Origin of the sequence: Rhodococcus sp. NPDC058639 (assembly GCF_042717545.1) — a bacterium.
Lineage (GTDB): Bacteria > Actinomycetota > Actinomycetes > Mycobacteriales > Mycobacteriaceae > Rhodococcus.
In genome coordinates this window covers 1-56,316 of sequence record NZ_JBHXRF010000005.1, presented here as the reverse complement: position 1 = coordinate 56,316, position 56,316 = coordinate 1, and the positions used below count along the sequence as shown (strand labels likewise).

Sequence of the window (56,316 nt, the reverse complement as noted above, 5' to 3'; positions counted from 1 at the left end):
TCCCGGCAAGCGCCACCGGCACACGGGGGCGATTCGACATCGTCGGAGCGGTGCTGCTGTCCGTCGCACTGACTGCGCTGCTCCTCGGAATCTCGAAGGGGCCCGCGTGGGGTTGGTCGAGCCCGCAGACCGTCGCCAGCCTCTTCGTTGCCGTCCTCGTCCTCGCCGTCTGGGTGCCGTACGAATTGCGGGTCCCCGCACCGATGGTCGACCTCCGCGTGTCGATGCGCAGGCCGGTGCTGCTTACCAACATCGCCGGGCTCTTCGTCGGGTTCGCCGCGTACGCGAACACCCTTTCGACCACCCAGCAATTGCAACTCCCCGAGATCACCGGCTTCGGGTTCGGGCTCAGTGCGGCAGTGGCCGGGTTGTGCATGGTGCCGGGAGGTATTGCCATGCTGCTCTTCTCGCCGTTGTCGGCACGAGTGGCCTCTCGGTTCGGCGGGCGTGCCACCCTCATCACCGCGACGCTCGTCATGACTGCGTCCTACGCGTTCCGCATCGCATTCGACGACACCGTCGTCCTCATCATCGTGGGTGCCGTCTTCGTCAGCATCGGCAACGCGATGGCTTACGCGACGATGCCCGCGTTGATCATGGCTGCCGTTCCGCTCACAGAGACGGCCGCCGCCAACGGGCTCAACAGTCTGCTCCGCACGATCGGAGCGTCGAGCATGAGCGCGGTCATCGCCGCGCTCCTGACCGGGTTGACGGTCGAACTGGGGGGACGTTCGTTCCCCGCGCACGGGGCCATCGTCGCGATGTTCGCGATCGCGGGCGCCGCCACGTTCTTGGCTACGCTGGCTGCCATGTTCCTTCCGAAACACCGACCCCGGCAGCCTTCCCCGGTGGGCTCGGCGACGACCGCGGTGACGAGCCCGGCCGGATCATGATGTCCACGCATGCCGGAGTTCCTCGGGTCGGGTGCCGACGTGGTTGAACCGAGCACCCGAGAGATCATCCTCGACACCGCCAGAACGTTGTTCGCCGAACGTGGTTTCAGCGGAACCACGATCAGAGATGTCGCCGAGGCTGCGGGTGTATCGCCCGCCCTCGTGATGAAACTGACCGGCAGCAAGGCCCAACTGTTCCAGGCCGCCGCGCCCGACGCGCCGGGTCTCGCCGAGGTCGAGCGCCCGGACGAGTCGATGGGTTGCCGGATGGTGCGTGCACTCGTCGAGCGGCGCGACATGGGAGATTACGAATTCTGGGCCATGGCACCATTTCTCGTCCAAGAGGCGCCCGACCCGGAGGTTGCCCGTCAAAAGATGGTGACGCGTGTCGTGCCGCGGATCGCGGCAACGATCGGTGAGCAGTCGGAGGGACTGGTGCGGTCGCGGATCATCGTGACGCTCCTGCTCGGACTCGCCGGTGGGCTGCGCACCTTCGAGGTGCTCACAGCGGATGACGTCGGGAACGAGGAACTCATCGAGACCTACGGCGGACTCATTCAGGAAGTCATAGATTCCGGCCGGTGAGGCACAGCCGTCAGGGTGCGCTGGGAGCCTGGGCGGCCTTGGCGCGGCCCGTGAGGTCCTCGAGCGTCAACCGGTGACGCGGTTCGTGCTCCGCGATCTTCGTTCGTGACACCTCGTGACGGGGTCCGACATGAAGAAGTTCTCCCGACGCCAGCGACTGCCAGCCCGGGTCTTCGTCCATCCGCTCCGTGGCCACCACAACGGCCGGCTGGGTGGACAGATCGCCCGAGCGGGCACGCACCGTTCCGGCGGCACTCGCGTGCTCGAGATGACGGCTTCCGCTCGGTCCACCGGACTGCCGCTGCAGGAACATGAGGTCGTGGGTGTCCGGGTAACGGAACGCCCACAATTCGTCGGCGGTCACGAGCACGAAGTTCAGCGACAGTATTCTCAGCCGGTCGGCGACCCACCCGACGGCCGCCGCGATTCCGGCACCGACATCACCGCCCTGTTCCTCGATGTGGCGGGTGATCAGCGCGAAGAATCGCTCCGAATCCGTATCGCCGTGCACGAGGTTCCGGTAGTCACCGAGTTCGGCTTCCAACAGCGGAAGATCTTCGATCACCCCGTTGTGGGCGAACAACCTGCCGTTCTGTTCGAACGGATGGGTGTTCGCGAGGACGGTGCCTCCCGTGGTCGCGTACCGGACGTGGGCGACGAAGGTCCGGGAGGTTCGCTCCTTGGCTTCGAGCGCGAACCGACGGTCCTCGTATGCCGCGATCGGTTGCTTCTCGAGCAGAGGGGTGCCGTCGGCGGTGAAGGTCCCCAAACCGGTTCCGTCGGGCATTCGCCGACTCTGCTCGGCGAGGCTGTCTTCGGCGTCGAGGAGCCAGAACGTGGCGTGCACTCGATGGGGGGCTGCGGACATCCCGAACAATCGGCACATCGCCGTCGTCCTCTCGCTCGAGGCCGGGTCATCACCAGTATGACCACGCCCGAGGGCGCTCCGCACCGATTCCACACCCGATACCGGGGTGTGCCCGTGACGGGCGATCCGCCCGAACCGTCCTCGCGCGGACGACGAGACTTCCCGATCGGGGCTACCGTGAGGAAAACGAAAGGGAGCAAATGCATATACGCGACAAGGTATTCGTCGTTACCGGCGGCGGCAACGGAATCGGGCGCGACGTCGTCCTCGAACTTCTCGTGCGCGGGGCGCGGGTCGCAGCCGTCGACCTTCGCAGTGAGGCGCTCGCCGGTACGCGGGCACTGGCGCCCGCCGCCGGCGACCGGTTGACAACCCACACGGTGGACGTGTCGGATCACAGCGCCGTCGAGGCGCTCGTCGGCGAGGTCGTCGCTGCTCACGGCCGGGTGGACGGCATCGCGAACGTCGCCGGAATCATCCAGCACTTCGTGCCCTTCGCTGAACTGTCGTACGACGAGATGGCGAAAGTGATGGACGTCAACTACTGGGGCGTCGTGCACATGTGCAAGGCGTTTCTTCCCGAGCTCACGAAGCGTCCGGAAGCCAGCCTGCTCAACGTCTCCAGCATGGGCGGACTGGCACCGGTGCCGGGGCAGTCGGTGTACGGCGCCAGCAAGGCCGCAGTGAAGCTTCTGACCGAAGGGCTGTATGCGGAACTTCGCACCACGAACGTCGCCGTGACGCTGGTCTTCCCCGGCGCGATCCGCACCGGCATCGCCGAGAATTCGGGGGCGTCCATTCCGGGCCGCGACACCGATGCGGGCGCTGCGAAGATCACCTCGTCCGCCGAGGCGGCGCTGCGCATCGCGAACGCGATCGAAAAGGGCACGTTCCGCATGTGTATAGGCAAGGACGCCACGATGATCGACCTGCTCTCGCGGATCATGCCGCGGCGCACGATCGAAATGGTGGCGAAGAAGATGGGGTCGCTCGTCGGGCACTGAGCCGACGGCGACCGTCGGGGCACTGAGCCGACGGCGACCGTCGGGGCACTGAGTCGACGGCGACCGCCGGGTCACCGAGCCTACGAGTTCTTCTCCTCGGAGTTCTCCGTCTCGGTGGCCGGGCCCGTAGGCGTAGCTCCACCTTCGGTGGTCCACTCGGTCGACTCGCCCTCGGTGGAGCGCGCGGGGTCGGACACTACGTCGGGCGCGGCTTTCTCGCTCCCGTGTTCGGTCGAAGTGGTTTCGGGATCCTTGTGGTCGGCCACTGACATGCTCCTCCGTTGCGACGTTCCGGTCGGGATACCCATATCGGTGGCGCTCAACCGCCGGTGTGGAAGACCGCCCGGCGGGGTACCGGAGACAACAGGCCGACGACCGAGGGAGGCAACCGTGTCCGACGAGGCCCAGAACCGGATGCAACACCCCGGAGAGCAACATCCGATTCCCCCGCTCGAACAGCAACCCGAGATCGCCTACCCCGGCGCGACCGACGAACTCGTCACCGCTCCGGACCACGGCGAAATGACGTATCGGGGCTCCGGAAAACTTCTCGACCGGCGTGCACTGATCACGGGCGGCGATTCGGGTATCGGCCGTGCCGTGGCGCTCGCCTTCGCGCGGGAAGGAGCGGACGTCGTCCTCTGCCATCTCCCGGAAGAGGACCAGGACGGCAGACGGACCGCCGAACTCGTCGAAGCAGCCGGCCGCCGCGCCGTACTCGTGCCCGGAGACATCCGGGAGGAAGAGTTCTGCCGACACCTCGTCGACACGACGGTCTCCGAGTTCGGTGGTATCGACATCCTGGTCAACAACGCCGCCTACCAGCACCTGGTACCCGGTGGGATCGCCGACGTGACCACGGACCAGTTCGATCGCGTCATGAAGACGAATCTCTATGCCCTGTTCTGGTTGTCGAAATTTGCGGTGGCCCGGATGGAACCGGGATCGACGATCGTCAGCACCACCTCGATCCAGGCGGTGAATCCCTCGCCGGGTCTGCTCGACTACGCCACCACGAAAGCCGGCATCGTCGACTTCACGAAAGGGCTCGCCGCGGATGTCGCGAGCAAGGGTATTCGTGTCAATGCTGTTGCACCCGGTCCCATCTGGACACCGTTGATTCCTGCGACCATGCCGAAGGACGCGTACGAGCAGTTCGGGAAGGATGTGCCCCTCGGCCGTCCCGGACAGCCGGCGGAACTTGCGCCCGCGTACGTGTTCCTCGCGTCGCAGGACTCGAGTTACATCACGGGCGAGACCATCGCGGTAACCGGCGGGGTGCCCTTCACCTGACGAGCAGGTACCCCGGGGTGCCGGGGTACCTGCTGTCTATCCCGTGATGCTCGGAGTGTCGGTCGATGTGGGCCGGGAATCGTCGGCGTGCATCTCGCCGACCTCGGACTTCAGGATCCGAAGTGATCTGCCCAGCCCTCGCGCAGCTTCGGGGAGCTTCTTCGATCCGAACAGAACGAGCAGGACCACCGCGACGACCGCCCAATGTGCCGGGCTCATCGCGCCCATCAGCCCGCCATCCCGTCCGTCGGGTACACCGCGTCGACCTCGACCTCGACGAGCCAGCCCGGAATGGGAAGGCTGCCGACCTCCAGCGCAAACCTGGTGGGCCGTGAGGCATTCCGTTCGAGCGGCGCGGCCGGTTCTGCGGATCCCAGCGGCACGAGTTCGGTGTCTCCGGTGTCGAGATTCGTATTCGCGAAGAACTGCCGGTAGGCGCGGTTCCAGCCGGCGTAGTCCGCTCTGTCTGTGCCGGGCGCGTTGTCGAGGAACACTCGCATGGTGGTGACATCGGCGAGGGTCAGACCCTGTGCCTCGAGGTTTGCGCGAATGTTCTTGAGGACGTTGATCCCTTGCGCTTCGGTCACGGTGACACCGTCGGGCAGCTCACCGTCGGTGAACTGTGAGTCGATGTACGACTCCGGGGTGCCCTGCGGTGCTGCCGTATTCGCCGCAGTCGGCCCCAGACCGCTGGATTTGTACACCCTCGCACCGGAACTGATCGTCACGCCCTGCGCGATCATCGGGTTCGTCTCGCCGGGTTCGAGAACCGCCTGCGCGACGGCAGTCGTCTCGCTGGGTGGCGCGCTGGGGTCGTCGTCGGACGAGCAGGAAGTCAGGATGGCGGCGGTGGTGGCCAGGCTCGCGGCCAACGCCGCGGCGCGGAGGGTGGTGCGCTTCATGAGTGCTCCTGGAGATCGGGGGTGGGTCAGGCTGCCGCGACGCGCTGGTGCAGCGCCGTGACGACATCGCGGGCAGAGGTGAAAGCGCCGTGCTGCCAGGCAATTGCGTTGGAGAGGTGGTCCCCGGCGAAGTAGATGCGGTCCACGGGGTCGAGCAACAGTTCGTACTCGGGGGTGGCGGCACCACCGTGCGAGTCGCCTGCCCCTTTCCAGCTCGCCCAGGCCCCTTCCGAGTACTTCATACGGCGCCAGCTGCCCGAGAATGACGAGGCGATGTCGCGGCCGTATTTCTCTCCGTGGATCGACATGCCCTCGGCCACGGCTTTGTCCAGACGCTGCTTGTGGGTGAGGGATTCGAAGGCGAGGTGCCGCCGTCCGCTGGTGTAGTACCCCACGACGACACCTCGGTCCGAGCCGTAGTGGTCGTACGGGAACATGATCTGGCTGATGTCCTTGTCGGTGCTCGAAGCGCCGCCGTAGATGCGGTCTTCCGTTTCCCACCAGCGACGGGTGTATTCGATGCCGAGCTTGCCGGCCGAGGCGGGAACGGCGGCGGACAGCGCTTTGAGCACGTCGGCGGGCAAGTTGTTGTCGAACCGGCCGACCAGATTCGGGGGAACGGTGCAGATGCAGTAGTCGGCGGTGATCGACTTCCGAGCGCCGTCCTGCGTATAGGTCACGGTGACGCCGTCGGGAACGTTCTTCATCGAGGTCACTTCGGCACCGAAGTGGATTCGGTCGGTGCCGATCTTGTCCCGCAAGGCGTAGTAGATCCGGTCCATGCCGCCGACGGGGGTCATCATCATCGTCGCCTGGTCGTAGCCGAATTCGAAGCTGAAGTTGCGGCCGAGGCCGGACCGGATGACGTCGCTCATCGGGAACGGTTCGGTCTCGGTGCCGAAGTTCAGGCCGGCGCCGGGTTCGCCCGAGTAACCGCGCCGGGTGGAGCCGAGGTAACGGCCGTCGCTGGACAGGTCACCGAAGTCGCTGAGGAACTCCGACAACGCCTCCTTGTCGTCGGGTGAGAGTACGTCGTCGAGCGCACCCCTCGACGCGGCCTTGTGGAGGAGTTCGGACATGTAGCCGTAGGTGTCCGCCTTCGCGGCGCGGTACTGGACCGACTGTCCCGAGATAGGGGTGTCGCTGCTGTAATTGACGAGCGTGTTCGCATTCTGATTGCCGAACGGCTGGACCTCGACGCCGAGTTCATGGCAGTAATCGAGGGTGATGTGGCTCTGCGGGATGCGGGTGGCCCCGAGGTTGTAGTAGTGGCCGTCGGCGAAGGTGCAGGTCTGGGTGTCTCCGCCGATCTCGGTTTCCGTGGTGCCGCCGCGCACCGAGTAGACGCGTCCGCCCGGCCGGGTGCGGGCCTCGAGAACGGTGACGTCGTAGCCGCCCTTACGGAGTTCGTATGCAGCGCACAAACCCGCGGGACCGCCGCCGAGCACGACAACCGACTGCTTTCCCGGTGCCTTGCCGATGAGGTCGCCCATCGCGGGGGGCTGGAACCTGTTCGGTGAGGTGGCTGCCGCGGGGGCGAGACCTATGGTCGACATCGCCCCGTAGGCGAGCCCGACTCCTCCGGTCATGCCGAGGCCCCGCATGAATGATCTTCTGGTGACGCTCACTTCATGGCTCCCATCGCGCTCACGACGTCTGCTCCAGGCCGCGGACGTCCTGTGCCCGCGCCGTCGTTCGGAGCAATCGTGGAGGCGGTGTGCTTCCCGCCGGATACGGCGAAGAAACGGTTCGGCAGCGGCGAATGAGAACGTCGCGAGCAGCCCCTCTCACTCGAAAGACCTCATACGACTTGCCGAAGAAATCGCGGGGTAACACGATGCGCGTACGGTCTGCGCGGCCGGGACGAGCACGCCGGCGGGGTAGGGAGGCATCATGACCGAAACGTCTGCGCTGGCCGATGCGATCGCACGGTCGTTCGCGCACCGGGAACCGGAACGGCCGGCAGTGTCGCCACTGCGAGCTTTGGGGCGCAGACAACTGTCGGGATGGGAGGTGCTCGCCCAATCGGTCGCGACGACCGCCCCTGCGGCATCGATGGTCCTGCTGCCCGCCGCGATGCTCACCCACCACGCGCTGACGTCCGGTCTGATCGCCGTGGTGGCTGCAACTGTGCTGGTCACTCTGATTGCCTGGTGCACAACGTTGTTCACCCGGCGCATGATTGCCTCGGGCGGGCTGTACGCGTTCGTCGCAAAAGGTCTCGGCCCACGCGCGGCTCTGACAACGGGCGTCGCGATGGCGGTGAAGTATCTCGGAAGTGGCGCGTTGACGCTGTACCACGGGGGCCACGCGGTAATCGCGATCGCCGCCCAGTGCGGCATCGGCATCCGGGGTCCGGCGACCGCGGTGGTGTATCTCCTGATCGCCGCGGCGATCCTCGCAGCATTACTGCGTGGTGTCCGGTTCGCGGCGCTGGCCATCCTTGTGATCGAATCCTGTTCCTTGATTTTCATCGTCGGCCTGATGGTGATGCCCGGTGCGGAACCCGCACCGGTACAGACCTTTCCCGGAACCGGGACCGGCCTTCTGCTTCCGGTAGTTCTGTCCGCGCTCTTCGCCCTCGCCGGATTCGAGAGCGCGACGTTCGTCGCGCCCGAGGCGCGCCGTCCGATGATCACCGTGACCCGCACCGTGATCGCCACACCGGCACTGTGTGGAGCGCTGTTCGTGTTCGCCGGTTGGGCCGCGTGGAGCGGCCACGCCGACACCCTCGTGGGGGCTTATCTGTACGGCACCTCGACCGGCGTCAGTCCAGTGGTGGTCGCGTTCCTGCACCTCGGGATGGCCTGCTCGTGGCTCGCGTCGGCGATGGCGTCCTCCAATGCCGCATCCAGGCTGCTGTATTCGATGGGAGTCGAAGGCGTTCTGCCGGATGCGCTGGGGGCTGTACACCGGAGACTCCGCACCCCCTGGGTTGCGCTCGTCTCCGCGGTGTCCTGTCTCGCGGTCGGTGCGACGGTCCTCGCGGCCCGCGGCGCGGTGCCCGGCTGGGCCGGTGTCACGCTGCGCGTTGTTCTTCTGGTCGCGTACGTCATGGTTGCGGTCGCGGCGGTGGTGTTCCTCGCTCGTATCCGGGAATCGACGCCGGCAATCTCCTGGACATGCCGCGTCGCTGCGACTCTCGGTGGGGTGGTCACCGGGTACATCGTGATCGGCCACGCGCTGGACGGACGGTTCGGCGCACTGGTGGCGTTGCTCGTCGTGCTCGCGGTTCCGGCCCTGTGGTACCGGCACCTGCGACGAACGCGACCGGCGAGCCTCGCCGACGTGGGCGTGTTCGACAGCCCCGAATCGAAGGATGTGCTTCCCGGGGCCGGCGCCTTCGCCGAGACCGGGCGCGGCCGTGTCGCCCTCGTCGGATCCGATCATCCGAACGCGGTACGGCGGTGAGCGTCCGGGGGGCCGGGCAGGGTGGGCACGAACCCCGGGCCGTTCAGCGTGCGCTCGCCCTCCTCGAAGCCGTTGCCACCCTCGGCGCCGGCGCATCGGCTCGTGACGTCGCGGCGTTGACAGCGATCCCGCCCGCGACTGCCTACCGTCTGCTCAATCTCCTCGTGGCAGACGGTTACCTTGTTCGGGTCGAAGACCTGTCGGGTTTCGCGCTCGGGCGGCGTACCCGCGAACTCGCTGCCGCCGCACCGGCACCCGCTGTGGACATCGATCCGGGTCCCGTCCTCGAGGAGTTGCGTGCACAGGTCCGGTACGGCATCTACCTGGTGTCCTACACGGGCGGTCGGGTCCGCCTCGTCGACCGCGACCCCGACCACGAACTGTCCGGCGAGTCGACCTGGACGACGTACCTGCACGCGTCGGCGATCGGTAAATTGCTCCTGGTTCAGCGGCCCGAACTGATCGGGCCCGGCCCGCTCCGCAGGATCACCGAATGCACCAAGACCGAACCCTCCGAACTGAGGGCGGAACTGGAACGGGTACGTGACGAGGATGCCGCGTGCGAGGTCGACGAGAGTCGCATCGGCCGGACAGCGCTCGCGGTCCCGGTGCGTACTCACGACCATCGGCTCACCGGAGCGCTGACCGCCATCGGGCGTACCGGAAGGCTCAGCGTGAACGATCCGGAGATCCGGGATCTCCTGCGCTCGTACGCCTCTGTCCTGCGCGGGTCGACCTCGGTCTCGTAACCGAGGTTCCCGTCCCGATCCGGCACACGAACTGTGCACGCGCACCGAGCGGAAACGCTTGTCAGGAAAACGGATTCACAGACCGAGCGGGCGGGGCGGGAAAGGGGCAATCGCCGCACACGCCTCCGTTGGCGGTGCGGTAGAACAGGCAGCAGCTGTGACGCTTTCCGGTCGCTCGATCGATGCTCCCGGTCAACCGGGGGTCGTCCAGAAGCGCGTCGAGGTGCGGCAGTGCCGCGTCGCCGATCATTCGTCCCGCACCGATCAGAGCCGACGCCGTGTTGCCCCAGAGCAGCCCGGGTGCCACCACATCGCGCCACGCCTCGATGAGCGGCTCGAGTTGCCGGTCGAGCACCTCGACGGCAACGGCGTCACCGAACCGCGGTTCGGCCACGTGTAACAGGACGGTGCCTCCGTCGGACCGCCACAGCAGTTGCTCCGGGTCGAGGCCGATACAACGCCCGGACAGCGTGACGGACCCGATCGCGATCGACCACACGCGTGCGGCGTAAGCGAAGAATATCGTCGAAGCGGCCACCCGCGTCTCGTCGGTACTCATCCGCTCGGCCGTAGCGGCCACGAGGTGGTCGCGGATCGTGCGCTCACGCAATGCGGTGGTGGGTTGCCATCGGCCGTCGGGCACCTCCCCGGTCCCGACCGCGAAGAAGGGACTCGATGCCGCGATCCGTTCGAGCACCTCGGTCGCGCCCGACGTCGCATTCTCCTGGGCCACGGCACTCCTGCTCTTGCTCGTCTACTCCATCCGCCCGGCTCCCTCACGCCGTCGTGCGACGTCGGCAACGTAGCACGGCGCGGGCACGCCGAACCGCCCGCTTCGGCAGGCCGACTATCGTGGGTCTCACGACAACCGATCGAAAGGACCGGCATGGGTGTGAGTTTGGCCAAGGGCGGAAATGTCTCGTTGTCGAAGGAGGCTCCGAACCTCACTGCGGTGACGGTCGGTCTCGGCTGGGATGTCCGGGCAACGACCGGCGCCGATTTCGACCTCGACGCCAGCGCTCTCGTCACGGGCGCGAACGGCAAGGTGCTCTCGGACCAACACTTCGTCTTCTACAACAACCTGCGTTCGCCCGATGGGTCGATCGAGCACACGGGCGACAACCTGACCGGTGAGGGAGAGGGTGACGACGAGTCGATCAACGTCGACCTCGTGGCAGTGCCCGCCGAGGTGCAGTCCGTCGTATTCCCGGTATCGATCCACGACGCCGACGCGCGCGGGCAGTCGTTCGGTCAGGTTCGCAATGCGTTCATCCGGGTGGTCGACCGCTCCAACGATCGTGAACTCGCGCGCTACGACCTGAGCGAGGATGCGTCGTCGGAGACCGCGATGGTCTTCGGCGAACTGTACCGGCGCGGCACCGAATGGAAGTTCCGCGCGATCGGCCAGGGCTACGCGTCCGGCCTCGCGGGAATCGCCCGCGACTACGGTGTCAACATCGGCTGATCCGCAGGCGCACGCCGCGGGTTCGTGACCGGGCCCGCGGCGCCGTCGTCCGATCTGCCGCGATCACCTCGTGCCGGCAGACTCCCGGTGCGACACTGGTGTGATGTGTAGATGGATGGCCTACTCCGGCGATCCGATTCTCGCCGAGGATTTGTTGTTCAGGCCGGAGCACTCGCTGATCGATCAGAGCCTGCACTCGCATCTCGGCGCGACCACCACCAACGGTGACGGTTTCGGGGTCGGTTGGTACGGCCTGGGCGAGCAGCCCGCGGTCTTCAAGGGCATCGATCCGGCGTGGAACGACGAGAATCTTCGTGAAGTCGCGTCGCAGGTGAGTACCCACCTGCTGTTCGCTCATATCCGGGCGTCGACCGGAAGCGCCGTCCAGCGGAGCAACAGCCACCCCTTCCGGCATGAGAACTGGCTGTGGATGCACAACGGATGCATCGAAGGATTCGAGCGGATGAAAAGAGATCTGGTCTTCGCCATCGAACCGGATCTCTACCCGTATATCGAAGGGTCCACCGACTCGGAAGTGCTCTTCTTTCTGGCGTTGACGTTCGGCCTCCGGGAGGACCCCCTCGGCGCGGTGGGGCGGGCGGTCGGGCTGGTCGAGCACCTCGCCCGGCAATACGGCATCGATGTTCCGGTGCAGATGAGTGCCGCCACCACGGACGGCGTCACGGTGTGGGCGTTCCGCTACTCGAGCGAAGGAAAAACGCGCTCGCTGTTCTATTCCACCGAGATCTCACGATTGCGTTCGCTGCACCCGGAGGTCGAGGCACTCCAGCGCTTCGGTATGACCGCCAGATTGGTTGTCTCCGAACCTATACGGGACTTGCCGGGTGCGTGGAACGAAATGCCCGAAGGTTCCGCGGCGATCGTCCGCGAAGGCCGCGACGACATCGTTCCTTTCGTTCCACTGGGTGCGGCGTAGACAGCGCAGGCGACATCGTGTCCGCGTCGGAATCCCGCGATACCGGTGTCGGAGGCGGCGCGTGACCGGCCGACTACCGGCCGGCGGCCGGTCCACCCGCAGGTTGTTGTGGTCGGCCGGTGTGCGGCCGTTGCTGACGGCCGTTGTGCTGCTGACCGTCTACTTCCTCGCACCGCTCGACGGTATCGGGGATCTGGGGGCGGTGTTCCTCCTGGTTGCGGGAGTTCTCGCGGTGGGTGCGGTGGCGGTCTGGCAGGTCAAGAAGGTACTGGCGTCGCACTACCCGGCGGTGCAGGCCGTCGAAGCGGCCGCTGCCACTGTTGCGTTGTACCTCGTCGGTTACGCCGCGTTCTACTACCTGCTGTCCGCTGCGAACGCGCAGGGATTCAGTGAGGTGCTCTCGCGGGTCGACGCACTCTATTTCTGTCTCACCGTGTTCGCCACGGTCGGATTCGGCGACATCGTGGCCACCACGGATTCGACGAGAGCGGTCGTGTCCCTCCAGATCGTCGTCAATCTGGTGTTCCTCGCCGTCGGGATCCGTGTGCTGACGGGCGTGGTGCAGTGGCGTCGGCAGCAGCGTCAGAACCTTCCCGGCGCTTCCCCGGGCGGGTAGGACCGTCACCCGAAAGGAACGGAATCGTGGCCGAACCCGACATTCCGACACACACCCAGGTGCCTCTCGACCCCCGAGCACGGAGAGCCAGGGGGAAGCACGCACGACGCTCGACGCCCCTCGGCTCGCTCGCCGAATGCGGCGCCGCTCCTGGCCGTTCTCCGATCGATCTGCTCTTGACACAAGCCGAGACCAGGGTGCCCCAGTTGGTCCCCATCCGGCACGGTCGCATGGCGTCGTCGCCGTTCGCGTTCTACCGCGGTGCCGCGCTCGTCATGGCGGACGATCTGTCACGGACCCCGTCGAGCGGACTGACCACCCAACTGTGCGGCGACGCGCACCTGTCCAATTTCGGCATCTTCGCTACGCCCGAAAGGAAATTGGCGTTCGACGTCAACGACTTCGACGAGACGTATCCCGGGCCGTTCGAATGGGATGTCAAACGACTCGCGGCCAGTCTGGCAATCGCAGCGAAGGACAACGAGTTCACCCGGAGGCAGCGGCGGCGCATCACCACTGCCTGCGCGTCCGAGTATCGGGAAACGATGCTCGATCAGGCCGAGCGAGGGAACCTCGCGGTCTGGTACTCCCGGATCCAGCCGACCACCGAACTGGTCGAACTCCGCGACGAACTCGATTCGTCGATGGCAAAGCGTGTTCGGAAGTTGCTCGAGAAGTCGGTACACAGCGACAGCGTGCAAGCGGCCGGAAAGCTGACCTCTGTCGTGGACGGCCGTCGCACGATCACCAGCCGGCCACCTCTGATCGTGCCGATCGAAGAAGTGTTCGCCGACGCCGATGCCACGCAGCTCTACGACGAACTGCGTCGGCGGCTCCGCGAATACGCCTCCACGCTCCAATCGGATCGCCGCACCCTGCTCGCGCAGTTCGAATTCGTCCAGGCCGCACGGAAAGTCGTCGGTGTCGGCAGCGTGGGCACCCGGGCATGGATCGTCCTGATGCAAGGGAAGGACGACGATCCGCTGGTGCTGCAGGCCAAGGAAGCGCAGCGGTCGGTGCTTTCCGGGTACGTCGACGGGCCGGAGTACGAGAACGAAGGCGAGCGGGTGGTGCACGGCCAACGGCTCATGCAGGCTGCGAGTGACATCTTTCTCGGATGGCAGCAGGGTCCCGGCGTCGACGGTGTCCGGCGCGACTTCTACGTCCGGCAGTTGCGCGACGGCAAGGGTTCCGCGGTGGTGGAGGCGATGACGCCGAGAGGTATGGCGCTGTACGGGCGGCTGTGCGCGCGCGTCCTCGCGTACGGCCATGCGCGCGGGGGAGACCGCATCGCGATCGCGTCCTATCTGGGATCAGGCAACGAATTCGACGACGCGATTGCGGGTTTCGCGGAGACCTATGCGGAGAGGAACGTCGGCGATCATCAGGAGTTGCTCGCCGCGATCGACTCCGGTCGAGTCGCCGCGCGCACCGGTATGTGAGCGCGACGGGTCAGCGCACCAGGAGCCAGTTCTTGTCGTGCCGGTAGAACGTGGAGCGTTTGAGCGGGCGGGGATTCGCGACCCCGTCGCGGGTGACGGTCGCGGCCGGCGAACCGAGTTGCATCGCTCGTCCCGTCAGCCACTTGTAACCGCCGAACCAGCGCGGCCGGTCGATTGCGGCACGCAGTCCCGGCATCGCGGGCGTGGGCTCGACCCGGATACCGGGCACCGTGCCGGAGAACAGGCGGGTGTCGTCGACGTAGGCCTCCCCGACGAGTCCGGACTCGCCGCCACACACGAGCGCTCGGCCGACGAGCGCGATGCCGGCGTCGTCCCGGATGAGCGGAATCGGCTTCGCCTCACCCTGCAGTGCGATGGCCGCGGCTTTCGAGCCGCTGCGCAGGCCGTAAGCCTCGGTGGCCGGAGTGCGCGACTCGGGTACGTAGGCGAGTTCGATGTCGTCGAGCCGATCGAGACGCATCAGCCGGGTCAGTGTCGCGGCGAAGGCGGCATCGTCTCCGACGACGATCAGCCGAGGGTTGTCCACCGAGTCCACTCGAGCCAGGACATCCTCGAAATCGTCCTTCTCCGGAAGCGCGGGAGCAGACAGCGTCGTCTCCGGGGTGAGAGTCAGCGGCAGGGGCACCTCGCCGCATCTGAACACTACCGGGGTCAACAGATCTCCTCGCGGATGTCGGGTTCGTACGGTTGCAAGCTTCGGTCCACTCTAAACGGAAGGCGCCGGGCGGGGGTGGGACGCGGGGCGGTGCCGCGAGTCCTCCTGCAGCTGCCACCCGGATCGTGCAGATACCGGTGCCGGAACCGGAGGCCGTGGCAGGGTGGACTACACTGTGGTCCCGGCTGCTGTCCGGTTCCAGGGCAGGACCCTGCAGGCGAGACCGCCCGCACGTAACACCTGTCTGAGGAGAGCGCGACATGCCGGCAATCGTCCTGATCGGAGCCCAATGGGGCGACGAGGGTAAGGGCAAAGCTACGGACCTGTTCGGCGGACGTCTGCAGTGGGTCGTGCGCTATCAGGGCGGAAACAACGCCGGGCACACCGTGGTGCTGCCCAACGGCGACAAGTTCGCTCTGCACCTGATCCCCTCGGGCATCCTGACCCCGGGCGTCACCAACGTCATCGGCAACGGTGTCGTCGTGGATCCGGGCGTGCTGCTCACCGAACTCGCCGGCCTCGAAGAGCGCGACGTCGATACGTCCCGACTGCTGCTCTCGGCCGACGCGCACCTGATCATGCCGTACCACGTGGCGATCGACAAAGTCACCGAGCGCTTCCTCGGCAAGAGCAAGATCGGCACCACCGGCCGCGGAATCGGCCCCTGCTACCAGGACAAACTGGCCCGCGTCGGCGTGCGCGTCGCCGATGTTCTCGACGAAAAGATCTTCACTCAGAAGGTCGAGGCGGCGCTCGAGTTCAAGAACCAGGTGCTCGTCAAGATCTACAACCGCAAGGCGCTCGATCCCGAGCAGGTCGTCGAAGAAGTCCTCACCCAGGCCGAGGGATTCAAGCACCGCATCACCGACACCCGCCTCGAGCTCAACAAGGCACTCGATCGCGGTGAGACGGTTCTGCTCGAGGGCTCGCAGGGCACGTTGCTCGACGTCGACCACGGCACCTATCCGTACGTGACGTCGTCCAACCCCACCGCGGGTGGCGCGGCAGTCGGATCGGGCATCGGACCGACGAAGATCACGACGGTGCTCGGCATCCTCAAGGCGTACACCACGCGTGTCGGTTCGGGCCCGTTCCCGACCGAACTGTTCGACAACCACGGTGAGTACCTGGCGAAGAAGGGCGGCGAGGTGGGCGTGACCACCGGTCGCGCGCGCCGCACCGGGTGGTTCGACGCCGTGATCGCCCGTTACGCCACCCGCGTCAACGGCATCACCGACTACTTCCTCACCAAGCTCGACGTTCTGTCCGGGCTCGACACCGTGCCGATCTGCGTCGGCTACGAGGTCGACGGGGTCCGCGTCGACGAGATGCCGATGACACAGACCGACATCCACCACGCCAAGCCGATCTACGAAGAGATGCCGGGATGGTGGGAGGACATCTCCCACGCCCGCACCTTCGAAGAGCTTCCGAAGAACGCGCAGGATTACGTGTTGCGTCTCGAAGAGCTTTCCGGAGCGTTCATCTCGTGCATCGGTGTCGGTCCCGGCCGCGACGAGACGATCGTGCGCCGCGAGGTCATTCGCTGACCCGGGTCGCGCCGTCCGCAGGCCTGCCTCGCCGACTGGACTGACTCGATCGGTCCACTTTCGGTGATACTGGACCGGTGATCACGCGTGCGATAGGGGCCGGTTCGCTCGTCCGGGATCTGGGTAACTGGCAGGACGCCGGGGACAGCAGGCCGGCATACCGTGCGCTGGCCGACGGCATCCGCCTGCTCGTGCACGACGGGCGGGTACCCCTCGGTGTGGCGCTGCCCAGTGAACGTGAACTCGCGTCGGCCCTGTCGCTGAGCCGCACCACTGTCACCGCGGCGTACGCCGCGCTGCGGGAGGCGGGGTACCTCCGCAGCCGGCAGGGAGCGCGCAGCACGGTGGCGGTGCCCGCCGAACGAACCACGGTCCCGGCGTCGGCGCCGGTGCGCGGTGAGGCGATCGATCTCCGCAACGCGTCGCTCGCGGCCCCGGCGGCCGCCATCGAAGCGGCGTACAGCGCGGCACTGGGATCGATGTCCGCATATCTGGGCTCCCACGGTATGGAACCCGTCGGCGTCATGGCACTCCGCGAGGTGATCGCACGCCGGTATCGCGATCGCGGGCTGCCCACCACACCCGACCAGATCATGGTGACTTCCGGTGCGCAGCACGCGATGCGATTGCTGCTCGGAGTGCTCACCGATCCCGGCGACCGGGTGATCGTCGACCACCCCACCTATCCGAATGCGCTCGAAGCGATTCGTCGTCACGGCACCCGTCCGGTTCCGGTCCCGGTACGACCGGAAGACGGACCCGCCGGCGGCTGGGATCTCGACGGACTCGCCGGTGCGGCCCGCCAGACCGGTGCGCGCACCGCGTTCCTGGTGCCGGACTTCCACAATCCGACCGGGCTGTGTCTCGACGCGGACGGGCGGGCAGAACTGACCCGCATCATGCGTGACGCGCAGGTGACGCTCGTCGTGGACGAGACGATGGTGGACTTGTGGCTGGACGCCCCGCCACCGCCGCCCGTCGCCGCGACCTCGTTCGGAGGGCAGGTCGTCACCGTCGGGTCGACCGGCAAGTCGTTGTGGGGTGGGCTGCGAGTGGGATGGATCCGTGCCGACCGGGACCTGATCGTGCGTCTCACTGGAGCACGTATGGCAGTGGACCTGGGCACGCCGGTGATGGAACAACTTGCCGCCGCGCACCTGCTGTCGGACGTCGAGGATCTGCTCGATGCCCGCCGCCGCGTGTTGCGGGAGCGCCGCGCCGCACTCGTCGCCGCGCTCGCGGACCGGTTACCGGCGTGGCGATACACGCTCGGGCAGGGCGGCATGTCGTTGTGGGCGAGGATGCCCGAACCGGTGTCCACGGCCCTCGCCGCGACAGGACCGAGCCACGGGGTGCTCCTCGCCGCCGGCCCTCGATTCGGAGTGCAGGGTGCGTTCGAACGATTCGTGAGATTGCCCTACACCCAGGAGCCGGACACCCTGAGGCGTGGAATCGCCTCGGTCGCCGCGGCCTACAGTGCCGTCGCCGCGGGACCGCACATAGACGAGACGAGGATCGTCGTCTGAGCGACCACGAAAACCGGTGCCCCGCCGGAACTTCCGTCGGGGCACCGGTCGAGCTTCGAAAGCGTCAGATCCAGAGCGTGTCGATATCGGTCGCCTCGCCGGCCGGCGCTGCGGGCTCACCCGACGGCGTACGCGAGAAGCGCGGAGCGGGCGCGTGCTGGACGACGCCGTCGACCTCGATGAGCGATCCCCGTGCGGCGAGATGCGCGTTCTGCGGCGCCTCCGCGAAGGTGAGGACCGGCGTCACGCACGCATCGGTACCGAGGAACACCTCGGACCACTCGTCGCGGGTCCTGCTGAGGAACTTCTCCGCGAACACCTTCTTCATCTCCGGCCACGAGGACTTGTCGAGCTGATGCGGCAGATCGGCCGGATCGAGTTCGAGACCCTTCAGCAGGAGCGCGTAGAACTGCGGTTCGATCGCGCCGACCGCCATGTACTTGCCGTCCGAGGTCTCGTACACCTCGTAGAAGTGCGCTCCCGTATCGAGCATGTTCACACCGCGCTCGTCCGACCACAGACCGTTGCCGCGGAACGACCACATCATGTGCGACAGGGCGAGAGCACCGTCGACCATCGCCGTGTCGACGACCTGGCCGCGACCGGACGTCTGACGTTCGACCAGCGCTGCGAGAACGCCGAAGACGAGGAACATCGAACCGCCGCCGAAGTCACCGACCATGTTGAGCGGCGGGACGGGCCGCTCGCCCTCCCGGCCGATCGCGTGGAGCACACCGGTCAGGGAGATGTAGTTGATGTCGTGGCCGGCGGCGTTGGCGAGAGGACCGTCCTGGCCCCAGCCGGTCATGCGGCCGTACACGATCCGGGGATTGCGCTCGAGCACCACGTCCGGTCCGAGGCCGAGACGTTCGGTGACGCCCGGACGGAACCCCTCGATCAGCACGTCGGCGCGCTCGAGCAGTGCGAGCACCTTCTCGATGTCCGCCGGGTCCTTGAGGTTCGCCTCGACGACACGGCGGTTGCGCTGGATCGGGTCGCGGTGGCCCGCGGGCGGGATCTCGCCGGGCCGCTGCACAATGACGACGTCCGCGCCGAGGTCGGCGAGCAGGGTTGCCGCATGCGGTCCGGGACCGAGCCCCTTGAACTCCACGACGCGGATACCCGCGAGCGGGCCCTTTTTCTCAACAGCTTCAGCGGACACTCGTCGAACCTCACTCCGATGCGTAGGAACTCTCCGACCGGGACAGTACCTTAGCGATCGCTCGGGAATATGAGCGTGGTCACGGTGCTGCGGCTCACGCTTGGTACAGGTCGGCCTCGGTCAGTCCGGTCGCCTCGAACGCGTCCGCGAGACTGTTGTGCCGCACCACCATCACGACTTTGTCGTCGACCACCCGGAAGGCGATCGCCTCGTCGAGCGGCGCGCCCGTGCCTTCCGCACCCCACGTCGACCGTTCTTCGACGACCACGATGCCCTCGTGGACGAACATCCGTCCGGGCTCGAGAGTGACGCCGGAGTTCGTCGCCCATTCGCGTAGTTCGTCGAGGCCCTGATCGGCGTCGTCGTCGTCGGTGGGAAGGACGATGTCGTCGCTCGACAACTCGAGGAGCGTGTCGATGTCGTTGCTGTTGACGGCCTCGTGCCAGGCCAGAACGGTAGCGATCTCGGAGGTGCTCATGATCGAAGCCTAGCGTTCCGGCCCGGACGTCGGCATCGTTCCCGGACCGGACCGGGGAGGCGAATCCGCCGAATCGGCCGCCCGGAAGGTGGGTGCCGGGCACAGTGGAAGACATGCTGATCACAGGACAACTTGTGAGCTTCGTACCGAGCACGGACCTCGACGTCTCGGAGATGTTCTACGTCGACACCCTGGAATTCGGGAAGCTCGGTCGCGATGCGTTCGTGCTGGTGATCGACGGGGGCGGCGGAGCGCCCGTGCGGATCACGCTCGTGCAGTCGAGGGAGGAGACGGGCTACACCGCGCTGGGCTGGCGGGTACCCGACCTCGATGCCACCGTCGAACGACTCCGCGACAAGGGCGTCGACTTCACGCGCTACAACGGGATGGATCAAGACGAGCACGATGCGTGGACCGCGCCGGACGGCGTACGCGTCGCCTGGTTCCGTGATCCGCACGGAAACGTGCTCTCGCTGATGCAGTCCTGACCGGCGCGCACTCGGTCCGCTCGGCCGCCGGGCTCACCCGAGGAAAGCGCCCCAGACGAATCCGGCGAGCAGTACCGTGAATCCGCCGATCTCGCCGACGATCAGGGCCACCATCGCCGCTCCCGTGCCGCGCACCGGATCGGCGAACTGGTTGGTGGTGTCGCGCACCGCGCCGTGCCAGACGTAACTGGCGATCGCGCCGACGAAAAACGTCACGACAATCGCGGCGGCGACCAGGTTCACCGGTGTGGTCCACGCGCTGAGTTCCACGAACACCGCGAGGAGCAGGGTCGCGAACGCGTAGAGCAACGCGGAGCGATGCGCGATGTCGACGTACGGGTGCGCGAGGTGGTTCTCCGACGTCGCCATCTGCCGGTACTTCCACACCCCCAAGCTCAGAGCGGCCAGAAAAATCAGTCCCGCCGCAAGCAGCGTCACTTCGGTGTCGACCCCCAGATTCATCGCGTCAGTATGGGGCAGCCGTCAACTGCAACCGCTGGTGCTCCCGCACGACGGGCAGGCATGGCACGATCCGGCGCGTTGCATTCGCACCCCGCACTGCATGCAGTACGGCGCGTCCGGGTTGCCCGGGGAGGACGCAGTGAGTCCGCCGGGTGCCGGCGGCGTCTCAGGCGTATCCGTCGTGGTCGCGGCCGTCGTCGCCGCTGTGGTTGTGCCGGTGTACGACGTGAGGGTCGGAGTGTCCGGGACGGTGCGCTCCGCGCTCGTCAGGATCCCGAGTTCGGTGCGTTCGTCGAGATCGAGGTAGTCCACCGCGAGTCGCCGGAAGATGTAGTCGAGGATCGACGTGGCGATTCGCAGGTCGGGATCGTCCGTGATCCCGGCAGGCTCGAAGCGGGTGCTCGTGAACGCCCGCACAAACGTGCGCAGCGGAACCCCGTACTGCAGGCCGTAACTGACCGACATCGAAAAGGCGTCCATGATTCCGGCGAGGGTGGAGCCCTGCTTCGACACCCGCAGGAACATCTCGCCGGGTCTGCCGTCGCCGTACTCGCCCACGGTGACGAACCCCTTGCAATCGGCCACGCGGAATTCGAACGTGCGCGAACGCCGGGTGCGCGGCATCCGTTCCCGACGGGGTGCCGGGAGCGGCGTGGTGGCCCCGTCGTTGCGCCCCGACCGAGTGGTCGCCGACAGCGGCTGGCCGAGCTTGCAGTTGTCGCGATACACCGCGAGCGCTTTGAGTCCGAGCCGCCACGCGTCGACGTACAGGTCGGAAATGTCCTCCACCGTCGCGGATTCCGGAAGATTGACCGTCTTCGAAATCGCCCCCGACAGGAACGGCTGTACCGCCGCCATCATCCCGACGTGGCCGCGCGGCGCGATCACGTTGTCGCCCATGGACGTCGCGAACACCGGCCGGTGTTCGTCACGCACGTGCGGCGCGCCCTCCAGGGTGTGCTCGAGATCGAGATACGCCACGATGTCCGCGACCCGCGCCGGATCGTATCCGAGGCGTGACAGTGCCCGCGGCACAGTGCGATTGACGATGGAGAGTGAACCTCCGCCGACAAGCTTCTTTGTCTTGACGAGCGCGAGATCCGGTTCGATTCCGGTGGTGTCGCAATCCATCGCCAAGCCGATCGTGCCGGTCGGGGCGAGCACGGACACCTGGCTGTTGCGCATACCGTGTGCGGCGCCGTCGGCCACCGCACGGTCCCACGACTCGCGGGCCGCAGCGAGAACCTCCGGTGCCGCGAGGTCGGTGTCGATGTCGTCGAGCGCGCCACGGTGTTTGGCGAGCACCCCGAGCATCGGCTCGCGATTCTCGGCGAAACCCTCGAACGGTCCGAGGCGCCGCGCGAGCTGCGCGGAGACCTCGTAGGCGGCTCCCGTCATCAGGGCGGTGACGGACGCTGCCCACGCACGGCCCGCATCGCTGTCGTAGGGGATGCCCGAGGCCATCAGCAGCGCGCCGAGGTTCGCATATCCGAGCCCCAGCTGCCGGAAGCGCCGTGACGTCTCCCCGATCCTGTCGGTGGGGTAGTCGGCGCGGCCCACGAGGATCTCCTGCGCGGTGAGCATCACCGCGACGGCGTGCCGGAATCCGTCGACGTCGAACACACCGTCCTCGCGAAGGAAGGTCAGCAGATTGAGGCTCGCGAGGTTGCAGGCCGAGTCGTCGAGGTGCATGTACTCCGAGCACGGGTTCGAGGCACTGATCCGGCCCGTCGCCGGCGCGGTGTGCCAGGCGTTGATGGTCGAGTCGTACTGCATACCCGGGTCGGCGCACTCCCAGGTCGCGGCGGCTATGCGTTGCAGGAGGTCGCGGGCGCGGACGGTCCGCACCACCTCGCCTGTGCGGACCGCGCGTAGCGGCCACTCGGCGTCGTCCACCACGGCGCGCATGAACTCGTCGGTCACCCGCACCGAGTTGTTGGCGTTCTGATATTGGACCGAATAGGTGTCGGCGCCGTCGAGGCTCATGTCGAACCCTGCCTCGGCGAGCACCCGTGCCTTGCGCTCCTCGATCGCCTTGCAGTCGACGAATTCCTCGATATCGGGATGGCCGACGTCGAGGATCACCATCTTCGCGGCTCGCCGGGTTTTTCCGCCCGACCTGATGGTGCCCGCGGAGGCGTCGGCGCCGCGCATGAAGCTCACCGGCCCCGACGCCGTGCCTCCGCCGGTGAGGGGTTCGGCGGACGACCGGATGTGCGACAGATTCACCCCCGCGCCCGACCCACCTTTGAAGATCAGCGCTTCCTGCCGATACCACTCGAGAATCGAATCGATGCTGTCGTCGACGGAGAGGATGAAACACGCGCTCGCCTGCTGCGGTTTGTCCGGCACACCGATGTTGAACCACACGGGGCTGTTGAACGACGCCCGCTGGTGGAGCAACAGGAAGGTCAGTTCCGCCGCGAACGCCTCGGGATCGTCGAGGTGCCCGTCGGCCCGACCCCACGCCGTGATGGTGTCGACGATCCGGGCCACGACGTCGCGCAACGATTGTTCGCGCTGGTCGCTGCCGAGCTGCCCCCGGAAATACTTCTGGGTGACGATGTCGGTGGCGTTCTGTGACCAGAATGCCGGAAACTCGACTCCGGTCTGCTCGAACACCACCTTGCCGGTGCCGTGGTGGACGATGCGCGCGTCGCGGCGCTGCCAGTCCACTTCGTCGGCCGGATCGACGCCCGCCCGCGTGAAGAACCGGGTATCGGCGCGCGCGTCGATGGGAGAACCGGTAGGCGACTGCCGGGCGCTGCTGTGAGGCACTGCACTGCACATCGCTTTCCTCCAGGGACGGCGATCGATGCCACATATAGTCCCACCATGGTCTCACCGCGTCTCGGTACTCCGCTGTCTCCGACTGCCACCCGTGTTCTTCTGCTCGGCTCCGGCGAACTCGGCAAGGAGGTGATCATCGCCCTGCAGCGACTCGGCGTGGAGGTCATCGCCGTCGATCGGTACTCCAATGCCCCGGGTCAGCAGGTTGCGCATCGTGCTCATACCGTCGACATGGGAGACCCCGATGCTCTCCTGGCGATCATCGAGGCCGAGCGTCCGCACCTGGTCGTGCCGGAGATCGAAGCCATCGCCACCGATGCGCTGGCCGTGGTCGAAGAACGCGGGGTCGCCGAGGTCATCCCCACCGCGCGCGCCACACAGCTCACCATGAACCGCGAGGGCATTCGCCGCCTCGCCGCGGAGGATTTGGGACTGCCCACCTCTCCCTACCGGTTCGCGCAGTCGCTCGACGAGGTCCGCGCCGCCGCCGAGCAGGTCGGTTTTCCATGCGTCGTCAAACCCGTGATGTCCTCGTCGGGGAAGGGCCAGTCGACGGTGCGTTCCGCCGCCGACCTGTCCGCCGCGTGGGATCACGCGCTGGCCGGGGGTCGCATCAACCACGGCACCGTCATCGTGGAGGGCTTCGTCGACTTCGATTACGAGATCACCCAGCTCACCGTGCGCGCCATCGGCGAGTCCGGCGAGGTCGAGACGTATTTCTGCGATCCGATCGGTCATCTGCAAAAAGACGGTGACTACGTCGAATCCTGGCAGCCGCAACCGATGAGCCCCACCGCTCTCGCACGCGCCCGGGAGGTCGCCGGTGCGGTCACGGGCGCCCTCGGTGGTCGCGGCGTGTTCGGCGTGGAACTGTTCGTCAAGGGCGACGACGTGTACTTCTCCGAAGTCAGCCCTCGCCCGCACGACACGGGCCTGGTCACACTGCGCACCCAGCGCTACTCGGAATTCGAACTACACGCACGCGCGATCCTCGGGTTGCCGGTCGACACGGCCATGATCACCCCGGGCGCATCCGCCGTGATCTACGGAGGGGTCGACGCCACCGGGATCGCCTTCGACGGTGTGGCCGACGCTCTGCGTGTCCCCGAAACCGACCTGCGCCTGTTCGGCAAGCCCGAGTCGTACCGCCGCCGCCGGATGGGTGTTGCTGTGTCGACCGCGACGGACGTCGCGACCGCCCGTGCCCGTGCCACCGATGCCGCGTCACGCGTGCACCCGATCGCCCTGTGAGCGCCGGCGCGGAGGTCCTCGTCGGCCTCGTCATCTGTGTCGGGCTGCTCGGGGTCGTGCTGCCGATCCTGCCGGGCACGCTGCTCATCTTCGGGGCGATCGCGGTGTGGTCGGTGGTCACCGGGGGCGTGGTTGCATGGACGGTGTTCGCGATCGCTGCACTTGCTCTCGTGGTCACCGCGATCGTCAAATACACGTGGCCCGGAAAGCGACTCCAGCAGGCCGGTGTCCCGAACCGGTCGCTGATCATCGGCGGACTGGTCGGCATCGTCGGGTTCTTCGTCGTGCCCGTGATCGGCCTCGTGCTCGGGTTCCTGCTCGGAATGTACGTCTCGGAGATCCAGCGCCATCGCACGCATGCGGGAGCGTGGCGGTCCACGGTGGCCGCCACCAAGGCGGCGGGCCTGTCGATCCTCGTGGAACTGTTCGGCGCACTGATCGCGGCCGGCGCGTGGCTCGGTGCGGTGGTGTTCTGGTAGCTCCAGCGGTCCGGCCGGCAGTGCCGTCGTTGTTTACCTACCCGATCCGATTGGTTACGCCGTTGAAATGAGCCGCGGCCTAACGTCGTTCCCAACGATCGGTTCAGCGTCGAACCCCCGGCCGTCGCTCGCTGCCACCCGGAGGTGGGATGTTCTCGTCACGATTGACAGAAGCCAGTGTGGTTCCCGAGCGGGTAGACACCCCGCAGGAGGCACGCGCAGCCATCTCCGCCCGCGGTGCCGCAGTTGCCCACGGACTGCACACCGAGGAAGATGCGCTGGCTTTTGCGGCGGAAGTGCTGGGAGACAAGCACATCCGGCTCGGACGGCAGTTCGAGGCGAGTATGCGCAACCATCAACGGGAAGCGGCCGTCGTCGACGCCCAGCCCGTCGACGCGCGAGGACGAAAGCGCTCGTTCGGAAAACCGGGCGAACGGATGACCGCGCACAACGACGGATTCGCGTTCGGGGACTATGCCCCCGACCATCTGTTCCTGTGGTGCAAGCGGCCCGCAGAATCCGGCGGTGACTCCTTCCTCATCGACGCGTGGAAGCTCACCGAACTGCTTGCCGCCGATCCCGCGACCGCCGACCTCGCGGAGTTCTGCCGGACCGTCGACGTCGACCATTCGGAACCGAACTTCGCGCAGAGTACGTACGCGCCGATCGTGCGGGTCGTGCCCAGCGGGCGGGTACAGGCGCGGTACCACCCCTATCTGGCGCCGGTCCCGGGCTCGACTCGTCCCGCCGACGCCGACATGATCGCGCGCTGGAACGACACGGTGCTGCACGTGCGGGACACCGGGCCGATGTTCCGCGCGGAGGCCGGCGAGATGATCTGTCTCGACAACTACCGGCTGCTCCACGGCCGCGACGGATACACCGATCCGGCACGCGAGCTGTACTCGATCTGGGGCTGGACGACCGATGCGGTCGCCGTGCCCGCGCAGCAACTCGACATCGTCGAGCCGGACCTCGCCGGACTGACCGGCTGAGCGGCGCGATGAATACCGTCCTGTCCAGGGGAGCATCCGCCGCGAAGGCCGCGACCGGACCCACCGGCGAGGAGCATATTCCGGCCATCGACATGAAGGGTGTCGCCAAGACATACCCGCTCGGGCGCCGGCGCGGCGAACTGACTGCCATCGACTCGTTCGATCTGACCGTCGCTCGTGGCGAGTTCGTCGCGCTTCTCGGCCCGTCCGGTTGCGGCAAGTCCACCGTGCTGCGGCTGCTCGCGGGCCTCGAGGAACCCACGGCGGGAACGGTCCGCATCGAGGGAGGCGGACCCGCCGATCTGGTCGCCTCGCGCCGGCTCGGCGTCGCGTTCCAGGAACACGCCCTGATGCCGTGGTCGGATGTGTGGCACAACATCGCGCTGCCCTTCCGCATCGCCGGGCGGACGGTCGATTCCGGTCGCGTCGAGGAACTCATCGAACTCGTGGGGTTGTCGGGCTTCGAGAAAGCGCGACCGCGACAACTGTCCGGTGGCATGCGGCAGCGTGTGGCCATTGCGCGGGCGCTCGCACTCGAACCCGACGTTCTGCTGCTCGACGAACCCTTCGGCGCACTGGACGCGGTGACCCGCCGGCGCATGAACTTCGAACTCGCCCGGATCTGGGCCGACGCGGGGTCGACGACCGTGCTGGTGACACACGACGTCGACGAGGCAGTCCTGCTCGCGGACCGGATCGTCGTGCTCACCGGCCGGCCGGGCCGGGTACGGCACATCGAGAACGTGGCGCTGCCCCGGCCGCGATCGGCCGAGATCACCCGAGACCCGAGATTCCACAGCATCGTCGACCGGCTCACCGGCTTGCTCGACGGGCCCGCGACGTGACCGCGGTCTTCCCGCGACCCGTCACCCTCCCGCATTTCGCGTCGAACATCCTCGGCGCCGCCCTGTTGCTCGTGATGTTCGAGGTCGTCGGCAGGGCACAGGTGTTCGGGAAGAACTGGCCCCCGCTGACGGAGGTCGTCACGTTCGTCGCCGGCAACGACGCCGTACAGGCCACGTTGACACGGGCATTCGGTGCGACCGCAACCTCGGCGCTGTGGGGATTCGGGCTGGGCACCGTCGTGGGCGCAGCGCTCGCATGCGTCACCGTCGTGGCCCGGTGGACCGCACCGGGACTCGACCGGCTGGCGACGATCGTGCACGCGATACCTCTCATCGCGATCGCGCCCCTGTTGGTGACCACGGTCGGGCGCACGACCGCTCCGACCGTCGTCGCAGCGATGGGTGCGGGCTTCGCGGTCTTCGTTGCCACGTCGGCGGGGCTGGCGTCGGCACCGGTGGCGCAGTCCGACGTGCACACGGCGCTCGGATCGTCGCGATGGTCGCGTCTTCGTTTCCTGCAGCTTCCGCACACGGTGCCGCTCGTCACGGACGCGGCGGGCCTCGCGGTGACCTCGGCCGTCCTCGGGGCTGTTCTCGGGGAGTGGTTCGGCGCCCCGAAGGGGCTCGGTGTGCTGCTGGTCAGCGCGATGAACAACTACCAGATCCCGCTGCTGTGGTCCGCCGCCGCCGGATGCGTGGTGCTGTCCCTGACCGCGTACCTGCTGGTTCGTCTGCTCGCCGTGCCCGTGCATCGGAGATTCTCATGACTGTCGTGCGCGGCGCCGTCACGCGATATTGGGTGCTGCTCGCGCTGCTCGGCGGGTGGTGGGCGGTGGTCGCCGCCAACGACTTCAACCAGATCGTCATGCCGTACCCCCAGGACGTTCTCGTCGCGATCGTCCGCGAGCGACACGACTATGTGACCGCGCTCGTTCCGACCCTTGCGCTGTCGCTCGGCGGGCTCGCCGCGGGCTTGACGGCCGGCGGCGTGTGCGCGGTGCTCGTATGGTCCTCCCGGATCGTCGCGGGAGTGCTGACCCCGATGGCGCTGCTGCTCAACTCCGTACCCGTCGTGGCGATGATCCCGGTGCTCGCGCGGGTGCTCGGGTACGGGCAGACCACGGTGTTCGTGGTCACCGCCATCATCTGTTTCCTGCCCGCGTTCGTTTTCGTCGGCGCACGGCTCGCCGCTCCGCCTGCGTCACTGGGAGACGTCTACACGGTGCTCGGGGCGAGCAGGCGAGTGCGGCTGACAAGACTCCTGCTGCCCCATGCCCTGCCCGGGTTCCTCGTCGCTCTGCGGGTCAGCGCCCCCACCGCGGTTCTGGCCGTCCTGCTCGGTCAGTACCTCATGGGTGCCGGTGGCCTCGGAAAGATGTTCTCCACCTCGATTACCTACAGCCAGAACCAGCAGGCCTGGGGCGTGGCGGTGGTCGCAACCGCCGTGTCCACCGGCCTCTTCTTCGCGGCACGCGCGGTTGCGGATCGTGCGGCCGCGCGCTTGACCTGACCACCCGCTGCATTTCTCACCGATCACCACCAGGAGGCTCCATGCCCGCACGCCCCTTCACCGGTCCGAGCCTGAGCCGGCGCACTTTCCTGCGGGGAACCGCGGCCGGGGCTCTGGGAATCGCTGCGGGCGGCACTCTCGCCGCGTGCGGTTCCGGCGAATCCGGTGCGGAGTCCGACACGCTCCGAGTCGCCTTCGGCTGGATCCTCAACACCGAGTTCGGTGGGTACTACGTCGCCGAGGACAAAGGTTATTACGCCGAGGAAGGCCTCACCGTCGAATTCCAGGGCGGTGGCCCGAACGCCCCCACGCCGATGCAGGCGGTCGCCGCCGGATCGGCGGACATCGGTATTGCGGCCGGTGCGCCCGACCTGTACACCGCGATCGGGCAGGGCAACGATTTCGTGGCGCTCGGCGCCCAGTTCCAGGTCTCACCCGCCGGACTGCTGTCGTTGTCCGCACGACCGATCCGCACGCCGCGCGACCTCGCGAGCGCCCGCATCCTCGGCCAGGAAGGCATGCAGACCACCCTCGACGCGGTGCTCGTCGGGGCGGGTCTCGACCCGGTCTACGACTTCACTCCGGTCGGCTTCGATCCGAGCCCGCTCGTCGAGGGTCAGGGCGACTGCTACACCTGCTTCGTCACCAACCAGCCGATCACGCTCGAACAGCAATACGGTTTGCGACAAGGCGACGGCTACGAGGTGGTCACGTTCGCCGATCTCGGTTCGGCGCAATACGCCGATGTCGTGTTCGTGGACCGCACCGCCCTTGCGGAGAATCGCGACAGGCTGGTGCGGTTCATGCGTGCCACCATGCGCGGCTGGGAGGATTACCTTGCCGACCCGCACGCCGCGGCGACACTGGCGGTGGAGAAGTACGGCGTCGACCTCGGACTGGAGATGGCGCAGCAGACCCGGCAGGCGGAACTCCAGGTTCCCCTGATCGAAAGCCCCAGCGGCCTGTTCGCGATGGACGTCGCTGCCATGGAGGGGCCCATGTGGCAAGCACTGGCACTGGGCGGGTACGAGAACCTGCCCGCGCCGGCCTCCTTCGTCGACCTCGGTGTGCTGGCGGAGGCACGTTCGCCTCGGTGAGACGCAACGTGCCTCCGCCGGCACCCACCCGAATGTCACTATGGGCGCCGGGATCAAACCTCTTGCAGGCGAGGGTAATCCGTGTAACCCTCGGCGCCGGGTCCGTAGAACAGTTCCGGGCGGAGGTCGTTCTCGCGGTGTTCACCCCGCCACCGTTCGACGAGATCGGGGTTCGCGAGCACCGCGCGACCGACCGCCACCGCGTCGGCATGGGCTTCTTCGATCAGGCGAACGGCTTCCTCGCGCGTGGTCGGCGACGCGAAGCCGCTGTTGGCGATCACCTTCCCACCGAAGCGTGCCCGCAACTCCTGCACCAGTTCACCGGCAGGCTCCTGGTGCAGGACCGACAGATACGCCAGGCCGACGGGGCGCAACCGGTCGACGAGGGCGCCGTAGACAGCGCGCACATCCTCGCGGTCGGTCTCGAGGGCGTCCTGGATGTTGTGTTCGGGGGAGATGCGCAGTCCGACCCGACCCGCACCGACGGCGTCCGCCACGGCCGTGACCGCCTCGACGACGAGACGGATCCGGTTCTCCACCGAGCCGCCGTACTCGTCGGTGCGCCGGTTCGAGGCCGGGGACAGGAACTCGTGCAGCAGGTAACCGTTGGCACTGTGGATCTCCACACCGTCCAGCCCCGCGTCGATCGACCGCCGGGCTGCGGCGACGATGTCGTCGACCGCAGCGGCCACCTCGTCGGTCGTGAGTGCGTGCGGTAGTGGGTACGGCTGCTTGCCCTTCGTAGTGTGCACCTCACCGTCGATCGCGACGGCGCTCGGGGCGACGACGCGCCGTCCGCCGTTCACATCCGGGTGGGTCACCCGTCCGCCGTGCATCAGCTGCAGCACGATGCGGCCACCGCGTCCGTGTACGGCCTTCGCGACCCGGCGCCAGCCTTCGGCCTGTTCGTCGGTGACGATTCCGGGCTGCCCCACGAACGCTTGCGACTCGAAGTTGACGTAGGTCCCCTCCGCGATGATCAGGCCGACGCCCGCCCGCTGCCGATAGTGTTCGACGATCAGGTCGCCGGGAATCCCGTCCGGTCCGCCGCGCAGGCGGGTCAGGGGAGCCATGACGATGCGGTTGCCGAGTTCGAGGTCGCCGAGTGTGACTGGTGTGAACAGATCCATTCGTGGCGCAACAGGATCTCCCGGGCGGGGATTCCCGATGTGGTGCCGGCTATGAAAAGTGTCACCGCGGCGCCCGAGGTTCGGTCGGTGTCGTCCCGTCGCTCCGGTATGCGCATCCCCGCAGGACAAAGCCTCTGTACGCAGAGACGGCTCCGCCCGGGGGACGCGAGGCGTCCACCGGGCGGAGGTGGGTCGGCGATCAGGCCTTGTGCGGCTCCGACGCGCGGAACATATCCTCGCGCTCGACGACCTTGACGCGCTCGCGGCCTTCGGCTTCACCGAGGCTGCGCTCGTGCGCGTCGAGCCGGTACCAGCCCTGCCACGTGGTGTACGGCAGCTGCTTGCCCTCGAGGAACTTCACGACGGCGTCCTCGGACGGCTCTTCGGGAGAGTTCAGGCGGCCCGCCGAGCGATCCTCGAGCAGGTTCGCGACCGTCTCGTTCGCGTCGCCCTTCGTGTGACCGATCAGGCCGACGGGGCCGCGCTTGATCCAGCCGGTGACGTAGGTGTGCGGCATGAACCGCTCCGGGCCCTCGGCGGCCTCGTCGCCGAGGACGCGCCCGGCTTCGTTGGGCACGGTGCCGGCCTGGTCGTCGAACGGCAGCTGGGCGATGTTCTGCGACAGGTAGCCGACGGCGCGGTAGACGGCCTGGACGTCCCAATCGCGGTACTTGCCGGTCCCGCGAACGTTGCCGGTGCCGTCGAGTTCGGTGCGCTCGGTACGCAGGCCCACGACCTTGCCGTCCTCCCCGAGGATCTCGTGCGGAGACTCGAAGAAGTGGAGGAACAACTTGTGCGGACGGTTACCCGCGTCGCGGATCGCCCAGTCCTGCAGTGTGTTGGCGACCATGTCGACCTGCTTGGACGCGCGGCGTGCCTGCTCGGAGCCCTGGTCGTAGTCGATGTCCTCCGGGTCCACGATCACTTCGATGGTGGGGGAGTGATCGAGTTCGCGCAGTTCGAGGGGGGTGAACTTGGCCTGGGCCGGACCGCGACGCCCGAACACGTGCACCTCGACGGCCTTGTTGTTCTTGAGGCCCTCGTAGACGTTCGGCGGGATCTCGGTCGGCAGCAGTTCGTCGCCCGTCTTCGCGAGCACGCGTGCAACGTCGAGCGCGACGTTGCCGACGCCGAGGACGGCGACCTTCTCGGCCTCGAGCGGCCATTCGCGCGGCACGTCCGGGTGGCCGTCGTACCAGGACACGAAGTCGGCGGCGCCGTAGCTGCCGTCGAGGTCGACGCCGGGGATGTTCAGCGCGCGGTCGGCGTTGGCGCCGGTGGAGAAGATCACCGCGTCGTAGAAGCGGTTCAGGTCGTCGAGCGTGAAGTCGGTCCCGTAGTCGAGGTTGCCGAGAAGGCGGATGTTCGGCTTGTCGAGCACCTTGTGCAGGGCCGTGACGATGCCCTTGATGCGCGGGTGGTCCGGCGCGACTCCGTAGCGGATCAGACCGAACGGTGCAGGCATCCGTTCGAACAGGTCGATGCTGACTCCCGGATCCTGCGCGGTGTCGGACTTCATGAGCGCATCGGCGGCGTAGATACCGGCGGGACCGGCACCGACGATCGCGACGCGAAGGGGACGAGTCTGATCGGTCATCAGGGGATCAACTACCTCTTCGGTGAGCGGACGGACATACCCAGCTTAAATTAAGGCTGCCCTCAGCGGGCGGGGCGCGGGGCGCGGGGAAGGACGGTGTGAGAAGAATGAGAGAACCGTCGAGAGAATCGCTTCAGCGACAACACATGTGGGCACTCATACGACACAGGTCGACGGCGAGGCGTCGAACGAGCTGAGTAGTGGCCACGCCACAATTCCTACCTCGAGAGGGTTTATTCGGCAAATGCTCCGTGACCGGCCCCGACCCTGGTCGGGGATAGGATCGCCCATATGGCACAGCGTCAAGCACCCGATCCCGATCCTTCGGCCGACGAACCCGCCAGCGGTACACCCTGGCCGTTCATGGGGGCACTGCTGGTTGTCGTGCTGCTCATTCTGGGGGTGATGGGTGCCCAACTGCTGGCGCCCACGCAGGACCAGCTGAGCGAGGACGAACGGATCAATCGCACGGTGGCGGACTACGTCAGCGCGCACAACGAGAACGACCAGAACATTCTCGCGCGCCTGCGCTGCGAAGAGCTGCCGGAGGCGGAGGCACCGCTCTCCGACGTCGAGGGCAATGTGGAGTTGCAGGCGACCCAGGACGTCGCCGTGGACGGTGACCGCGCGACCGTCGACGTCCGCGCGACCGTCGACGGCGAATCCCGGATCGAGACCTGGCAGGTTGTCCAGGTCGACTCGGTGTGGCGAGTCTGCGAGTTCTGACCGCCTCCCGAGTGCACGCCACGCCGTGACCTGTGAAAACATGTCGTGGTGAGCTACGCAGGTGATATAACGCCGCAGGAAGCTTGGGAGCTCCTGCGGGAAAACCCGGATGCCGTGCTCGTCGATGTTCGTACCGACGCCGAGTGGAAGTACGTCGGGGTCCCCGAGACCTCGCCCATCGGCCGCCGAACCGTCTTCGTCGAATGGGTTCGCTATCCCGACGGTGCCCCCAACCGAATGTTCGTGGACGACCTGGCGAAGGCCGGCGTCTCCGGCGGTCCGGTGATATTCCTGTGTCGCTCAGGGCAACGTTCGATAGGTGCCGCTGAGGCGGCCACCGCGGCGGGCGTGACCCCCGCGTACAACGTCCTCGAGGGATTCGAAGGAGCGCTCGATGCCGACGGGCATCGCGGGGCTCAAGGCTGGCGTGCAATGGGCCTGCCGTGGAGGCAATCGTGAGTCCCATCCCCAAGGGCGGCGCATTCGAGCGCCGGCTTCCCGACAACGTGCGTCCTGCCACGCTGGGTGTGCGGGGCGGCACCCTGCGCTCCGGGTTCGAGGAGACGTCCGAGGCGCTCTACCTCAACTCCGGATTCGTGTACGAATCGGCGGAGGCCGCCGAAGCGGCGTTCACCGGCGAAGTCGACCACTTCGTGTACTCGCGGTACGGCAATCCGACCGTGAAGATGTTCGAGGAGCGGCTACGACTGCTCGACGGTGCCGAAGGCGCCTATGCCACGGCGTCGGGCATGTCCGCCGTCTTCACGGCACTCGCAGCCCTTCTCGGCAAGGGGGATCGGCTCGTCGCCGCCCGCAGCCTGTTCGGGTCCTGCTTCGTCGTCTGCAACGAGATCCTGCCCCGATGGGGTGTGGAGACGGTGTTCGTCGACGGCGAAGACCTCGATCAGTGGGAACAGGCATTGTCCGTCCCCACGACCGCGGTGTTCTTCGAGACTCCCTCGAACCCGATGCAGACCCTCGTCGACGTGCGGGCCGTCTCCGAGATGGCGCACGCTGCTGGGGCAAAAGTGGTGCTGGACAACGTATTCGCCACTCCACTCCTGCAGCGCAGCATCGATCTCGGTGCCGACATCGTGGTCTACTCGGGCACCAAGCACATCGACGGACAGGGCAGGGTGCTCGGCGGTGCGATCCTCGGACCCGCGGACTACATCGACGGACCCGTGCAGAAGCTCATTCGTCACACCGGTCCGGCGCTGAGCCCGTTCAATGCGTGGACGCTGCTCAAAGGCCTGGAAACTATGCCGGTCCGGGTGCGCGCCGCGGTCGATTCGGCGCTGCGCCTGGGGCAGTTCCTCGAGACGCAGGACAAGGTGCGCTGGGTCAAATACCCGTACCTGGACTCGCATCCGCAGCACGACCTCGCGCGTTCGCAGATGAGCGGGGGTGGCACGATCCTCACGTTCGAACTCGACGCCCCCGAGGGCGAGGGCAAGAAGCGCGCGTTCGAGCTGCTCAACAAGCTGCGCATAGTGGATATCTCCAACAACCTCGGCGACTCCAAGTCGCTCATCACCCATCCCGCGACCACCACCCACCGGGCGATGGGCCCGGAGGGCCGCGCCGCAATCGGCCTGTCCGACGGGGTCGTGCGCCTCTCGGTGGGACTCGAAGATCCCGAGGATCTGCTCGAGGACCTCGAACAAGCGCTCTCCTGACCCGAGAGCACTCTTCCGGCCCGGAAACGCTGTGGGTTACGCTGCGGGTGCTCTGCCAGTCGGGCAGGGCACCCGCAGCGTTACGGTGAAGCCGGTGAAAATTCGGCGCTGTCCCCGCAACTGTGAACTCCGGCGATCGTGCCGGGGAAGCCAGGTCAGCCGGCGCAGCGGGCACGTACTGGTCCTCGGACGAAGGACGGTCTCGTGCCGCAACTGACGATGTTGCAGCCGTACTGTTTTCGTCCTCCGAGTTACGGAGGATGGCTGTGCCCCTCGTATCCCACCGGCTGCTCGCTGCCGGAATCACCGCGTGCGCCCTGCTGGCCACAGCGTGCGGCGCCGACAACGGCGACAACCATGACAACCACGACACCGCCGGAGCCGGGAGTCCCCAGGCGATCGTGTCCCTGAGTCCCGTCAGCACCGAAATGCTGTACGCCGTCGGCGCCGGCGACCAGGTGATCGCCGTCGACGACCAATCCGATCATCCGGCCGGTGTTCCGGTCACCGATCTGTCCGGGTACACCCCGAACGTCGAGGCGATCCTCGGTTACGAACCCGATCTGGTGGTCGCCAACGCGGACACCGCGGATCTCGTCGCCGGACTCGAGCAGGCCGGAGTCGAGACCTTGATTCTGCCCGCGGCGCTCACCCTCGACGACACCTATGCCCAGCTCGAGCAGGTCGGTGCGGCCACCGGGCACGTCGCAGGCGCTGCCGAACTGGTCGCGCAGATGAGGAGCGAGGTCGACGAGATCCTCGCCGGGATGCCCGAACGTCAAGTCCCGCTTCGCTATTACCACGAACTCGACAACACCTTCTACTCCGTCACGGACGACACCTACATCGGCGAGATCTTTTCGATGCTCGGCCTCACCTCGATCGCGACCGGCGGCAACGGGTATCCCCAACTGTCGGCCGAGTTCATCCTCGAAGAGAACCCCGACATCGTCTTCCTCGCCGACGGCCAGTGCTGCGGCGTCACGCCCGAGAATGTCGCGGAGCGAGCAGGATGGGGCGAGCTCACGGCGGTCCGTGACGGGCACGTCTACGTCCTCGACGAGGACATCGCCAGCCGCTGGGGGCCGCGCGTCGTGGACCTGATGCGGGACATCGCCCGGATCGTCACCGGTATCCCCGCGGCCCAGCCCGCGCCTTGATCACGACCCCGCGTCGTCGCGCCCTCGTGCTGGGTGGCGCGGCGGTCGTTCTCCTCGCCGCCATGCTGGTGAGCATCCTCGTCGGCCCGGCGGGACTCACGCCGCAGGCGGTCCTTCTCGACATCGCCGACCGGTTGCCGTTCGTCGACGTCGATTCCGGGCTCTCGACGCGGCAACAGGCGATCCTCTGGAACATCCGCATGCCGCGCGTCGTGCTGGGGGTTCTCGTCGGAGCCATGCTCGCCGTCGCCGGAGCGGCGTACCAGGGCGTCTTCCGCAATCCCCTGGCCGACCCCTACCTGCTCGGGGTGTCGAGCGGGGCCGGCCTCGGCGCGACACTCGCGATCGTGGTCGGAGGCGCCGCAGGGTTTGCCGGGGTTCCGGTCGCAGCGTTCGCCGGCGGCCTGCTGGCCGTCGGCGCGACGTACGCGCTCGGACGCTCGGTCGGTGGGGTGCGTTCCGAAGTCGTCATCATCCTCGCGGGCGTGGCCGTCGCGGCGTTCGCGAATGCCATCCAGACGTTCTTCATGCAACTGCACGACGACACCTTGCGTCAGGTGTACTCCTGGATGCTCGGGCGGTTGTCCACCGACGGGTGGTCCGATGTCGTCGTGGTCCTGCCGTACGTGGTGGTCGCGGTTGCCGTCATCGCACTGCACCGGCGCACCCTCGACGTCATGGCGGTCGGCGACGTCGAGGCCGCCAGCCTCGGGATCCATCCGGCTCGTGTCCGGCTGTTGCTGGTCTGCGTGGCGACACTCGGCACCGCCGCCGTGGTGTCGGCGAGCGGACTGATCGGGTTCGTCGGCATCGTGGTGCCGCACGCGGTCCGGTTGCTCGTCGGCCCCGGTCACCGCATGCTGCTGCCGTTGTCGCTGATGGTCGGGGCGGCGTTCCTCGTCCTCGCCGATGTGCTCGCCCGCAGCGTCATGTCGCCGTCGGAGTTGCCCATCGGCGTGGTCACCGCCGCGATCGGTGCGCCGTTCTTCCTCGTCGTGCTCAGACGAAGCCGAGGTGCATGATGTCCGCTGATCTCGAATCGCTCGCGTCCACCGCCGTCACGTGCCGCGGTGTCGGGGCTGCACGCGGCGGCGTGGACGTGCTCCACGACGTCGATCTCGTCGTGACGACCGGCGCGTGGGTGTCGCTCGTCGGACCCAACGGGTCCGGTAAGACCACGTTGTTGCACGTTCTCGCGGGGCTCGTTCCCTCGACGGGGCATGTCCGGGTGGCGTCCGTGACGCCGGGCCGGGGCGCCCGGCGTGCGACGGCGCGCGCGGTCGCGCTGATGCCCCAGCGCCCCGTGGTTCCGGAGGGTGTCACCGTCGAAGAACTCGTCCGGCTCGGCCGCACACCGCACATCGCACGGTTCGGCTCGGAAACGGGACGCGACCGGGCGGTGGTGGACCGGGTCATCGAGCGCCTCGAACTCGAGCCGTTCACGCGCCGATTCGCGACGGATCTGTCCGGGGGTGAACTCCAGCGCGTGGTCCTCGGTCGCGCACTGGCACAGGAACCACAGGTGCTGCTGCTCGACGAACCCACCAGCGCCCTCGACATCGGGCACCAACAGCAGGTACTCGAACTTGTGGACTCCATGCGCACCGAAGGTGAGCTGACGGTGATCGCCGCGATGCACGATCTGACCTCGGCGGCGCAGTACGGTGACAGGCTCGTCCTTCTCGACCGCGGCCGGGTCGTCGCCGACGGGCCGCCCGCCGAGGTGCTCACGGTCGACCGGATCGGGCAGGTCTACGGGGCGCGGGTCGAGGTCCTCGACCGGCCGGCCGGCCGCGCCGTTCTCCCGCTTCGTGATCCGTGGAAGGACGCATGATGGACGTACTGCTGCTGGGCACCGGCGCCGCGGACGGCTGGCCGAATCCTTTCTGTGCCTGCGAGTCCTGCACGGATGCCGCACGACGCGGCGAGATCCGCGGCCAGACCGCTGCGCTGGTGGACGACGTGCTCATGCTCGACTGCGGACCCGAAGCACCCCGCGCCGCAGTACGTTTCGGCAGAACCCTGTCGGGTGTGCATCACATCCTGCTCACCCACGCGCACACCGATCACCTCGGACCCCAGGCACTGTTGTTCCGCTCGTGGGTCGATGCGGGTCACGTGCTCGATGTGGTGGGACCGGCGGAAGCAGTCGACATGTGCCGGCAGTGGGCGGGCCCGGACGATCCGGTGCGTTTCGTTCCGGTGCAGGCGGGCGACGCGCTCACCGTCGGCGGGTATGCAGTGCGGGTTCTTCCCGCGCGACATCAGGTGTTCCGCGAGGGTGATGCGGTGCTCTACGACGTCACCGGTCCGGACGGTTCCCGCATCCTGTGGGCGTGCGACACCGGCCCGCTAGCGGACGGCTGGTTCGACGAAGTGCGCGGCGCGCGGTTCGATGCCGTGTTCCTCGAAGAAACATTCGGTGACCGATCGGACCTAAGGCGAGGTCACCACGGACTGCCCGAATTCCGGGACACAGTCGCAGCTCTGCGCAGGTGCGATGCCGTGACCGACACGACGGACGTGGTGGCGGTGCACCTCGGGCACCACAACCCGCCCATGGCGGAAGTGCGCACACGGCTACAGGCGTGGGGTGCCCGTCCCGGTACCGACGGTGAGATCGTGCGGTCCGGGGCGGAGAAGCCGCCGGCGCACCGGTCGCTGGTACTCGGGGGCGTGCGCTCGGGAAAGTCACGGCACGCGGAAGAACTGTTCGCCTCGTACGCCGCGGTCACCTACGTCGCGACCGGGGGGATCCGCGTCGGCGACGCGGAATGGGCTCAGCGGGTCGCACTGCACCGCGAGCGTCGTCCCGAATCGTGGTCCACCGTGGAAACTTCCGATGTCGCGGGCGTCCTGCGCGCCGCGACAGGCCCGCTGCTGATCGATTGTCTCGGCACCTGGCTCACCGCGCGCATGGACCTGCACGACGTATGGAACGGTGGGGACTTCGCCGCGGTCGACGCCGACATCACCGATCTCCTCGATGCGTGGCAGCGATGCCAGGTGCCCGTGGTCGGGGTAAGCAACGAGGTGGGTAGCGGTGTGGTTCCGGCCAGCGCGTCGGGCAGGTTGTTCCGTGACACGCTCGGTCGCCTCAACGCGTCGGTGGCTGCGGTGTCGGACACGGTCACGCTCGTCGTGGCGGGGATCCCGCTGGCGTTGCGCTGACGGACCGCGACCCGGAGCCCGGTCGTCAGGCGAGCAGCCGGTAGAGACCGACGAGCCCGACGGTCACGATGACCGCCCGTAACACCGTGGGGGACAAGCGGCGACCGAACCGGGCACCGAGGTATCCGCCGATCAGCGAGCCCACGGCGATCAATGCGGCCACAGTCCAGTCGATGCGTTCGAACGCCACGAGAATGTACGCGCTTGCCGCGACGATGTTCACGATCAGCGAGAGCAGATTCTTCGTGGCGTTCTGACGCTGGATATGTTCGGTAAGGAGGGCACCGAACAAACCCATCAACAGGATGCCCTGTGCGGCCGTGAAGTACCCGCCGTAGATGCCGACGGCGAAAGTGCCTACCACCAGCAGGGTCATCCGGACCGGGCCGATCCGCCCGTCCGGATCGCCGTCGGTGCGTCGTAGTACCCATTTCTGGATCTGTGGTTGCAGCACGACGAGGACGAGCGCCAGGACCAGCAAGACCGGCACGACGGTCTCGAACACCGTCTCCGGCAGATGCAGCAGAAGCCACGACCCGATCAACGCGCCGCTGATCGACGCGGGGATCTGCCATCGCAACGTCGGCCACTGGCCGCGTAACTCGCGCCGATAACCCCACGTTCCCGACACACCGCCCGCGACGAGTCCGATCGCATTCGACATGGTCGCGGTGACGGGCGGGACCCCGAATGTGATGAGGGTCGGGAAGGTGATGAGGGTTCCGGAGCCGACCAGCGAGTTGATCGCACCGGCGCCGAGGCCGGCGAGGGCAACGAGAAACAACTCCAGCGGCGTCACTGCTCGGAGTCTACGGAGGCGCCGGGACAGGGTCGAGGCGGCTTCCGGTCGGTCTAGGTGCCCGCATCCTGGCGCGCACTACGCCGTAAGGCGAGGACGACGACAAGGGGCCATATCGTCTCGGGCGTCAAGCCCACCCGCTCGACCAGCCCGAAATACTGCCCACCCTGCGCCGAGATCAGGAACGCCACGGTCAGTGCCACGAACACCGTGGTCGCGAGGGCCGATCCGCGGACGCTGAGTGCGAACGACTGCGGACGGCTGCGAGACCCGACGAACGCGGGGAATGTCGCGATCAGGATCGAGCCGACGACGACACTGACCACGTGCGGCGTGGCAGATCCGTTCGCCGGTTGCGGAAGTGCCGCGAGGGCGATCCCGGAGATTCCCGCCCCGCCGAGGACCAGTCGTGCGGCGGGACGCAGTGCGCTCAGTCCGAGCGCCGTGACCACATGGCACGCGCCGAGCACGAACAGCGACGTCGTCATGATCCAGCGTTCGGCTCCACCGTGCCCGGCGAGCGTGCTCAGGCTCTGCCGCACAGCGCTGTACTCCGGTGGTTGTACCGTGCCCGCGACCACCCAGCCCGCGGTCAGTGCAACAGGGGCGAGCACGGCCGAAGCTACTGCCCACCAGGGTGCCCCGCGATACGCGCGGCTCGGCCCGGACGCGGTGATAGTTACTCGTTCGACGCTGCCCACGTGCTCCATCGTTGCGCACCAGCGGCTTCCGCGGTGCGGATTGGAATGTTCCGCGAGGCTTGAAATCAGGTCGATTCGAATAGGTGTGCGCAGCGTTCTCCTGGTCCACAGTTCATCGCAGTCCCCATGTATGCCCGATTCTTCTGTTCCGCGCAGTCCCATCCAGAGCGACCGAGAGACCCGGCTCCCTGACGTCGCAGCAACCCTCCCGACATCGGGTGCGGGTGCTACCGCCGGGACCGATGGAAGGAAGATCCACCATGATGTCTCCTGCCCGCAGTGGGTCGGTGTGAGCGCGCCTACCGAAATCCGCACGACCACCCCGGTCCCCGAGCATCTCGACGACTCGGATCTCGTCGTCGCTCCCACCCGGCACCCGTGGCGTTGGGTCACCAGTGCCGCCGTGCTGATCGTCGTTGCACAGTTCGCGCACGGTCTCGCGACCAACCCGGGCTGGGACTGGCCGACTTTCGCTCAGTACTTCACCGCGACGTCCGTGCTCGCCGCGCTGTGGATGACGATCAAGCTGACACTCTGGGGGACAATCCTGGGGTTCGCGCTCGGTGCCCTCCTGGCAGTGGGACGATTGTCGAACAACCCAGTGCTGCAGGTCGTCTCGTGGACCTATATCTGGGCCTTCCGGTCGATTCCGTTGATCGTCCAACTGCTGTTCTGGTTCAACATTGCGTACCTGTATCGAACGTTGTCCGTCGGTGTGCCTTTCGGACCGGGCTTCTTCTCGTTCAACGTCACAGGCGTGATCTCCGGATTCACGGCCGCGGTCCTGGGCTTGGCGCTGCACCAGGCCGCATACTCCGCGGAAATCATTCGTGCCGGCATCATTTCGGTGGATCACGGCCAGGTCGAAGCTGCCAACGCTCTCGGTATCCCGCGCGGACGGCAGTTCTTCAGAATTGTTCTGCCACAAGCGATGCGTTCGATCCTGCCCAACGCGGCCAACGAGGTGATCAGCCTGTTCAAGGGCACGTCGATTGTCTCGACCATGGCGATCGCCGAACTGTTCTACCAAGTCCAGGTCGTTTTCGGCCGCAACGGACGCGTCGTTCCGCTGCTCATGGTCGCGACCGTCTGGTACATCATCCTGACGACATTCCTGTCGATCATGCAGTACTACGTGGAGCGACACTACGCGCGAGGCTCCGCCCGAGCGCTGCCCCTCACGCCGTGGCAGAAGGTCACCGCGAAGTACCGGGAGATCCGCGACAGCGGCGTCGGCGCACCCCGGGGAGCGACCCGATGACCTCTGACGACGAACGCGTCCCCTATGCCGTCGACGTGCGAGGTGTCTACAAATCGTTCGGAACACTCCCCGTGCTCGAGGGGGTGGACCTGCAGGTCCGTCGGGGAGAAGTCACGGTGATCCTGGGGCCGTCGGGCTCCGGCAAGTCCACGTTGCTGCGGACCCTGAACCATCTCGAGAAGGTGGACCGGGGCACTGTCCGCATCGACGGTGAACTCATGGGCTACCGGCGTCGCGGCAACAAACTCCACGAATTGCGTACCCGCGACATCCTGCGCCAGCGGTCGAGGATCGGGTTCGTGTTCCAGAGTTTCAACCTTTTCCCGCATCTGACCGTGCTCGAAAACGTAGTCGAGGCACCGCTGTCCGCGCAGCGCCGTGACCGCGGCGAGGTGGAGGCAGAAGCACGCGGACTGCTCGATCGGGTCGGGGTGGGGGACAAGATCCACGATTTCCCCAAGCAACTGTCCGGAGGTCAGCAACAGCGCGTGGCGATCGCCCGCGCCCTCGCACTCCGGCCCGCCGTCATCCTGTTCGACGAACCCACGTCCGCGCTCGACCCCGAACTGGTCGGTGAGGTGCTCGAAGTGATCCGAGACCTCGCACGCGGTGGATCCACTCTGGTGATCGTGACCCACGAGATCGGCTTCGCACGCGAGGTTGCCGACACGGTCGTGTTCATGGATGGCGGTGTGATCGTCGAGCAGGGAACCCCCGCGGACATCCTGGATCGGCCCCGGCACGAACGCACACGGGCATTTCTGTCGAAGGTCCTCTGAACAGCCCGAACCATCGCTCCGCATTCACTCGACTGCTCATATCCCCCCCATGGAAGGTAATGATGTTCGCCTCGTCCCGCCGTCTCAGATTGCTCGCATCCACCGTCACCGCTGCAGCGGTGCTGGGTACCGCCGCCTGCAGTTCGGGCCCCGATCAGGCTGACGCCGCGACCGCTGCCGGCTACAACCTCACCGCCTACCAGAACCGCATCACGACCGACAAGGTCGACGAGATCGCCGCGAAGGTACCGCAGGCGATCCGCGACCGCGGCACCCTGATCGTGACAGGCGCCGCCGGCACCGCTCCACCGTTGCGCTTCTACGCCGACGACGACACCACGATCATCGGGTCCGAAACCGACTTCGCCTATCTGATCGGGGACGTGCTCGACCTCGATATCGAGTTGACCGCCGCCGACTGGGCGCAGAACTTCGTGCGCGTCGATTCCGGGGAGGCCGATGTGTTCATCTCCAACGTCACCGTGACGGAGGAACGCAAGGAGAAGTACGACTTCGCGACCTACCGCCTCGACAGCCTCGCTGTCGAGGTGAAGAAGGACAGCGGCATCACCTTCGACGGCGCGAAGGACATCGCCGGGCTCACGATCGGTGTCGGTTCGGGTACCAACCAGGAAGCACTGCTCGTCGAGTGGAACGAGCAGAACATCGAGGCAGGTCTTGCACCGGCCGACATCCTCTACTACCAGAACGCGGTCGACTACTACCTCGCGCTCGGCTCGGGTCGCATCGACGCATACGTCGGCCCCAACCCCACCTCCGCCTTCCACGCTCTGCAAACGGGCGAAACCGAAGTGGCAGGGACGTTCTCCGGCGCGGGGTCGGACCTCCAGGGCGAGATCGCGGTACTGACGAAGAAGGACAACGGGTTGATCCAGGCGATCAACGAGGCCCTCGACCACATCATCGAGAACGGGACGTACACGCAGGTCCTCGAGCGATGGGGTATCACCAGCGAGGCCGTGGCCGACTCACGGATCAACCCTCCGGGGTTGCCCAAGACCGCTTCCTGACTCGGAATCTGAAGGAGAGAACATGAGTCGGGCGAATTCACGGGTCGACGCCGTGGTGATCGGTGGCGGTGTCATCGGATCGAGCGCCGCATGGCGTCTCGCTGCCCGTGGCCGCTCGGTGGTCCTGCTAGAGCAGTTCGAGCAGGGCCACCGGCGGGGCGCATCGCACGGAAGTTCACGCATCTACCGGCAGGCTTACGACGGGGAGTTCTACACCGCGTTCGCCGCCTCGGCATTGCCCCTGTGGCGGCAACTCCAGGACGCGACAGGGCACGAGTTGCTCACCCTGACCGGCGCGGTCGACCACGGCTCACCGGCCACGGTCCTGTCTCGCGCCCGGGTACTGGACGCGCTGCGAATCGATGCCGAAGTCCTCGAGCCTGCCGCGGCCGAGAAACGCTGGCCCGGGATCCGATTCGATACGACGGTGGTGCATCACCCCGGTGCCGGCAGGTTGCACGCGGACCGTGCGGTCGTGGCACTCCATCGGGCGGCCGCGCTCGAGGGCGCCGACGTCCGGTTCTGCGCCACGGTGCGGGAACTGCGCCGTGTCGCCGGGTGCGTCGAAGTGATCACCGACAGCGATGTGGTACGGACGGGCCATGTCGTGATCGCCGCCGGAGCGTGGTCGTCGCGACTCCTTTCCGAGGGAGGTATCGCACCGGTCCCGGATCTTCCCCGATTGCGCACCACCCAGGAGCAACCGGCCCATTTTGCTCCCCTCGCACCCGACGATTGGCCCAGTTTCGTCCACCATCCGGGTGCGGGTCTGGTGACCGAGGGGATCTACGGCCTCGGGTCGGACGACGGAATCAAGATAGGCGAACACGGCACCGGGCCGGAAGTGGACCCCAGGACCCGTACCTTCGCACCCGATCCGGACGGCGTCCGGCGACTCGTCGAGTATGCGGAGACCTGGCTTCCAGGCGTCGACCCCGGCACCGTCGTCGCCGACACCTGCCTGTACACCACGACACCGGACAGCAACTTCGTGATCGACCGGATCGGTGATGTCACCGTCGCCGCAGGGTTTTCCGGACACGGATTCAAGTTCGCACCCGCGGTCGGAGAACTGGTGACGGGACTCGTCGACGGAACCGCCGTCTCACCGGATGTGTTCCGTGTCGGTGCCCGCGTCGGTGTGGTGGCCCGGTGAGCGATACCCGCCGCCTGCAGATACACGCAGTCTCGCAGGACGACCCTCGCGCGGCGCCACTGCTGGCCGAACTCGCGGTGGAATACAGCACTCGGTACGAACGCCCGCTCGAAGAACAGGTCGAGGCGCTGATCACGCACCCCGGCGAGGAGTTTGCCCCGCCACACGGGGCGTTGCTCGTCGTCGTCGAGGACGGGGAACCGGTCGCGGGCGGGGCATTCCGGCGATACGACGAGGACACCGCCGAACTCAAACGCATCTGGACCTCCCGGCGGCACCGCCGGCGGGGACTCGCCCGCATCGTCCTCGCAGAACTGGAAACCGAAGCGCTGCTGCGCGGGTACGCCCGGATCTATCTCACGACGGGGTGGCGCCAACCCGAAGCTGTCGGCCTCTATCTCGCCGCGGGATACACCGCCCTGTACGACGTGACCCGCCCCGCCGAGGAGATCGGCCCACACCCGTTCGAGAAATTCCTGACCCGAAAGGTGGAGTCCGCGTGAGATTCCTGCTGCTGAGCCTGATCACCCACCAACCCGACCCCGTGACCGGAGACATGCTCGGTCCCGCCGAACGACTTCGCGAAGTGGTGGATACGGCGGTGCTGGCCGAACAACTCGGGTTCGAAGGGTTCGCGGTCGGGGAACGGCACGAACACCCGTTTCTGTCGTCGTCGCCGCCGGTTGTGCTCAGCAACATCGCCGCACGCACGTCGACGCTCGAACTGTGGACCGGAGTGACCACGCTGAGTCTGCTCGATCCGGTGCGCGCGTTCGAGGATTATTCGACCCTCGACAATCTGTCCGGTGGGCGTCTGAACCTGATGATCGGCAAGGGAAACGGCACCGCACAAGCGGAGCTGTTCCACGTCACCCCCGACGATCAGTGGGACCGCAATCGCGAAGGCTACGAACTGTTCCGGCTGTTGTGGGAGAACGAGACCGCGACATGGGAGGGGCGCTTCCGACCGCCGCTCACCGATGCGGTCACAGTGCCGCGTCCACTGCAACGCCGCCTGACCATATGGCACGGCAGCGCAACGAGTCGCGATTCGGTCGATCTGGCGGCGAAGTACGGCGACCCGGTGTTCTCGGCCAACGTGACCAACCCGATCGAGCCCTATGCCGAGCTCATCGGCTATTACCGGCAGCGCTGGGCGGAGTACGGACACGATCCCGCAGCGGCGCGGGTGGGTGCAGGAACTGCGGGGCTGTACGTGACGCGGACGTCGCAGGAGGCGGTCGACCGGTTCCGCCCGTTGTTCGAACAACGGCTGCGACTCGCACGCGAGGCCGGCCAGCCGAGCGTCTTCGGCACCGTGGAGGACTTCGTCGAGCGCAGTTCCGCGCTGATCGGCAGCCCGCAGCAGGTGATCGACAAGGTGTTGCGCTATCACGAACGGCTCGGGCACGAGGTCATGCACGTCACCGCCGATCGCGGCGGCCTCACCAGCGCGGAGCAGCGTGCAAGTCTCGAACTGTTCCAGAGCGAGGTCGCGCCGGCCTTGCGTGCGGCGATCCCGGGCCGGCTCGTCGCCCGGTAGGGGTTTCGATCACGCTGAGCGTAAGCGTGTGCCACCCGCGGCGGGATGCGTAGCGTCTGCCACGACCATCCAGAGCGACCGAGAGACCCGGCTCGACGACGTCGCAGCAACCCCCTGCCTCGCAGGTGAGGGTGCTACCGCCGGGAACGATGGAGGACAGCATGAGAAATCGGCCTTCGGTGGGATCGTGGTCGCGCCGGCACGTCGACCTGTGCCGCCACAGTGGCGCACTCTGTCGCCGCCGCGCGGTCCCCGTTTCGTAAAGCATTCTCCCGCAGCACGTCTACTCCGGCCCGGCCACCTCGCATTCGCGCGGCTGCCGGCGCCGTGCCGAGATCATGGAGCCACAGGTGCCACTTTCGTCCATATCCGCTTCCCGCCGCGTCGTCGTCGCCGCCCTCACCGCGTCGGCACTTGCCGGCAGTCTGACCGCGTGCGGGTCCGATTCGTCGGCGGCCACACCCGGTGGTGGCATTCCGCAGCCCGGCGGAACACTGCGGTACGGCCTGTCGCAGGCACCCACCTGCGCGGATCCGGTCCAAGCCGGCACCAACCAGACCATCTACGTCGCACGCCAGGTGGTCGACTCGCTCACCGATCAGAACCCCGAAACCGGCGAGATCGTGCCGTGGCTCGCCGAAAGCTGGGATGCCAACGACGACGCTACGCAGTTCACTTTCCGGCTGAAGGACGGTGTTACCTTCAGCGACGGAACACCGTTCACCGCGACCTCCGTCAAGAACAATTTCGACGCGATCGTGAACAGCATCGGCGGCGTCAAGGCCCCGAGCGCCGTCGGTTACCTCGCCGGCTATACCGGCACCACCGTGGTCGACGAGCACACCGCACAGGTGAACTTCTCTGCGCCGAACGCTCCGTTTCTCCAAGCCACCGCGACACTGCAGCTCGGTCTGCTCTCCGACAAGGACGCCGCGAAGAGCGCCGAGGAGCGTTGCGCCGGAGATCTTTCCGGAACCGGACCTTTCGTGCTCGAGGACTACCAGCAGGACAAGTCCGTGACGCTCGTCAAACGTGCCGGATACTCGTGGGGATCGGAGGCATTCGCGCACGACGGCGAGGCGTATCTCGATCGCATCGAGTTCTCGATCGTTCCCGAATCCGGTGTGCGCACAGGTTCTCTCGCGTCGGGACAGCTCGATGCGATCTCGGATGCGCTGCCGCAGGACGCCCCCCAGATCGAGGCTGCCGGTGGAGGCATTCTCACCACGTCGAATCCCGGAATTCCTTTCGGGTTCCAGCCCAACGTCACTCGTGGGGTGCTCACCGATCCCGCGGTCCGCGCCGCGCTCTTGTCGGCGATCAACCGGCAGGAACTCGTCGATACCGTCCTCGGACCCGACTTCGAGCCGGCGACGAGCACACTGGCCTCGGCCACCCCCGGCTACGCCGCGCTCGACGACGTCACCTACGACCCGGACAAGACGCAGCGCATCCTCGACGAGGCCGGATGGGTCCCCGGCGCCGACGGGGTCAGGGTCAAGGACGGACAGCGGCTGAGCTTCCCCGTGCTGTTCAGCCCCGTGTTCGCGGGAAACCAGGCGATCCTCGAACTCGTCCAGCAGCAGCTTCGTGCCGTAGGCGTGGACCTGCAACTCGACCTGCAATCCATGTCGGAGCAAACCGCACGGCAGAACTCGGGTGACTACGAGTCGTCGTATTACAACAGCACCCGCGCCGATGGCGACATCTTGCGCACGGCCTTCGGGCTCGACGGACGCAACATCAACCGGCGTGGACCGATCCCGCAGCTCGACGAGGTGCTGACCGCTCAATTGACGACCACCGATCCGGTGGTGCGTGCGCAATTGATCCGGCAGGCACAGCAACTCGTGCTCGACAACGGTCTGTGGGTCCCGACGGTCGAGCTGTCACAGGCGATCGGTGTCGGCCCGAACGTGCAGGATCTTGCCTTCGAGGCGTCGGCGCGACTGCAATTCTTCGACACCTGGCTGAGCGAGTAAACCGTGGTGCGCTATCTCGTATCCCGCGTTCTGCAGGCGGTCGGTGTGTTGTGGGCTGCGTTCACCGTGTCGTTCGGTGTCCTCTATCTGCTGCCGTCCGATCCGGTGAGTATGGCCGCGTCGGGCGACAACGGCACTCCCGTCGACGCCGCGGCGATCGCCGAACTGCAGGCCAGGTACGGACTCGACCAACCCGTGTGGACGCAGTACCGGAATGCGCTGGGTAGCGCGATCCGGGGTGACTTCGGTACCTCCATCTCGACCGGACAGTCGGTGACCGACGCGATCGGCGCGGCACTTCCGAGCACGGTGGTCCTCGCTTCCACAGCGTTGACGGCCGCGGTGGTAGGGGGAACGGCGGTTGCGTTGCTCGCGACGTACACCCGCGTCGGTTGGCTGCGCAACGCGCTGCTGTCCCTGCCCCCGCTCGGTGTCGCGGTCCCGACCTTCTGGGTGGGGCTGATTCTGCTCCAGGTCTTCTCGTTCCGTCTGAAGCTTGTGCCGGCATTCGGGGATCAGAGCATCGAACATCTGATTCTGCCTGCGATCACGCTGGCATTGCCGGTCTCGGCGGTGATCGCACAGGTGCTCGCCGCGAGCCTCACCTCGACGTGGCGCCAGCCCTTCATCGAAGCGGCCCGGGCGAAAGGCGCTTCCCGCCTGCGTATCCAGCTGCGGCACGCCCTGAGACTGTCGAGCATTCCGACGTTCACGATCGCCGGCGTCCTCGTCGGGTCGCTACTTGCGGGGTCGGTGGTGGTGGAGACGGTGTTCTCGCGCGCCGGTATCGGCCGGCTGACACAGATGTCGGTGATGACGCAGGACATTCCGGTCGTGCAAGGCATCGTCGTGTTCTCCGCGGCCGTGTTCGTTCTCGTCAATCTCGCCGTGGACCTGCTGTATCCGCTGATCGACCCGCGGATCGTCGGCGCCCGCCGGCAACAGGGCGTCGCGCCGGACGTCGAGCGCGAACCCGCCGCGCACGATACCGGCTTGGAGGTGAAGGCTCTTGTCTGACACTTTGACTCGAGAAGAACTGCACACGGGTGCCTCGCCGCGGCAAGGAACACCGGTGGGTCGTCCGTCGCGGTGGCGTGCGGGTGTGGTGCAGGTGCAGCGGCACGGGGTCGTCGTGGTCTCGGCCGGCGTGCTGCTCCTCGCGGTAGGGTTCGCGCTCTTCCCGTCCGTCTTCGCCTCCGGTGACCCGCTTGTGGGGATACCCGCCGAGAAACTGGAGGGCCCGAGCCTCGCGCACTGGTTCGGCACCGACAACATCGGCCGCGACGTCTACACGCGGGTCGTGCACGGGGCGGCGCTGTCGCTCACCGCGACGCTCCTCGCCGTCGGAATCGCACTCGTCGCGGGTTCGGCGATCGGACTGCTCTCCGGGGCGGTCGGCGGCGTTCTCGACGCGGTGCTCATGCGTATCGTCGATGTGCTGCTGTCGATTCCCGCTCTCCTGCTGTCGCTCGCACTCGTCACCGCATTGGGGTTCGGAACCGTGAACGTGGCGATCGCCGTGGGCGTCGGGCTCGTCGCCAACTTCGCCCGGGTGATGCGCTCGGAGGTGCTGCGGGTGCGGCGCGCACTGTATGTCGAAGCGGCCTTCGCCTCCGGTGCACGGTGGCACTCGGTGTTGCGCCGTCACGTGCTGCGCAATTCGTACGCGCCGGTCCTTGCCCTCGCCGCAGTCGAATTCGGCATGGCCGTCCTGGCGGTCTCGTCGCTCAGCTTCCTCGGCTTCGGCGCGGTGCCGCCCACACCCGAGTGGGGGTCGCTGATTTCGGAAGGCCGCAACTATCTGGCGACCGCCTGGTGGATGACCACTCTGCCCGGCCTGGTGATCGTTGCGGTGGTGCTTGCTGCTCACCGCATCGGCCACGCCGTCGAGAAACGAGGTACCCGATGACCACTACCCGCCCTCTCCTGGAGGTCAGCGATCTGCGCGTGGTGTACGGCTCGGGGCGGGATACGGTCCCCGCCGTCGACGGAATCGACTTCTCCGTCTCTCGCGGCGAGGTCGTGGCCGTGGTGGGCGAGTCCGGATCGGGGAAATCGACCACAGCGCACGCGATTCTCGGTCTTCTGTCGGGGAGCGGCCGGGTCACCGGTGGCACGGTCACGTTCGACGGTCAGCGCCTCGACGAACTCCCCGAACGGGCATGGACACGACTTCGAGGCGCACGCATCGGCCTGGTCCCGCAGGATCCGGCCACCTCGCTCAACCCGGTCGTCCGCATCGGCGACCAGATCGCCGAAGTGCTGCGGATCCACGGCCGTGCGGATCGCCGCACCGCGAAGATCGACGCTCTGCGGATTCTGGACGAGGCCGGGCTCGACCACCCGGAACTGCGTGCCGAGCAGTACCCGCAGGATCTCTCGGGCGGGCAACGACAGCGGGTGCTCATCGGTATCGCCCTCGCATGCCGCCCCGAACTGGTCATCGCCGACGAGCCGACGAGCGCACTCGATGTCACGGTGCAGCGACGCATCCTCGACCATCTCGAGGAGCGGATCGCGGAAACCGGTTCCTCGGTTCTTCTGATCACCCACGATCTGGGTGTCGCTGCGGACCGTGCCGACCGCATCGTCGTGATGAAGGACGGACGGATCGTCGAGACCGGGCCGGCGCTCCAGGTACTCGACAACCCGCAGCACGCATACACGCGTTCGCTGATTGCTGCGGCACCGAGTTCGGCGGATGCGCCTCGTCGCGTCGGCCGGGACAACGGCAGCGATCCGATCCTGTCCGTCTCCCACGTGTCGAAAACCTTCCGCATCGGCCGGAAATCCTCGCTCGAGGCGGTGCGAGACGTGTCGTTCGATGTGCACCGCGGCCGGACGCTGTCCTTGGTGGGGGAATCAGGATCAGGGAAGTCGACCGTGGCACGGATCGCGATCCGGCTCGACACCGCAACGACGGGGACGGTCCAGCTGGACGGGCGCGACATCACCGCGCTGCGAGGCCGCGAACTGCGGGCGTTGCGCCGCCGGGTGCAGATCGTCCACCAGAACCCGTACGCGTCGCTCGACCCGAAACTGCGGATACGCGAGATCGTCGCCGAACCGCTCGACGCCTTCGGTATCGGAACCCGGGCGGAGCGTCGCACCAGAGTCGCGGAGCTTCTCGACCAGGTGGCGCTGGCGCCGTCCCACCTCGAGCGCAAACCTGCCGAGTTGTCGGGCGGGCAACGCCAGCGCGTCGCAATTGCACGAGCCCTCGCGCTGCAACCGGAACTCGTGGTGCTCGACGAACCGGTCTCCGCACTGGACGTGTCGGTTCAGGCCCAGATCCTCGACCTGCTCACCGAACTGCAGAACGAGCTCGGTGTGAGCTACCTGTTCATCTCCCACGATCTCGCCGTCGTCCGCCACATCAGCGACACCGTCGCTGTGATGCGTTCCGGCGATGTCGTCGAATGCGGCACCACCACAGACATTTTCGACAACCCACGGCACGAGTACACCAAGATGCTGCTCGACGCCATCCCAGGGAAGGTTCGTCATGCCCGATAGTTCGGAATTGCTGCTCGCCGTCGAATTCGCGGGCACCGGTCTCCACCCCGCGTCGTGGCGACGCGACGATTCGCGCGCCGAGGACCTCTTCACTGCACGGTACTGGAGCGACCTCGTCGGGAGTGCCGACAGGGCGGGTGTCGACTTCGCCTTCCTGCCCGACAACTTCGGCGTCACCTCCGCCGAGAACACCGTGCGCGGTCGCCTCGAAGCGGTCGGTATTGCTGCGCGGCTGTCCACCGCCACGTCCCGGATCGGACTGATCCCCACCGCGACCGTTACCCATACCGAACCGTTCCATGTCGCCAAGGCGATCCAGACGATCGACCACACCACTCTCGGCCGCGCCGGATGGGAGGTCGCGGTGACCCGGGGTGACGCTCCGACACGGCTGTTCGGGCGCAAAGAGGCCCAGCACGACGGGTCACTGTGGGCGGAAGCCCACGAGGCGGCCGAGGTGGCTTCCCGACTGTGGGACAGCTGGGAGGACGATGCCGAGATACGGGATGTGGAGACGGGCCGATTCGTCGACCGCGACAAGCTGCACTACATCGATTTCGAGGGTGAATACTTCTCCGTCAAGGGCCCGTCGATCACGCCGCGGTCCCCACAGGGACAGCCGCTCATCGCAGTAACGATCAGCGATGAGCACTCCTTCGACTTCGCCGCTGCGCGAGCCGATCTCGTACGGATTCGCGCGACAGATCTGCGCGCGGCGGAAGATCTCGCAGACCGCGTGCGCGCCGCCGCGAACGGCCGTCGCCTCCATGTCCTGCTCGACGTGGATCTGTTGCTCGCCGCGAGCGACGGCGACGCTACGGACGATTTCTCCCGGCTCGAGGACTGGGCCGGTGCGCACTACCGTCCGGAAACCGTGCTCCACCGGGGAACGTCCCGCGGACTCGTCGAACTGCTCGACGGGGTGCGCGGCGTGGACGGCGTCGTTCTTCGACCCCTCGCGTTGTCTTCGACCACGCAACGCCTCGTCGCCGACGTGCTGCCGGCGTTGCGGCCGGCCGCCGAACTCGTCACCGGAACCCTGCGCGAACGACTGGGTCTCGACCGGCCCGCCAACCGCTTCACTTCCGCTCACTGAAGGGCTGACATCAGTGTCCCGCAACACGATACGTAAGCAAATACACCTCGGCGCGCACTTCCCGGGGGTCAACAACACCACGGTCTGGGCCGACCCGGCGTCGAAAAGCCAGATCGATTTCGCGTCGTTCCTGCATCTCGCTCGCACCGCCGAACGCGGAAAATTCGACTTCTTCTTCCTTGCCGAGGGATTGCGATTGCGAGAGCACCGCGGCCGCATCCACGACCTCGACGTGGTGGGCCGACCGGACACGCTCACCGTGCTCGAAGCGCTGGCCGGCGCCACCACCCACCTGGGCCTGGCCGGCACGATCAACACCACGTTCAACGAGCCGTACGAACTGGCCAAGCAGTTCGCGACTCTCGATCACCTCTCGGGTGGTCGGGCCGCGTGGAATCTCGTGACGTCCTCCGATGCGTTCACGGGCGAGAACTTCCGGCGGGGCGGGTACCTCGATCACTCGCAGCGGTATGTCCGGGCGCACGAGGTGGTCGAAGCGGTCCGCACACTCTGGGACAGCTGGAGTGACCGGGCCCCGGTGATCGACCGCGCCAGTGGAGTGTTCGCATCCGACGAGGCGATCACCCCCGTCGACCTCCACACCACCCAGTTCGACATCACCGGACGCTTCGAGGTTCCGCGCAGCCCACAGGGCCATCCCGTACTGCTTCAGGCCGGGGACTCCGACGAGGGCCGCGAGTTCGGCGCCGCCCGGGCCGACGCCATCTTCAGCCGGCACGGCACCCTCGAGGAAGGGCGCGCGTTCTACACGGACGTCAAGAGTCGGCTCGCCAAGTACGGCAGGACTCACGACGACCTGAAGATTCTCCCCGCCGCGACATTCGTACTCGGGGACTCGCCCGAAGACGCGCAGGAACGTGCCCGGCACATCCGGCTGCAACAGGTCGGTCCGCAGACCGCCCTGGCGTTCCTCGAACAGATCTGGGGCAAGGACCTCTCGTCCTACGACCCCGACGGTCCGCTGCCCGATGTGGAACCGGAAGACAATGTGACCATCACCCGTGGCCGGGTGCGTCACGCCAAGGACCCGCTGGCAGTCGCGCGGGCATGGAAGGCGAAGGCGGACGCCGAAAACCTGAGCATCCGCGAACTCGTCATCGAGACCACCGCACGCCAGCAATTCGTCGGGACGCCGCAGCAGGTCGCCGACGAGATCGATCTCTACGTACAGACCGACGCGAGCGACGGCTTCATCCTCGTACCGCACCTGACACCGGGAGGACTGGACGACTTCGTCGACCAGGTCGTGCCACTTCTCCAAGAGCGCGGCAGTTTCCGCGCCGATTACGGAACCACCACCCTGCGCGGCCACCTCGGGGTAGCCGACCAGCGCACCGTCACAGAAGGAGTCCGTGCATCGTGACCACGACACTCGACCGGTTCGTCGCCGACTGGCAACAGTGGCACACCGAGCGCAACGAAAGCCTCCGTCGGCCCCTCGGCTGGCTGAGCCTGACCGCCTTGCACTGGCTCGACGGCACCCCCACCCGATTCGAGGAGGTGCCGGGACGCTGGCACGTCGCCGGCACGACCGTGGTCCGAGATCTGGACGGGGAGATCACACGGCTCGAACCTGCCGAAGGTGCTCCGGGCGCGGAAGTGGAGTTCGATCGGGGGTTCGTCGAGGTCATCCAGCGCACCGGGCGATTCGGTATCCGCATCCACGACCGCGAGGCTCCCGCCCTCAAGTCGTTCACGCACATCCCGGCGTACGACCCGGATCCGGCGTGGCGACTGACAGGACGGTTCACCCCGTTCGACGACGAGCGCGTCGTCACCACCGGAGCGGTCGTCGACGGACTCGAACACCACCACCGTGCGGCCGGCGTCGTCCGTTTCCGCCACGACGGTGCCGAACACGAACTCGTCGCCTTCGGGGACGCCGAAGGGCCGCTGCAGATCCTGTTCACCGACGCGACCAGTGGTGTCACCACCTATCCGGCTGCGAGGACTCTCCGTGCAGAACGATCCGGGAACGGCAGCGTCGTACTGGATTTCACGCGGGCTGCGAACCTGCCGTGCGCTTTCACCGACGCGGCCACGTGCCCGGTCGCGCCTCCGGAGAACCGTCTGCCGTTCGCAGTCGACGCCGGTGAACGCAACCCGCGTACCGGCGAGGCGCCGGCATGAGCGCGTCGAACCCGGTGCCGCTGTCCATCCTCGACCTCTCTCCGGTCAGCGAGGGGTCGACCGTGGCGCAGGCGCTGCGCAACAGCATCGATCTGGCGCGTCACGCCGAGGCATGGGGCTACCGGCGGTACTGGGTCGCCGAGCATCACTTCGTGGCTGTCGCGTCGTCGTCGCCGGTCGTGCTGATCGGCGCCATAGCTGCTGCGACAGAGACGATTCGGGTCGGGGCTGCCGCCGTGCAACTCGGCCACAACACAGCCGTCGGGATCGTCGAGGCGTTCGGGACGCTCGACGCGCTGTATCCGGGACGGATCGATCTGGGACTGGGCAGGTCGGGACAGCGACGGGCCGAAGCGCTCGCCGCCGTTGCATCCGGAGCACCCGAACCCGTGGCCCGTCCGATCGAAGTTCGGGACGGACTCGTCATCCCGCCGCCCTTCTCTCCTGCGACACTGCTCTCCTCGTCGCGGCTGGCCGCGAGCTTCGGGGTATTGCAGCAACCGGGAGCGCAGGCTCCGGAGTTCGACAGCCAGGTCGGCGACATCCTCGCGTTCCTCCAGGGCACATTCACCGCACCGGACGGAACGGACCTGCACGCCACCCCCGGTGAGAACGCCGACCTTCAGGTGTGGCTCTTCGGTTCGAGCGCGGGGCCGTCGGCGGACCTGGCGGGTCGGCTCGGGCTGCCCTTCGGTGCCAATTACCACGTGAGTCCGGGCACCACGGTCGACGCGGTCGACGCATACCGCGCAGCGTTCCGGCCTTCGGCGGTCCTGTCGGAACCGTACGTCGTGGTCTCTGCCGATGCGGTCGTCGCCGAAGACGACGCGACCGCTCGGGAACTGGCCTCGACCTACGGGCACTGGACCCACAGCATCCGGAGCGGGCACGGCGCCGTGCCGTATCCCGATCCCACGAGTGCGCCGCCCCTCACCGACGAGCAACGCGCCGTCGTCGACGATCGGCTGATCACCCAGTTCGTCGGATCGCCGGACGTGGTCGCCGAACACCTCGACTCGTTGCGGCGCGTGACCGGCGCCGACGAACTGGTGGTGACGTCGGTGACGCACAAGCACGAGGACCGTTTGCGGTCCTACGAACTGCTGGCGCGCGAGTGGGGATTGCGGAAACTGCGCGCCGCCTGACCGGCATCCGGTTTCCACGGGGGCGTTTCGGGCACCACACCGGTCTCGACCAGAGGGGCATACTCGGGGGAACTTGCACTACGACGGTCGGAGGATTTCGGTGGCACAGGAACTGAAGCTGGGTTACAAGGCGTCGGCGGAGCAGTTCGGGCCGCGTGAGCTGGTCGAACTCGGGGTGCTCGCGGAGGCGCACGGGATGGATTCGGCGACGGTGTCGGA

General features: G+C 67.1%; 57 protein-coding genes, 1 pseudogene and 3 riboswitches (1 of these 61 only partly in view). Of the genes and pseudogenes, 43 read left to right on the top strand and 15 right to left on the bottom strand.

The window, feature by feature from the left end:
* Positions 1–893, top strand: the 3' portion of a protein-coding gene (locus tag ACFWU2_RS11185) for an MFS transporter (protein ID WP_378605390.1). It extends 571 nt beyond the left edge of the window; only the last 893 of its 1,464 coding nucleotides appear in the window; its start codon lies off the left edge, out of view; the stop codon is at positions 891–893.
* Between the two features lie 9 nt (positions 894–902).
* The gene (locus tag ACFWU2_RS11180) at positions 903–1,478 is read left to right on the top strand and encodes a helix-turn-helix domain-containing protein (RefSeq protein WP_378605387.1); all 576 of its coding nucleotides are present in this window, start codon (positions 903–905) and stop codon (positions 1,476–1,478) included.
* 10 nt (positions 1,479–1,488) lie between these two features.
* On the opposite strand, the gene ACFWU2_RS11175 is transcribed toward ACFWU2_RS11180, so the two are convergent.
* Complete coding sequence (locus ACFWU2_RS11175) at positions 1,489–2,364, bottom strand: class II glutamine amidotransferase (RefSeq protein ID WP_378605384.1); 876 nt, start codon at positions 2,362–2,364, stop codon at positions 1,489–1,491.
* A gap of 182 nt (positions 2,365–2,546) precedes the next feature.
* Here ACFWU2_RS11175 and ACFWU2_RS11170 point away from each other — a divergent pair, with 182 nt between their 5' ends.
* On the top strand, positions 2,547–3,350 hold the full coding sequence (locus ACFWU2_RS11170; protein WP_378605381.1) for an SDR family NAD(P)-dependent oxidoreductase: 804 nt from the start codon (positions 2,547–2,549) through the stop codon (positions 3,348–3,350).
* Between the two features lie 80 nt (positions 3,351–3,430).
* Here the strand turns inward: ACFWU2_RS11170 and ACFWU2_RS11165 are convergent, their stop codons facing one another.
* Positions 3,431–3,622 (bottom strand): hypothetical protein, encoded by a 192-nt coding sequence (locus tag ACFWU2_RS11165; protein ID WP_378605378.1) that lies wholly within the window; start codon positions 3,620–3,622, stop codon positions 3,431–3,433.
* 142 nt (positions 3,623–3,764) lie between these two features.
* Here ACFWU2_RS11165 and ACFWU2_RS11160 point away from each other — a divergent pair, with 142 nt between their 5' ends.
* Positions 3,765–4,643 (top strand): SDR family oxidoreductase, encoded by an 879-nt coding sequence (locus tag ACFWU2_RS11160; protein WP_378606244.1) that lies wholly within the window; start codon positions 3,765–3,767, stop codon positions 4,641–4,643.
* A 36-nt stretch (positions 4,644–4,679) separates the two neighbouring features.
* On the opposite strand, the gene tatA is transcribed toward ACFWU2_RS11160, so the two are convergent.
* The 3 genes from tatA to ACFWU2_RS11145 are packed head-to-tail and all read right to left on the bottom strand — an operon-like array spanning position 4,680 to position 7,149.
* Entirely contained in the window at positions 4,680–4,871 is a 192-nt protein-coding gene (gene tatA, locus ACFWU2_RS11155) for a Sec-independent protein translocase subunit TatA (protein WP_378605375.1), read from the bottom strand.
* Positions 4,871–5,545 (bottom strand): Rid family hydrolase, encoded by a 675-nt coding sequence (locus ACFWU2_RS11150; protein ID WP_378605372.1) that lies wholly within the window; start codon positions 5,543–5,545, stop codon positions 4,871–4,873. Before ACFWU2_RS11150 ends, tatA begins: the two co-directional genes overlap by 1 nt.
* Positions 5,546–5,571: 26 nt before the next feature.
* Entirely contained in the window at positions 5,572–7,149 is a 1,578-nt protein-coding gene (locus tag ACFWU2_RS11145) for a flavin monoamine oxidase family protein (RefSeq protein ID WP_378606241.1), read from the bottom strand.
* Positions 7,150–7,438: 289 nt separating this feature from the next.
* On the opposite strand from ACFWU2_RS11145, the gene ACFWU2_RS11140 reads away from it, so the two are divergent.
* On the top strand, positions 7,439–8,956 hold the full coding sequence (locus ACFWU2_RS11140) for an APC family permease (RefSeq protein WP_378605369.1): 1,518 nt from the start codon (positions 7,439–7,441) through the stop codon (positions 8,954–8,956).
* A complete protein-coding gene (locus ACFWU2_RS11135) occupies positions 8,953–9,705 on the top strand; it encodes an IclR family transcriptional regulator (RefSeq protein WP_378605366.1) in 753 nt (250 codons plus the stop codon). The genes ACFWU2_RS11140 and ACFWU2_RS11135 overlap by 4 nt, the downstream gene beginning before the upstream one ends.
* A 61-nt stretch (positions 9,706–9,766) precedes the next feature.
* Here the strand turns inward: ACFWU2_RS11135 and ACFWU2_RS11130 are convergent, their stop codons facing one another.
* Positions 9,767–10,438 carry a (2Fe-2S)-binding protein gene (locus ACFWU2_RS11130; RefSeq protein ID WP_378605363.1) on the bottom strand — a complete coding sequence of 224 codons (672 nt, stop codon included), beginning with the start codon at positions 10,436–10,438 and terminating at the stop codon, positions 9,767–9,769.
* Positions 10,439–10,591: 153 nt separating this feature from the next.
* Here ACFWU2_RS11130 and ACFWU2_RS11125 point away from each other — a divergent pair, with 153 nt between their 5' ends.
* From ACFWU2_RS11125 to ACFWU2_RS11110, 4 genes are all read left to right on the top strand, one after another.
* Positions 10,592–11,170, top strand: a complete 579-nt coding sequence (locus ACFWU2_RS11125; protein WP_378605360.1) for a TerD family protein — start codon at positions 10,592–10,594, stop codon at positions 11,168–11,170.
* A 103-nt stretch (positions 11,171–11,273) separates the two neighbouring features.
* On the top strand, positions 11,274–12,107 hold the full coding sequence (locus ACFWU2_RS11120; RefSeq protein ID WP_378605357.1) for a class II glutamine amidotransferase: 834 nt from the start codon (positions 11,274–11,276) through the stop codon (positions 12,105–12,107).
* A gap of 61 nt (positions 12,108–12,168) precedes the next feature.
* A complete protein-coding gene (locus ACFWU2_RS11115; protein WP_378605354.1) occupies positions 12,169–12,723 on the top strand; it encodes a potassium channel family protein in 555 nt (184 codons plus the stop codon).
* Positions 12,724–12,746: 23 nt separating this feature from the next.
* On the top strand, positions 12,747–14,165 hold the full coding sequence (locus ACFWU2_RS11110) for a DUF2252 domain-containing protein (RefSeq protein ID WP_378606238.1): 1,419 nt from the start codon (positions 12,747–12,749) through the stop codon (positions 14,163–14,165).
* A gap of 10 nt (positions 14,166–14,175) precedes the next feature.
* Here ACFWU2_RS11110 and ACFWU2_RS11105 read toward each other — a convergent pair whose 3' ends face one another.
* Complete coding sequence (locus ACFWU2_RS11105; protein WP_378605351.1) at positions 14,176–14,841, bottom strand: hypothetical protein; 666 nt, start codon at positions 14,839–14,841, stop codon at positions 14,176–14,178.
* A gap of 260 nt (positions 14,842–15,101) precedes the next feature.
* Between ACFWU2_RS11105 and ACFWU2_RS11100 the strand changes: the two genes are divergently transcribed.
* Together ACFWU2_RS11100 and ACFWU2_RS11095 are read left to right on the top strand one after the other, a co-directional pair.
* Positions 15,102–16,391 carry an adenylosuccinate synthase gene (locus ACFWU2_RS11100; RefSeq protein ID WP_378605348.1) on the top strand — a complete coding sequence of 430 codons (1,290 nt, stop codon included), beginning with the start codon at positions 15,102–15,104 and terminating at the stop codon, positions 16,389–16,391.
* 77 nt (positions 16,392–16,468) lie between these two features.
* Entirely contained in the window at positions 16,469–17,917 is a 1,449-nt protein-coding gene (locus ACFWU2_RS11095; RefSeq protein ID WP_378605345.1) for a PLP-dependent aminotransferase family protein, read from the top strand.
* A 64-nt stretch (positions 17,918–17,981) separates the two neighbouring features.
* On the opposite strand, the gene ACFWU2_RS11090 is transcribed toward ACFWU2_RS11095, so the two are convergent.
* Entirely contained in the window at positions 17,982–19,079 is a 1,098-nt protein-coding gene (locus ACFWU2_RS11090) for a CaiB/BaiF CoA transferase family protein (protein WP_378605342.1), read from the bottom strand.
* 94 nt (positions 19,080–19,173) lie between these two features.
* The gene (locus tag ACFWU2_RS11085; RefSeq protein WP_378605339.1) at positions 19,174–19,557 is read right to left on the bottom strand and encodes a nuclear transport factor 2 family protein; all 384 of its coding nucleotides are present in this window, start codon (positions 19,555–19,557) and stop codon (positions 19,174–19,176) included.
* A 113-nt stretch (positions 19,558–19,670) separates the two neighbouring features.
* Between ACFWU2_RS11085 and ACFWU2_RS11080 the strand changes: the two genes are divergently transcribed.
* Positions 19,671–20,045 (top strand): VOC family protein, encoded by a 375-nt coding sequence (locus ACFWU2_RS11080; RefSeq protein WP_378605336.1) that lies wholly within the window; start codon positions 19,671–19,673, stop codon positions 20,043–20,045.
* Between the two features lie 33 nt (positions 20,046–20,078).
* On the opposite strand, the gene ACFWU2_RS11075 is transcribed toward ACFWU2_RS11080, so the two are convergent.
* Both ACFWU2_RS11075 and ACFWU2_RS11070 read right to left on the bottom strand, forming a co-directional pair.
* Positions 20,079–20,507, bottom strand: a complete 429-nt coding sequence (locus ACFWU2_RS11075) for a hypothetical protein (RefSeq protein WP_378605333.1) — start codon at positions 20,505–20,507, stop codon at positions 20,079–20,081.
* Positions 20,508–20,528: 21 nt separating this feature from the next.
* Positions 20,529–23,297, bottom strand: coding sequence for a vitamin B12-dependent ribonucleotide reductase (locus ACFWU2_RS11070; RefSeq protein ID WP_378605330.1), 2,769 nt, complete (start codon positions 23,295–23,297; stop codon positions 20,529–20,531).
* A gap of 45 nt (positions 23,298–23,342) precedes the next feature.
* On the opposite strand from ACFWU2_RS11070, the gene purT reads away from it, so the two are divergent.
* From purT to ACFWU2_RS11035, 7 genes are all read left to right on the top strand, one after another.
* On the top strand, positions 23,343–24,548 hold the full coding sequence (purT, locus tag ACFWU2_RS11065) for a formate-dependent phosphoribosylglycinamide formyltransferase (RefSeq protein WP_378605327.1): 1,206 nt from the start codon (positions 23,343–23,345) through the stop codon (positions 24,546–24,548).
* The gene (locus ACFWU2_RS11060) at positions 24,545–25,027 is read left to right on the top strand and encodes a DUF456 domain-containing protein (RefSeq protein ID WP_378605324.1); all 483 of its coding nucleotides are present in this window, start codon (positions 24,545–24,547) and stop codon (positions 25,025–25,027) included. Before purT ends, ACFWU2_RS11060 begins: the two co-directional genes overlap by 4 nt.
* Positions 25,028–25,191: 164 nt before the next feature.
* Positions 25,192–26,022 carry a TauD/TfdA family dioxygenase gene (locus tag ACFWU2_RS11055; RefSeq protein ID WP_378605322.1) on the top strand — a complete coding sequence of 277 codons (831 nt, stop codon included), beginning with the start codon at positions 25,192–25,194 and terminating at the stop codon, positions 26,020–26,022.
* A gap of 8 nt (positions 26,023–26,030) precedes the next feature.
* Positions 26,031–26,867: an ABC transporter ATP-binding protein gene (locus ACFWU2_RS11050; protein ID WP_378605319.1), complete on the top strand. Its 837-nt coding sequence runs from the start codon at positions 26,031–26,033 to the stop codon at positions 26,865–26,867.
* Entirely contained in the window at positions 26,864–27,634 is a 771-nt protein-coding gene (locus ACFWU2_RS11045; RefSeq protein ID WP_378605316.1) for an ABC transporter permease, read from the top strand. The genes ACFWU2_RS11050 and ACFWU2_RS11045 overlap by 4 nt, the downstream gene beginning before the upstream one ends.
* Positions 27,631–28,377, top strand: a complete 747-nt coding sequence (locus tag ACFWU2_RS11040; protein WP_378605313.1) for an ABC transporter permease — start codon at positions 27,631–27,633, stop codon at positions 28,375–28,377. The genes ACFWU2_RS11045 and ACFWU2_RS11040 overlap by 4 nt, the downstream gene beginning before the upstream one ends.
* Before the next feature lie 41 nt (positions 28,378–28,418).
* Positions 28,419–29,474: an ABC transporter substrate-binding protein gene (locus tag ACFWU2_RS11035; protein WP_378605310.1), complete on the top strand. Its 1,056-nt coding sequence runs from the start codon at positions 28,419–28,421 to the stop codon at positions 29,472–29,474.
* Positions 29,475–29,527: 53 nt separating this feature from the next.
* On the opposite strand, the gene ACFWU2_RS11030 is transcribed toward ACFWU2_RS11035, so the two are convergent.
* Both ACFWU2_RS11030 and ACFWU2_RS11025 read right to left on the bottom strand, forming a co-directional pair.
* The gene (locus ACFWU2_RS11030; RefSeq protein WP_378605307.1) at positions 29,528–30,604 is read right to left on the bottom strand and encodes an alkene reductase; all 1,077 of its coding nucleotides are present in this window, start codon (positions 30,602–30,604) and stop codon (positions 29,528–29,530) included.
* A gap of 199 nt (positions 30,605–30,803) precedes the next feature.
* A complete protein-coding gene (locus ACFWU2_RS11025; RefSeq protein WP_378605304.1) occupies positions 30,804–32,201 on the bottom strand; it encodes an FAD-dependent oxidoreductase in 1,398 nt (465 codons plus the stop codon).
* Positions 32,202–32,492: 291 nt separating this feature from the next.
* On the opposite strand from ACFWU2_RS11025, the gene ACFWU2_RS11020 reads away from it, so the two are divergent.
* The 7 genes from ACFWU2_RS11020 to cobU all read left to right on the top strand — a co-directional run bounded on the left by ACFWU2_RS11020 (position 32,493) and on the right by cobU (position 38,937).
* Positions 32,493–32,927 (top strand): hypothetical protein, encoded by a 435-nt coding sequence (locus tag ACFWU2_RS11020; RefSeq protein ID WP_378605301.1) that lies wholly within the window; start codon positions 32,493–32,495, stop codon positions 32,925–32,927.
* 48 nt (positions 32,928–32,975) lie between these two features.
* On the top strand, positions 32,976–33,386 hold the full coding sequence (locus ACFWU2_RS11015) for a rhodanese-like domain-containing protein (protein ID WP_378605298.1): 411 nt from the start codon (positions 32,976–32,978) through the stop codon (positions 33,384–33,386).
* Entirely contained in the window at positions 33,383–34,606 is a 1,224-nt protein-coding gene (locus ACFWU2_RS11010; RefSeq protein ID WP_378605295.1) for an O-succinylhomoserine sulfhydrylase, read from the top strand. The genes ACFWU2_RS11015 and ACFWU2_RS11010 overlap by 4 nt, the downstream gene beginning before the upstream one ends.
* A 28-nt stretch (positions 34,607–34,634) precedes the next feature.
* Positions 34,635–34,785, top strand: a riboswitch (cobalamin riboswitch).
* Positions 34,786–34,872: 87 nt separating this feature from the next.
* On the top strand, positions 34,873–35,766 hold the full coding sequence (locus ACFWU2_RS11005) for an ABC transporter substrate-binding protein (protein ID WP_378605292.1): 894 nt from the start codon (positions 34,873–34,875) through the stop codon (positions 35,764–35,766).
* A gap of 62 nt (positions 35,767–35,828) precedes the next feature.
* A complete protein-coding gene (locus ACFWU2_RS11000; RefSeq protein WP_378606233.1) occupies positions 35,829–36,788 on the top strand; it encodes a FecCD family ABC transporter permease in 960 nt (319 codons plus the stop codon).
* Positions 36,788–37,600 (top strand): ABC transporter ATP-binding protein, encoded by an 813-nt coding sequence (locus ACFWU2_RS10995; protein ID WP_378605289.1) that lies wholly within the window; start codon positions 36,788–36,790, stop codon positions 37,598–37,600. Before ACFWU2_RS11000 ends, ACFWU2_RS10995 begins: the two co-directional genes overlap by 1 nt.
* Positions 37,600–38,937, top strand: a complete 1,338-nt coding sequence (cobU, locus tag ACFWU2_RS10990; RefSeq protein ID WP_378606230.1) for a bifunctional adenosylcobinamide kinase/adenosylcobinamide-phosphate guanylyltransferase — start codon at positions 37,600–37,602, stop codon at positions 38,935–38,937. Before ACFWU2_RS10995 ends, cobU begins: the two co-directional genes overlap by 1 nt.
* A 25-nt stretch (positions 38,938–38,962) precedes the next feature.
* Here the strand turns inward: cobU and ACFWU2_RS10985 are convergent, their stop codons facing one another.
* Both ACFWU2_RS10985 and ACFWU2_RS10980 read right to left on the bottom strand, forming a co-directional pair.
* Positions 38,963–39,736 carry a sulfite exporter TauE/SafE family protein gene (locus tag ACFWU2_RS10985; RefSeq protein WP_378605286.1) on the bottom strand — a complete coding sequence of 258 codons (774 nt, stop codon included), beginning with the start codon at positions 39,734–39,736 and terminating at the stop codon, positions 38,963–38,965.
* A gap of 53 nt (positions 39,737–39,789) precedes the next feature.
* A complete protein-coding gene (locus ACFWU2_RS10980) occupies positions 39,790–40,437 on the bottom strand; it encodes a DUF998 domain-containing protein (protein ID WP_378605284.1) in 648 nt (215 codons plus the stop codon).
* Positions 40,438–40,592: 155 nt separating this feature from the next.
* A riboswitch (SAM riboswitch) is annotated at positions 40,593–40,686 on the top strand.
* Between the two features lie 40 nt (positions 40,687–40,726).
* On the opposite strand from ACFWU2_RS10980, the gene ACFWU2_RS10975 reads away from it, so the two are divergent.
* The 16 genes and pseudogenes from ACFWU2_RS10975 to ACFWU2_RS10900 form a co-directional block, all read left to right on the top strand.
* A complete protein-coding gene (locus tag ACFWU2_RS10975; protein ID WP_378605281.1) occupies positions 40,727–41,698 on the top strand; it encodes an amino acid ABC transporter permease in 972 nt (323 codons plus the stop codon).
* Positions 41,695–42,477, top strand: coding sequence for an amino acid ABC transporter ATP-binding protein (locus ACFWU2_RS10970; protein WP_378605279.1), 783 nt, complete (start codon positions 41,695–41,697; stop codon positions 42,475–42,477). The genes ACFWU2_RS10975 and ACFWU2_RS10970 overlap by 4 nt, the downstream gene beginning before the upstream one ends.
* Before the next feature lie 62 nt (positions 42,478–42,539).
* Positions 42,540–43,508: an ABC transporter substrate-binding protein gene (locus ACFWU2_RS10965; protein ID WP_378605276.1), complete on the top strand. Its 969-nt coding sequence runs from the start codon at positions 42,540–42,542 to the stop codon at positions 43,506–43,508.
* 22 nt (positions 43,509–43,530) lie between these two features.
* Positions 43,531–44,664: an FAD-dependent oxidoreductase gene (locus tag ACFWU2_RS10960; RefSeq protein ID WP_378605273.1), complete on the top strand. Its 1,134-nt coding sequence runs from the start codon at positions 43,531–43,533 to the stop codon at positions 44,662–44,664.
* Positions 44,661–45,167 (top strand): GNAT family N-acetyltransferase, encoded by a 507-nt coding sequence (locus ACFWU2_RS10955; protein ID WP_378605270.1) that lies wholly within the window; start codon positions 44,661–44,663, stop codon positions 45,165–45,167. Before ACFWU2_RS10960 ends, ACFWU2_RS10955 begins: the two co-directional genes overlap by 4 nt.
* The gene (locus ACFWU2_RS10950; protein WP_378605267.1) at positions 45,164–46,207 is read left to right on the top strand and encodes an LLM class flavin-dependent oxidoreductase; all 1,044 of its coding nucleotides are present in this window, start codon (positions 45,164–45,166) and stop codon (positions 46,205–46,207) included. Before ACFWU2_RS10955 ends, ACFWU2_RS10950 begins: the two co-directional genes overlap by 4 nt.
* Positions 46,208–46,269: 62 nt before the next feature.
* Positions 46,270–46,363: riboswitch (SAM riboswitch) on the top strand.
* Positions 46,357–46,470 (top strand): putative leader peptide, encoded by a 114-nt coding sequence (locus tag ACFWU2_RS10945; protein ID WP_378605264.1) that lies wholly within the window; start codon positions 46,357–46,359, stop codon positions 46,468–46,470. (Overlaps the previous riboswitch by 7 nt.)
* A gap of 75 nt (positions 46,471–46,545) precedes the next feature.
* Positions 46,546–48,189 (top strand): ABC transporter substrate-binding protein, encoded by a 1,644-nt coding sequence (locus ACFWU2_RS10940; protein ID WP_378605261.1) that lies wholly within the window; start codon positions 46,546–46,548, stop codon positions 48,187–48,189.
* A gap of 3 nt (positions 48,190–48,192) precedes the next feature.
* A complete protein-coding gene (locus tag ACFWU2_RS10935) occupies positions 48,193–49,206 on the top strand; it encodes an ABC transporter permease (RefSeq protein ID WP_378605258.1) in 1,014 nt (337 codons plus the stop codon).
* On the top strand, positions 49,199–50,098 hold the full coding sequence (locus tag ACFWU2_RS10930; protein ID WP_378605255.1) for an ABC transporter permease: 900 nt from the start codon (positions 49,199–49,201) through the stop codon (positions 50,096–50,098). The genes ACFWU2_RS10935 and ACFWU2_RS10930 overlap by 8 nt, the downstream gene beginning before the upstream one ends.
* Positions 50,095–51,705, top strand: a complete 1,611-nt coding sequence (locus ACFWU2_RS10925; protein WP_378605252.1) for a dipeptide ABC transporter ATP-binding protein — start codon at positions 50,095–50,097, stop codon at positions 51,703–51,705. Before ACFWU2_RS10930 ends, ACFWU2_RS10925 begins: the two co-directional genes overlap by 4 nt.
* The gene (locus ACFWU2_RS10920) at positions 51,695–52,801 is read left to right on the top strand and encodes an LLM class flavin-dependent oxidoreductase (RefSeq protein WP_378605249.1); all 1,107 of its coding nucleotides are present in this window, start codon (positions 51,695–51,697) and stop codon (positions 52,799–52,801) included. Before ACFWU2_RS10925 ends, ACFWU2_RS10920 begins: the two co-directional genes overlap by 11 nt.
* Before the next feature lie 13 nt (positions 52,802–52,814).
* The gene (locus tag ACFWU2_RS10915) at positions 52,815–54,185 is read left to right on the top strand and encodes an NtaA/DmoA family FMN-dependent monooxygenase (RefSeq protein ID WP_378605246.1); all 1,371 of its coding nucleotides are present in this window, start codon (positions 52,815–52,817) and stop codon (positions 54,183–54,185) included.
* Positions 54,182–54,952, top strand: coding sequence for a DUF1684 domain-containing protein (locus ACFWU2_RS10910; RefSeq protein ID WP_378605243.1), 771 nt, complete (start codon positions 54,182–54,184; stop codon positions 54,950–54,952). Before ACFWU2_RS10915 ends, ACFWU2_RS10910 begins: the two co-directional genes overlap by 4 nt.
* Positions 54,949–56,097, top strand: a complete 1,149-nt coding sequence (locus ACFWU2_RS10905) for an LLM class flavin-dependent oxidoreductase (protein WP_378605240.1) — start codon at positions 54,949–54,951, stop codon at positions 56,095–56,097. Before ACFWU2_RS10910 ends, ACFWU2_RS10905 begins: the two co-directional genes overlap by 4 nt.
* A gap of 100 nt (positions 56,098–56,197) precedes the next feature.
* Positions 56,198–56,316 (top strand): annotated as a pseudogene (locus tag ACFWU2_RS10900) (glucose-6-phosphate dehydrogenase (coenzyme-F420)); the annotation flags it as partial.

Excerpts from the sequence above, each read along its gene's own strand:
- ACFWU2_RS11170 (WP_378605381.1), top strand. The coding sequence starts at position 2,547 with ATGCATATACGCGACAAGGTATTCGTCGTTACCGGCGGCGGCAACGGA.
- ACFWU2_RS11140 (WP_378605369.1), top strand. The coding sequence starts at position 7,439 with ATGACCGAAACGTCTGCGCTGGCCGATGCGATCGCACGGTCGTTCGCG.
- purT (WP_378605327.1), top strand. The coding sequence starts at position 23,343 with ATGGTCTCACCGCGTCTCGGTACTCCGCTGTCTCCGACTGCCACCCGT.
- ACFWU2_RS11050 (WP_378605319.1), top strand. The coding sequence starts at position 26,031 with ATGAATACCGTCCTGTCCAGGGGAGCATCCGCCGCGAAGGCCGCGACC.
- cobU (WP_378606230.1), top strand. The coding sequence starts at position 37,600 with ATGGACGTACTGCTGCTGGGCACCGGCGCCGCGGACGGCTGGCCGAAT.
- ACFWU2_RS10940 (WP_378605261.1), top strand. The coding sequence starts at position 46,546 with ATGGAGCCACAGGTGCCACTTTCGTCCATATCCGCTTCCCGCCGCGTC.
- ACFWU2_RS11150 (WP_378605372.1), bottom strand. The coding sequence starts at position 5,545 with ATGAAGCGCACCACCCTCCGCGCCGCGGCGTTGGCCGCGAGCCTGGCC.
- ACFWU2_RS10905 (WP_378605240.1), top strand. The coding sequence starts at position 54,949 with ATGAGCGCGTCGAACCCGGTGCCGCTGTCCATCCTCGACCTCTCTCCG.
- ACFWU2_RS10995 (WP_378605289.1), top strand. The coding sequence starts at position 36,788 with ATGTCCGCTGATCTCGAATCGCTCGCGTCCACCGCCGTCACGTGCCGC.
- ACFWU2_RS11035 (WP_378605310.1), top strand. The coding sequence starts at position 28,419 with ATGCCCGCACGCCCCTTCACCGGTCCGAGCCTGAGCCGGCGCACTTTC.
- ACFWU2_RS11000 (WP_378606233.1), top strand. The coding sequence starts at position 35,829 with ATGCTGGTGAGCATCCTCGTCGGCCCGGCGGGACTCACGCCGCAGGCG.
- ACFWU2_RS11030 (WP_378605307.1), bottom strand. The coding sequence starts at position 30,604 with ATGGATCTGTTCACACCAGTCACACTCGGCGACCTCGAACTCGGCAAC.
- ACFWU2_RS11180 (WP_378605387.1), top strand. The coding sequence starts at position 903 with ATGCCGGAGTTCCTCGGGTCGGGTGCCGACGTGGTTGAACCGAGCACC.
- ACFWU2_RS11100 (WP_378605348.1), top strand. The coding sequence starts at position 15,102 with ATGCCGGCAATCGTCCTGATCGGAGCCCAATGGGGCGACGAGGGTAAG.
- ACFWU2_RS10970 (WP_378605279.1), top strand. The coding sequence starts at position 41,695 with ATGACCTCTGACGACGAACGCGTCCCCTATGCCGTCGACGTGCGAGGT.
- ACFWU2_RS10965 (WP_378605276.1), top strand. The coding sequence starts at position 42,540 with ATGTTCGCCTCGTCCCGCCGTCTCAGATTGCTCGCATCCACCGTCACC.
- ACFWU2_RS10960 (WP_378605273.1), top strand. The coding sequence starts at position 43,531 with ATGAGTCGGGCGAATTCACGGGTCGACGCCGTGGTGATCGGTGGCGGT.
- ACFWU2_RS10925 (WP_378605252.1), top strand. The coding sequence starts at position 50,095 with ATGACCACTACCCGCCCTCTCCTGGAGGTCAGCGATCTGCGCGTGGTG.
- ACFWU2_RS11160 (WP_378606244.1), top strand. The coding sequence starts at position 3,765 with ATGCAACACCCCGGAGAGCAACATCCGATTCCCCCGCTCGAACAGCAA.
- ACFWU2_RS11120 (WP_378605357.1), top strand. The coding sequence starts at position 11,274 with ATGTGTAGATGGATGGCCTACTCCGGCGATCCGATTCTCGCCGAGGAT.
- ACFWU2_RS11020 (WP_378605301.1), top strand. The coding sequence starts at position 32,493 with ATGGCACAGCGTCAAGCACCCGATCCCGATCCTTCGGCCGACGAACCC.
- ACFWU2_RS11040 (WP_378605313.1), top strand. The coding sequence starts at position 27,631 with ATGACTGTCGTGCGCGGCGCCGTCACGCGATATTGGGTGCTGCTCGCG.
- ACFWU2_RS11070 (WP_378605330.1), bottom strand. The coding sequence starts at position 23,297 with ATGTGCAGTGCAGTGCCTCACAGCAGCGCCCGGCAGTCGCCTACCGGT.
- ACFWU2_RS11145 (WP_378606241.1), bottom strand. The coding sequence starts at position 7,149 with ATGCGGGGCCTCGGCATGACCGGAGGAGTCGGGCTCGCCTACGGGGCG.
- ACFWU2_RS11125 (WP_378605360.1), top strand. The coding sequence starts at position 10,592 with ATGGGTGTGAGTTTGGCCAAGGGCGGAAATGTCTCGTTGTCGAAGGAG.
- ACFWU2_RS10920 (WP_378605249.1), top strand. The coding sequence starts at position 51,695 with ATGCCCGATAGTTCGGAATTGCTGCTCGCCGTCGAATTCGCGGGCACC.
- ACFWU2_RS11080 (WP_378605336.1), top strand. The coding sequence starts at position 19,671 with ATGCTGATCACAGGACAACTTGTGAGCTTCGTACCGAGCACGGACCTC.
- ACFWU2_RS11085 (WP_378605339.1), bottom strand. The coding sequence starts at position 19,557 with ATGAGCACCTCCGAGATCGCTACCGTTCTGGCCTGGCACGAGGCCGTC.
- ACFWU2_RS11175 (WP_378605384.1), bottom strand. The coding sequence starts at position 2,364 with ATGTGCCGATTGTTCGGGATGTCCGCAGCCCCCCATCGAGTGCACGCC.
- ACFWU2_RS11165 (WP_378605378.1), bottom strand. The coding sequence starts at position 3,622 with ATGTCAGTGGCCGACCACAAGGATCCCGAAACCACTTCGACCGAACAC.
- ACFWU2_RS11075 (WP_378605333.1), bottom strand. The coding sequence starts at position 20,507 with ATGAATCTGGGGGTCGACACCGAAGTGACGCTGCTTGCGGCGGGACTG.
- ACFWU2_RS11025 (WP_378605304.1), bottom strand. The coding sequence starts at position 32,201 with ATGACCGATCAGACTCGTCCCCTTCGCGTCGCGATCGTCGGTGCCGGT.
- ACFWU2_RS10945 (WP_378605264.1), top strand. The coding sequence starts at position 46,357 with ATGGAGGACAGCATGAGAAATCGGCCTTCGGTGGGATCGTGGTCGCGC.
- tatA (WP_378605375.1), bottom strand. The coding sequence starts at position 4,871 with ATGGGCGCGATGAGCCCGGCACATTGGGCGGTCGTCGCGGTGGTCCTG.